Annotated in this window: 47 protein-coding genes, 2 tRNA genes and 1 pseudogene (2 of these 50 cut by a window edge); 42 read left to right on the forward strand and 8 right to left on the reverse strand. The window is 43.9% G+C overall.

The window, feature by feature from the left end; all coding sequences use genetic code 11:
• A protein-coding gene (locus G625_RS0102390) for a hypothetical protein (protein WP_029199844.1) crosses the window boundary here: on the reverse strand, window positions 1–85 show its start. 104 nt of this gene lie to the left of the window's left edge; 85 of the gene's 189 nt are visible here — the first part of the coding sequence; the start codon lies at window positions 83–85; its stop codon lies beyond the left edge, outside the window.
• 62 nt (window positions 86–147) lie between these two features.
• Window positions 148–1,077 carry a diacylglycerol/lipid kinase family protein gene (locus G625_RS0102395; RefSeq protein WP_029199845.1) on the reverse strand — a complete coding sequence of 310 codons (930 nt, stop codon included), beginning with the start codon at window positions 1,075–1,077 and terminating at the stop codon, window positions 148–150.
• A 262-nt stretch (window positions 1,078–1,339) separates the two neighbouring features.
• Here G625_RS0102395 and G625_RS0102400 point away from each other — a divergent pair, with 262 nt between their 5' ends.
• The 13 genes from G625_RS0102400 to G625_RS0102460 all read left to right on the forward strand — a co-directional run bounded on the left by G625_RS0102400 (window position 1,340) and on the right by G625_RS0102460 (window position 17,689).
• Entirely contained in the window at window positions 1,340–2,782 is a 1,443-nt protein-coding gene (locus tag G625_RS0102400) for a S1C family serine protease (protein ID WP_029199846.1), read from the forward strand.
• A gap of 334 nt (window positions 2,783–3,116) precedes the next feature.
• Window positions 3,117–4,523, forward strand: coding sequence for a cysteine--tRNA ligase (cysS, locus tag G625_RS0102405; RefSeq protein WP_029199847.1), 1,407 nt, complete (start codon window positions 3,117–3,119; stop codon window positions 4,521–4,523).
• Window positions 4,520–5,170: a Mini-ribonuclease 3 gene (locus G625_RS21785; RefSeq protein WP_242826578.1), complete on the forward strand. Its 651-nt coding sequence runs from the start codon at window positions 4,520–4,522 to the stop codon at window positions 5,168–5,170. The genes cysS and G625_RS21785 overlap by 4 nt, the downstream gene beginning before the upstream one ends.
• Window positions 5,171–5,288: 118 nt before the next feature.
• A complete protein-coding gene (rlmB, locus tag G625_RS0102415; protein ID WP_029199848.1) occupies window positions 5,289–6,032 on the forward strand; it encodes a 23S rRNA (guanosine(2251)-2'-O)-methyltransferase RlmB in 744 nt (247 codons plus the stop codon).
• Window positions 6,033–6,188: 156 nt separating this feature from the next.
• A complete protein-coding gene (aroE, locus tag G625_RS0102425) occupies window positions 6,189–7,076 on the forward strand; it encodes a shikimate dehydrogenase (protein WP_198014826.1) in 888 nt (295 codons plus the stop codon).
• 236 nt (window positions 7,077–7,312) lie between these two features.
• A complete protein-coding gene (locus G625_RS17990) occupies window positions 7,313–7,855 on the forward strand; it encodes a shikimate kinase (RefSeq protein WP_049895602.1) in 543 nt (180 codons plus the stop codon).
• Window positions 7,856–8,324: 469 nt separating this feature from the next.
• Window positions 8,325–8,397: transfer RNA gene (locus G625_RS0102435), tRNA-Thr, on the forward strand.
• Window positions 8,398–8,712: 315 nt separating this feature from the next.
• Window positions 8,713–11,304 (forward strand): type I restriction-modification system subunit M, encoded by a 2,592-nt coding sequence (locus G625_RS0102440; RefSeq protein WP_029199850.1) that lies wholly within the window; start codon window positions 8,713–8,715, stop codon window positions 11,302–11,304.
• Window positions 11,297–11,923, forward strand: coding sequence for a restriction endonuclease subunit S (locus G625_RS17995; protein ID WP_044931307.1), 627 nt, complete (start codon window positions 11,297–11,299; stop codon window positions 11,921–11,923). Before G625_RS0102440 ends, G625_RS17995 begins: the two co-directional genes overlap by 8 nt.
• Window positions 11,924–12,033: 110 nt before the next feature.
• A complete protein-coding gene (locus G625_RS18000; RefSeq protein ID WP_049895604.1) occupies window positions 12,034–12,882 on the forward strand; it encodes an AlbA family DNA-binding domain-containing protein in 849 nt (282 codons plus the stop codon).
• 15 nt (window positions 12,883–12,897) lie between these two features.
• Complete coding sequence (locus G625_RS20875; protein ID WP_198014828.1) at window positions 12,898–13,524, forward strand: ATP-binding protein; 627 nt, start codon at window positions 12,898–12,900, stop codon at window positions 13,522–13,524.
• Between the two features lie 14 nt (window positions 13,525–13,538).
• Window positions 13,539–16,718 (forward strand): type I restriction endonuclease subunit R, EcoR124 family, encoded by a 3,180-nt coding sequence (locus tag G625_RS0102455; RefSeq protein WP_029199851.1) that lies wholly within the window; start codon window positions 13,539–13,541, stop codon window positions 16,716–16,718.
• Between the two features lie 41 nt (window positions 16,719–16,759).
• A complete protein-coding gene (locus G625_RS0102460; RefSeq protein WP_029199852.1) occupies window positions 16,760–17,689 on the forward strand; it encodes a site-specific integrase in 930 nt (309 codons plus the stop codon).
• Window positions 17,690–17,729: 40 nt separating this feature from the next.
• On the opposite strand, the gene mgtE is transcribed toward G625_RS0102460, so the two are convergent.
• Window positions 17,730–19,082 (reverse strand): magnesium transporter, encoded by a 1,353-nt coding sequence (mgtE, locus tag G625_RS0102465; protein WP_029199853.1) that lies wholly within the window; start codon window positions 19,080–19,082, stop codon window positions 17,730–17,732.
• A 410-nt stretch (window positions 19,083–19,492) separates the two neighbouring features.
• On the opposite strand from mgtE, the gene G625_RS18005 reads away from it, so the two are divergent.
• Window positions 19,493–20,527 carry a glycosyltransferase family 2 protein gene (locus G625_RS18005; protein ID WP_049895609.1) on the forward strand — a complete coding sequence of 345 codons (1,035 nt, stop codon included), beginning with the start codon at window positions 19,493–19,495 and terminating at the stop codon, window positions 20,525–20,527.
• Here G625_RS18005 and G625_RS0102475 read toward each other — a convergent pair.
• The gene (locus G625_RS0102475) at window positions 20,479–21,516 is read right to left on the reverse strand and encodes a lysylphosphatidylglycerol synthase transmembrane domain-containing protein (RefSeq protein ID WP_029199854.1); all 1,038 of its coding nucleotides are present in this window, start codon (window positions 21,514–21,516) and stop codon (window positions 20,479–20,481) included. The two genes, G625_RS18005 and G625_RS0102475, sit on opposite strands and share 49 nt — an antisense overlap.
• A 163-nt stretch (window positions 21,517–21,679) precedes the next feature.
• Here G625_RS0102475 and G625_RS0102480 point away from each other — a divergent pair, with 163 nt between their 5' ends.
• The 3 genes from G625_RS0102480 (at window position 21,680) to G625_RS0102490 (ending at window position 27,515) form a co-directional block, all read left to right on the forward strand.
• Complete coding sequence (locus tag G625_RS0102480) at window positions 21,680–22,186, forward strand: hypothetical protein (RefSeq protein ID WP_029199855.1); 507 nt, start codon at window positions 21,680–21,682, stop codon at window positions 22,184–22,186.
• Between the two features lie 21 nt (window positions 22,187–22,207).
• On the forward strand, window positions 22,208–25,903 hold the full coding sequence (locus G625_RS0102485; protein ID WP_029199856.1) for a hypothetical protein: 3,696 nt from the start codon (window positions 22,208–22,210) through the stop codon (window positions 25,901–25,903).
• 340 nt (window positions 25,904–26,243) lie between these two features.
• The gene (locus tag G625_RS0102490) at window positions 26,244–27,515 is read left to right on the forward strand and encodes a dihydroorotase (RefSeq protein ID WP_029199857.1); all 1,272 of its coding nucleotides are present in this window, start codon (window positions 26,244–26,246) and stop codon (window positions 27,513–27,515) included.
• Window positions 27,516–27,523: 8 nt separating this feature from the next.
• Here the strand turns inward: G625_RS0102490 and G625_RS23410 are convergent.
• Window positions 27,524–27,682: pseudogene (locus G625_RS23410) on the reverse strand (nitrilase-related carbon-nitrogen hydrolase); the annotation flags it as partial.
• A gap of 284 nt (window positions 27,683–27,966) precedes the next feature.
• Window positions 27,967–28,491, reverse strand: coding sequence for a cysteine hydrolase family protein (locus tag G625_RS0102500; protein WP_029199859.1), 525 nt, complete (start codon window positions 28,489–28,491; stop codon window positions 27,967–27,969).
• Window positions 28,492–28,649: 158 nt separating this feature from the next.
• Here G625_RS0102500 and G625_RS20880 point away from each other — a divergent pair, with 158 nt between their 5' ends.
• The 10 genes from G625_RS20880 to G625_RS0102550 all read left to right on the forward strand — a co-directional run bounded on the left by G625_RS20880 (window position 28,650) and on the right by G625_RS0102550 (window position 41,040).
• On the forward strand, window positions 28,650–30,656 hold the full coding sequence (locus G625_RS20880) for a methyl-accepting chemotaxis protein (RefSeq protein WP_049895612.1): 2,007 nt from the start codon (window positions 28,650–28,652) through the stop codon (window positions 30,654–30,656).
• 626 nt (window positions 30,657–31,282) lie between these two features.
• On the forward strand, window positions 31,283–32,128 hold the full coding sequence (locus G625_RS0102510; protein ID WP_044931369.1) for an HAD-IIB family hydrolase: 846 nt from the start codon (window positions 31,283–31,285) through the stop codon (window positions 32,126–32,128).
• A 157-nt stretch (window positions 32,129–32,285) separates the two neighbouring features.
• Window positions 32,286–32,561 carry a hypothetical protein gene (locus tag G625_RS0102515; RefSeq protein ID WP_029199861.1) on the forward strand — a complete coding sequence of 92 codons (276 nt, stop codon included), beginning with the start codon at window positions 32,286–32,288 and terminating at the stop codon, window positions 32,559–32,561.
• Entirely contained in the window at window positions 32,540–34,024 is a 1,485-nt protein-coding gene (locus tag G625_RS0102520) for an SseB family protein (RefSeq protein ID WP_029199862.1), read from the forward strand. Before G625_RS0102515 ends, G625_RS0102520 begins: the two co-directional genes overlap by 22 nt.
• Window positions 34,025–34,165: 141 nt before the next feature.
• Entirely contained in the window at window positions 34,166–34,966 is an 801-nt protein-coding gene (locus G625_RS0102525) for a sigma-70 family RNA polymerase sigma factor (protein WP_029199863.1), read from the forward strand.
• An 89-nt stretch (window positions 34,967–35,055) separates the two neighbouring features.
• The gene (locus G625_RS0102530; RefSeq protein WP_029199864.1) at window positions 35,056–36,087 is read left to right on the forward strand and encodes a GTP-binding protein; all 1,032 of its coding nucleotides are present in this window, start codon (window positions 35,056–35,058) and stop codon (window positions 36,085–36,087) included.
• A gap of 85 nt (window positions 36,088–36,172) precedes the next feature.
• Complete coding sequence (locus tag G625_RS0102535) at window positions 36,173–38,215, forward strand: HelD family protein (protein ID WP_029199865.1); 2,043 nt, start codon at window positions 36,173–36,175, stop codon at window positions 38,213–38,215.
• 202 nt (window positions 38,216–38,417) lie between these two features.
• Entirely contained in the window at window positions 38,418–40,574 is a 2,157-nt protein-coding gene (locus G625_RS0102540) for an ATP-dependent helicase (RefSeq protein ID WP_029199866.1), read from the forward strand.
• 124 nt (window positions 40,575–40,698) lie between these two features.
• Entirely contained in the window at window positions 40,699–40,782 is an 84-nt protein-coding gene (locus tag G625_RS23415) for a putative holin-like toxin (RefSeq protein ID WP_242826581.1), read from the forward strand.
• Between the two features lie 185 nt (window positions 40,783–40,967).
• A tRNA-Thr gene (locus tag G625_RS0102550) sits at window positions 40,968–41,040 on the forward strand.
• Window positions 41,041–41,110: 70 nt separating this feature from the next.
• On the opposite strand, the gene G625_RS0102555 is transcribed toward G625_RS0102550, so the two are convergent.
• A complete protein-coding gene (locus tag G625_RS0102555; protein WP_029199867.1) occupies window positions 41,111–41,299 on the reverse strand; it encodes a hypothetical protein in 189 nt (62 codons plus the stop codon).
• Between the two features lie 93 nt (window positions 41,300–41,392).
• Here G625_RS0102555 and G625_RS21790 point away from each other — a divergent pair, with 93 nt between their 5' ends.
• Complete coding sequence (locus G625_RS21790; RefSeq protein WP_044931314.1) at window positions 41,393–41,632, forward strand: glutaredoxin family protein; 240 nt, start codon at window positions 41,393–41,395, stop codon at window positions 41,630–41,632.
• Between the two features lie 67 nt (window positions 41,633–41,699).
• Here G625_RS21790 and G625_RS0102565 read toward each other — a convergent pair whose 3' ends face one another.
• Complete coding sequence (locus tag G625_RS0102565; protein ID WP_029199868.1) at window positions 41,700–42,266, reverse strand: hypothetical protein; 567 nt, start codon at window positions 42,264–42,266, stop codon at window positions 41,700–41,702.
• A 179-nt stretch (window positions 42,267–42,445) separates the two neighbouring features.
• On the opposite strand from G625_RS0102565, the gene G625_RS0102570 reads away from it, so the two are divergent.
• The 14 genes from G625_RS0102570 to cobM all read left to right on the forward strand — a co-directional run.
• Window positions 42,446–43,069: a DUF4317 family protein gene (locus G625_RS0102570; RefSeq protein ID WP_029199869.1), complete on the forward strand. Its 624-nt coding sequence runs from the start codon at window positions 42,446–42,448 to the stop codon at window positions 43,067–43,069.
• A gap of 57 nt (window positions 43,070–43,126) precedes the next feature.
• On the forward strand, window positions 43,127–43,651 hold the full coding sequence (locus G625_RS0102575) for a hypothetical protein (RefSeq protein WP_029199870.1): 525 nt from the start codon (window positions 43,127–43,129) through the stop codon (window positions 43,649–43,651).
• 229 nt (window positions 43,652–43,880) lie between these two features.
• Window positions 43,881–45,248 (forward strand): S1C family serine protease, encoded by a 1,368-nt coding sequence (locus G625_RS18020; RefSeq protein WP_084152725.1) that lies wholly within the window; start codon window positions 43,881–43,883, stop codon window positions 45,246–45,248.
• A gap of 267 nt (window positions 45,249–45,515) precedes the next feature.
• Window positions 45,516–46,994 carry a transglutaminase domain-containing protein gene (locus tag G625_RS0102585; RefSeq protein ID WP_084152726.1) on the forward strand — a complete coding sequence of 493 codons (1,479 nt, stop codon included), beginning with the start codon at window positions 45,516–45,518 and terminating at the stop codon, window positions 46,992–46,994.
• Window positions 46,995–47,013: 19 nt separating this feature from the next.
• A complete protein-coding gene (locus tag G625_RS18025; RefSeq protein ID WP_044931317.1) occupies window positions 47,014–47,631 on the forward strand; it encodes a rhomboid family intramembrane serine protease in 618 nt (205 codons plus the stop codon).
• A 346-nt stretch (window positions 47,632–47,977) separates the two neighbouring features.
• On the forward strand, window positions 47,978–49,081 hold the full coding sequence (locus G625_RS18030) for a sigma-70 family RNA polymerase sigma factor (protein WP_044931320.1): 1,104 nt from the start codon (window positions 47,978–47,980) through the stop codon (window positions 49,079–49,081).
• A gap of 289 nt (window positions 49,082–49,370) precedes the next feature.
• Entirely contained in the window at window positions 49,371–49,700 is a 330-nt protein-coding gene (locus G625_RS0102600; protein ID WP_029199872.1) for a hypothetical protein, read from the forward strand.
• A gap of 18 nt (window positions 49,701–49,718) precedes the next feature.
• Window positions 49,719–51,200: a hypothetical protein gene (locus tag G625_RS0102605; RefSeq protein ID WP_029199873.1), complete on the forward strand. Its 1,482-nt coding sequence runs from the start codon at window positions 49,719–49,721 to the stop codon at window positions 51,198–51,200.
• A gap of 958 nt (window positions 51,201–52,158) precedes the next feature.
• Window positions 52,159–53,010: a replication initiation protein gene (locus G625_RS0102610; protein WP_029199874.1), complete on the forward strand. Its 852-nt coding sequence runs from the start codon at window positions 52,159–52,161 to the stop codon at window positions 53,008–53,010.
• A gap of 254 nt (window positions 53,011–53,264) precedes the next feature.
• The gene (locus G625_RS0102615; RefSeq protein WP_029199875.1) at window positions 53,265–54,215 is read left to right on the forward strand and encodes a DNA-directed RNA polymerase subunit alpha; all 951 of its coding nucleotides are present in this window, start codon (window positions 53,265–53,267) and stop codon (window positions 54,213–54,215) included.
• A 278-nt stretch (window positions 54,216–54,493) separates the two neighbouring features.
• Window positions 54,494–54,979, forward strand: a complete 486-nt coding sequence (locus G625_RS0102625) for an NUDIX hydrolase (protein WP_029199877.1) — start codon at window positions 54,494–54,496, stop codon at window positions 54,977–54,979.
• 126 nt (window positions 54,980–55,105) lie between these two features.
• A complete protein-coding gene (locus tag G625_RS0102630; protein ID WP_029199878.1) occupies window positions 55,106–56,104 on the forward strand; it encodes a helix-turn-helix transcriptional regulator in 999 nt (332 codons plus the stop codon).
• A gap of 253 nt (window positions 56,105–56,357) precedes the next feature.
• Window positions 56,358–57,563, forward strand: a complete 1,206-nt coding sequence (gene cbiD, locus G625_RS0102635) for a cobalt-precorrin-5B (C(1))-methyltransferase CbiD (RefSeq protein WP_256377615.1) — start codon at window positions 56,358–56,360, stop codon at window positions 57,561–57,563.
• Window positions 57,564–57,671, forward strand: partial view of a precorrin-4 C(11)-methyltransferase gene (gene cobM / locus G625_RS0102640; protein WP_029199880.1) — the start only. Its footprint extends 666 nt past the window's final position; 108 of the gene's 774 nt are visible here — the first part of the coding sequence; its start codon is at window positions 57,564–57,566; its stop codon lies off the right edge, out of view.

Here is a 57,671-nt window from a genome sequence, read left to right on the forward strand (position 1 = left end):
TACTAATTATAAGTCGTACATCATCATCTGGTAACATATCTATCTTTCTATATGCTTCCATCTGTAAATCTCTTGTAGCTATCATCGTTTCAGTCTCCTTTCACTAAGTCCTATTATAAACCAATAAGAGACGATTATCTAACAAATTCATATCCTCAATTTCAGCTTCTGAGGAATACAGTTCAATGTAAAATCCTTCTGCTTCCCGATGGACTCGCCGTCCACGTGGGCGGGGAGTGCCTCTGTCATGTGGATTTCTGCCGACTTGCAGCGGTAGAGATGTACCCCGGTGCGGGTCACATGAAGTCCGAAAATGCTTGAAAACAGAATGATATACCAGCGCCACTTCTGTTTGGTGCTGACTATACACACATCCAGCCAGCCATCATTGCCGCTGGCACCCGGGCACACCATGTATCCGCCGTCATAAGGATGAACGTGACAGGAAATGAACAAAACATTGTTAAACTCATGCTTCTTTCCATCCAGGATAACATAACCTTTTGTAGGCTTTGTTCTGAAAAGCTCCCTTATGACCGTTCTCACATAATTGAATCTCTGTATCCGGTCAAGCTTTTTTTTCTGCTTTTCACACGCACACTTTTCATCATAAAGATCAAGGAAAATGGCCGCATCAAGTCCTATTCCGGAGCTGACGGCAAATCTTCTGTTCATGGTAGAGCAGTTTAACACTCCGTAATCCAGAAGCACTTCATCCGAATCACTAAAAAGTCTCTTAAGCTGTGCCTTCAGGTTGTATTTTCTCCGGAAGGAGCGGGCAATGTCATTGTCCGAATTTGTGGGGATGTAAGCGAGGGAAATATTATCCCCATCCATATTTACCCCGTCCACAACCTCGTTAAAAGTTCCCTCACCGCCTATAACGGTAATGGTTTTTGTTTCTTGAACATCTTCTGATAATTTATGTGCATAATCCCGGGCGTCACCGGATTTTTCTGTTATATAAGCCTCATATTTTTCGGCATTGTCAGTCTTATTAAGATATCTGAGAACCTTATCCCAGATAATACGTCCACGACCATTGGTGGCCGCAGGATTTACAATAAAATAATACATTTGTCCTCCAAGCTGTAACTAACAGTGAGTATAGCATCGAAAAAACTGTTCATGTATAAAAAGACTATTAAATAAGTCGAAATTCAAACTTCAGCCGGACATCATAAAAAATCCTCCGATTAGACACAAATTGAACACAGAAAGTAAGTATGATACACATTATCAAATGAAAATTAATCAAACTGTTCTCCCGGGTTTCACGAAATCCGGGAGGGGCAGTAAGATCCACATACAGTAACATTCATATAACCAGGAGGGAAAAATGAAACGAGTAGCGGGAATCATTGCAGGAGCTCTTTTATTCGGCGCTGTGGCCGGCGCTTCTATGGTAGGAGTAAATATTGCCGCGCAGCAGGCAGGAATTGCCTATCATAAATCTGCCAATGTTGTCACCGAAACGGCTCCGGCTGCAGAGGAGAAAACAGAAAAAATCGAAAAACCGGCAGAAACCGAAGCCGCACCGGTGACCGAAAACACACCGTCCACTGTTCAGCAGGCACCTGTCAGTTCGTCAGTTACCAGCGTAACCGAGGTGGCAAAGAATGCCATGCCTTCAGTTGTTGCCATCACAAATATGGTCAAGTATCGCCAGAATGGGTACTCTATATTCGGAAACTATCAGGATTTTGAAACCGAAGTACCCGCCAGCGGTTCAGGCGTGATCGTGCAGAAAACAGACACTGAGCTTCTCATTCTTACAAATAATCACGTAATTGAGTCCTCAGAGTCGCTTTCTGTAACCTTTATAGATGACGAATCGGTTGATGCTGTTGTCAAAGGATCAGATGCTGCTGCAGACCTGGCCCTTATCGCCATAAAGCTTGAGAACATCCCTACGAAGACCATGGAAGCCATTTCCATCGCAACTCTCGGAGACAGTGATGCTCTGGAAGTAGGAGATCAGGTAGTGGCTATCGGTAATGCTCTCGGCTATGGTCAGTCGGTTACCACAGGTATCATCTCAGCAAAGAACAGAGACGTTGCCACAAGCAAGGGAACTTCCTCAGGTCTTCTCCAGACAGATGCTGCCATTAACCCGGGTAATTCCGGCGGAGCTCTTCTCAACATGAAGGGTGAGGTTATAGGCATTAACGTTGCAAAGTACACCTCCACCTCTATAGAAGGTATGGGTTACTCCATTCCATCCTCAAAGGCAAAGAAGATCGTTGAATCACTGTCTACCCTTGAAACACGTGAGGAGATTCCCGAATCCGAAAGAGGCTACCTCGGCGTTATGGTAAAGAACATTGACGCTCAGACAGCCGAAAGCTTCGGAATGCCTCAGGGTGTATTTATCTACAAGTTCATCGAGGGCTCAACAGCCAAAAACGAGGGGCTTCACGAGAAAGACATTATCACCGCAATGAACGGACAGGGTGTGACAAACTTCACGGATCTTTCTTCAATACTTTCAAAGTACCGCGTAGGCGAAACCGTAACTCTCACAGTTCAGAGACCTAACGGCGATAAGTATGACGAGATCAATGTTGACGTTGTGCTGGGACAGTCACCATCCTCAAATAATACTTCCTCCGACGACCAGAAGGGTGGTATCGATCCTTTCTCAAGAAACAACGGTGAGTCAGGAAATGATGGCAGCAACAGCGGAAACAACAACGACAATCAGAATTCCAGGGAATTCTCCATCGATACCGATGAGCTTTGGAAAACCTTCCAGGAGTTCTTCAACCAGTATCAGAGATAATTAATACGCCAAAACCGGTGGCATCCATTGAAAAACGAGTCACTGTGGCGGAAGAATCTAAAGCAAGCCTCAGAGTCTCATCTATGCGCAGAAACATAGGTGAGGCTCTATTTATTTGAATGAATGATCCGGGCGGTTTGCACTCGATGTGACAGTTCAGCCGGGTCACAAGCAGTATCGGGCTGAACTGCTGCCACTCGATTGGCATAAAGGTTTCATAACACGCATATCATATTGACGCAAAACCGGTTAAAGACTACAATAAACTTCATGTAGTCTGCGGGCAGCTTCGCTTTTAAGGCGTAAAACCGGACCCTCAGACAAAGGAGATATTATGAAGATTTTTAATTCCATGTCACGCATGAAGGAAGAGTTTAAACCCATAGAGCCCGGCAAGATCCGTATGTATGTCTGCGGTCCTACGGTTTACAATTTCATTCATATCGGCAATGCCCGTCCCATGATCGTCTTTGATACCTTCAGAAGGTATATGGAATATCAGGGTTATAAGGTGACCTACGTTTCCAACTACACCGATGTAGATGACAAGATTATAAAAGAGGCTAATGAAGAGGGCGTTGAGTGCTCCGACATTACCAAGAGATATATAGCAGAAGTTGAGAAGGATATGGCTGACTTAAATATCGAGGAAGCTATCCATCCCCGTGCCACAGAAGAGATTCAGGGCATGATCGACCTTATCGATACCCTTGTTAAAAAGGACAGTGCTTATGTTGCAAAGGACGGAACCGTTTACTTCGATACAACATCATTTAAGGATTACGGCAAACTCAGCCACAAAAACATTGACGAGCTTCAGTCAGGTTTCCGTGATCTGAAGGTTTCCGGCGAGGACGGCAAGAGAACTTCAACAGACTTCGTTCTCTGGAAGCCAAAGAAGATGGGAGAGCCTTACTGGGAGTCACCATGGTGCGAAGGCCGTCCGGGCTGGCACACAGAATGCTGCGTTATGGCTCCCAAGTACTGTGGTGGACGTCTTGACATCCATGCCGGCGGTGAGGACCTTATTTTCCCTCATCATGAGAATGAAATCGCCCAGTATGAGGTGGCTCACGGCGAAAAATTCGCAAATTACTGGATGCACAACGCATTTATAAACATTAACAACCAGAAGATGTCCAAGTCCCTGGGCAACTTCTTCACGGTCAGAGACATTACTTCACAGTATGATCCACGTGTTCTCAGATTCTACATGCTGAGCGCACACTATCGTAATCCGCTTAACTTCTCAAGGGATCTTATGGACAGCGCCAAGACTTCTCTCGAACGTATACAGACTGCCATCGAGCGTCTCCGCGAGCTTAGCGCAAAGTTAACCGGCAGCGACATGTCAGCAGCCGAGCTTGAGACAGTAAAGAGCGTGGATGCACAGCAGGATATGTTCAACCAGAAGATGGATGATGATCTCAATACTGCCGATGCCATCACAGCCATCTTCGAGCTTGTGAAGATTGCCAATGTTTCTGTCACAGAAGAAAGCACCAAGGCATTTGCAGACTACGTACTTGAAAAGATCGAACTTCTTATGAGCGTTCTCGGAATCAAGACAGTGGTTGCAAAGGACGATCTCGATTCAGAGGTTGAGAAGCTCATTGAAGAGCGTCAGGCAGCACGTAAGGCAAAGGATTTTGCAAAGGCAGACGAAATAAGAGACAAGCTTCTCGAAATGGGCATCGTTCTCAAGGATACCCGTGAAGGCGTGAAGTGGAGCAGAGCATGATGCCCATGACAGAATCCTTTATCAAACTTTACAAAGAAAAACTTGATCTTAAGGCGGTGGATGTCCAGACAACATCCCCGCTTATTCTTGCGTATATCGGGGACTGCATCTATGATTTTGCAGTCAGGGAGTATGTGGTCACCCATTTCCCCGGTTCCATCAATGCCATTAACCGGAAGAAAACCGAATTTGTATGTGCCCATGCCCAGTCGGAGATCATGGGGTATATGATCGCACAGGAAATGCTGACACCTGAAGAAATGTCTGTCTACAGACGGGGCCGTAACCAGAAGTCCGTGACCCACAGCAAAAACAGCTCCATACAGGAGTACCGCCGTGCCACAGGCTTTGAGGCCCTTATAGGATATCTGTACCTGACAGAGCAGTATGAGCGCCTTCTGGAGATAGAAGCCCTGGGAATACATCATCTCAGGGAATTGCATGACAAATACGGAAAGATAATACATTCTGAGAAGCCGGAGCTTCCTGATTCCGATTATGCTTCTGTCACTGAAAGTCCGATTTCCGTTGATGCTTCAGCGTCTGAGAATACGGCTTCCGATATTGTTCCCGCCCCTGAGGATCCTGATTCAGGTGATGTTTCAACACCTGCGGATACGGCTTCAGTTAATGATTCAGCCACCTGATAATATGGCTTCCATTAATGTTTCAGCCCTATGAGGAATAGGTTTCCGTCGAATCTCAGGAAATCTCCTCACAGGATTTTCAATGTCAATATAATCAACTTTTTTGAAAGGTCTATATATGAGAGACGAACAATTTACCATCATCGGACGTAATCCTGTTATAGAAGCCTTCCGTGCAGGAAAGGCAGTTGACCGCCTGTTTCTTCAGGACGGTGTGCATGACGGTCCTGTTTCCACCATCATAAGAGAAGCAAAGAAGGCCGGTATCAAGCCGGAATTCGTCAAAAAGGAAAGACTGGATGAAATCGCCGGTCAGGGTTCGCACCAGGGTGCTATAGCATATCTTGCTGCTTTCCATTACAGCACGGTCGAAGAGATTCTGGACTATGCCAGGGAGAAAAATGAGAGCCCGTTTCTTTTTATCCTGGACGGCATAGAAGATCCTCACAATCTCGGTGCCATGATACGTACTGCGAATCTTGCAGGAGCTCACGGTGTTATCATTCGCGAAAGACGTGCTGTGGGGCTCACTTCAACAGTTGCCAAGACTTCAGCCGGTGCCCTGGAGTACACAAAGGTTGCCAAGGTCACAAATATCGGTCAGACCATCGAGGATCTAAAAAAGGAAGGACTTTGGTTCGTTTGTGCCGACATGGATGGCGAGCAGATGTATAAGCTGAATCTGAAGGGTGCCATCGGTCTCGTTATCGGAAATGAAGGCGAGGGCGTTTCACGACTCGTAAAGGAGAAGTGTGATATGATTGCTTCCATTCCAATGTTCGGAAACATTGATTCACTCAATGCTTCTGTGGCCTGCGGAGTTCTCGCTTATGAGATAGTGCGCCAGAGACTTAACGGATAAGGTATAAGATACCAAGCATAATAGGAGCTATAAAAGCCGGGTATGTTTCCCGGCTTTTATTTTGCGAAAAAAAAGGGTATTCTAGGGGAGACATTTATTTTATTCTGGAGAATTTACGGAAACTCTCCGGAAGTTAACAGCGGAAAGTGATTTATCATGGAAATATCAGGTAAAACCAAAATGATCTGCCTTCTGGGCAGCCCCGTATCACACAGCCTTTCACCTGCCATGCACAACGAAGGCTTCAAGCAGCTTGACCTTGACTACTGTTACCTTGCCTTTGACGTAAAAGAGGGGGAGCTTCGCGGTGTCCTTGACAGCTTCAAAAAGATGGGAGTAAGAGGCTTTAATCTCACCATGCCACTTAAAACAGAAGCTGTAGCCCTTTGTGACAAACTGAGTCCCGCCGCAAAGATTGCTGAAAGCGTAAATACCGTGGTTATCGAGGATGACGGAACCGTCACAGGACACACCACCGACGGAATCGGATTTACGGAATCGGCACGACAGGCCGGGGTACATTACATCGGAAAAAAGATCACCATCCTCGGAACAGGAGGTGCCGGAATAGCTGTGCTTACCCAGCTGGCACTGGATGGCGCAAAGGAGATTTCCGTTTTTGAACGATCCGGAAGCAGGTTTAAGGAAAGAACTGCTGCAACCATTAAAAAGATACATGATGCAACATCCTGCAAGGTCTCTGTTTTTGATTACGACGATGAGGTAATGAAGCGAGAAATCTCCGAATCCGTTCTTCTCATCAATGCCACAAACGTTGGCATGGCACCAAACCCGGAGGGAAATCTCATAAAGGACGCTTCGTGGCTTACTGAAAGAGCCGCCGGAATGAACGAGAAACTGACAGTTTCCGATGTCATTTACAATCCGCGAAAAACAAAGCTTCTTGAAATGGCAGAAGAGTGCGGACTCAATGCCTTTAATGGTATGTATATGCTGCTTTATCAGGGGGCTGCTGCCTTCGAGCTCTGGACCGGACAGAAGATGCCGGTGGAGATCGTAAAAGAAAAATACTTTGATATATGACTTAGGCGAGGGAAACTATTAGTAACAGCTCCACCAAGGCATGACTATAATATTGTTGCCTTAGGATTGATTGCATTCTCGAAAAACAGCAAAGGAAGTCAACCGGAGAAACGGGATCATCTTTAAAATCTAAATAAACTTTGATTTTTATTAAATATGTTGATTGAACGATTACAACTTTTACACTAATTATTCTTCATTAAGCATGATTTTATCTAAAACAGGAGGAAACCAAAGTGACAAACCCTCAGACCCTCGAAAAACTGAAGAAAAAGAACATTGCCCTCATCGGCTTTATGGGAGCAGGAAAATCCACTGTTTCCTCTTGCCTTAAAGACATGCTTGGAATGACAGAAGTGGACACTGATGCCGAAATTGTACGTCGTGAAGGCATGCCCATAAATGAAATCTTCGAAAAGCACGGTGAAGACTATTTCAGAAAATGCGAGAGCGAGGTCATCCTTGACCTCCAGAAATCAAGCGGCATCATCATTTCCTGCGGAGGCGGAGCGGTTCTTCGTGAAGAAAACGTCACAAACCTGAAAAAAGGAAGCATCATAGTTCTTCTTACCGCAACCCCCGAAACCACCCTCGAAAGAGTTAAGGATTCCGATGTGCGCCCCATCCTTAACGGCAACATGAATGTTGAATTCATCCGAAGCCTCCAGGAGAAGAGAAACGCGAAATACGAGGCTGCTGCGGATATCATCATCGCAACCGACGGAAAGACCGTTCAGGAAATCTGTGAAGAACTGGTGCAGGCAGTTGTGAATTCCTGACGATTCAGCCGGCATGGTTCGTGAAGACCGTGGTCGGCTCTTTTCCCCATAATCCGGAGTTATTGGAACCACTGATTGACCTTAAAACTCAGAATTCAGAATATAAGTCAATGTAACCTGCCATTCAGGATGACCTAAATCCTGATTGCCTGAAATTGAGTCATTGTAACCTGCCATTCAGAATGACCCAAATCCTGATTACCTGAAATTAAGTCATTATAACCTGCCATTCAGGATGACTCAAATCCTGATTACCTGAAATTAAGTCATTATAACCTGCCATTCAGGATGACTCAAATGCTGGTAACCGGAATATGGGTCAATGTAATGCCTTGTTCACTGCGAAAATAAGGCATACCGGCTGAACTGCTTCGGCCCACTGCCTGAATTTTATCAATTTTTCAACTGTATATTGACATTGGTATGTCCATATGCTAAATTTAGTAGGTTCTCACTTGAGAGAGCAAATGCTGGTATAGCACAGTCGGTAGTGCGTCGCATTGGTAGTGCGGAGGTCACCGGTCCGATTCCGGTTACCAGCTTTTTTATTGCATAAAGCCCGATCGCAAACCAAATGCGACCGGGCTTTTGTATTTATTTCTACGATACTCATCCGAAAAATCACTTTTCCAAGGCCTTCTCGTCCCATACCGGGACATCTACCCCTACTACAGCTGAGGTAAACTGTGTACCATCCTTCGCTTTGAAGTGTTCCTAGGCCTTTTTTATGAAGTATTATTTTGTATGCAAATGATCTAAATCTCAACACGTTCCTTAAAATCCCATAGAAACCCACTATTTAAACCGTTATAATCATATATGGCATTGCCTAAAATTAACGAAAGAGAGCTTTACCAATGAATAAACAACAACTTGCAGCAAAAATATGGGCATCCGCAAATGAAATGCGTTCAAAAATAGAAGCCAATGAATATAAGGACTATATTCTTGGCTTTATCTTTTATAAATACCTTTCGGACAAAGAAGAACAGTGGCTCTACGAAAGAGGCTATGATACTGATAGCATTAAAGATTATGTAAATGAAGAAGCTGAAGATCAGTATTCCAGCAAATCCAGTGCACAACAAAGCCTCGGTTACTTTATAGCTTACAAGGATCTTTTCTCAACCTGGATACATATGGGATCGGATTTCTCTGTTGATAATGTCAGGACCGGTCTTTCATCATTTAACCGTCTGATCTCACCATCCCACAAGAAGGTTTTCGAGGGAATATTCAACACTTTGGAAACCGGTCTGTCAAAGCTCGGTGAAAATACAAAGTCCCAGACTAAATCGGTCAGTGACCTGATTCAGCTTATAAACGACATCCCTATGAACGGTAAACAGGACTATGACGTTCTTGGCTTCATATACGAGTATCTTATTTCAAACTTCGCAGCAAACGCCGGCAAAAAAGCCGGAGAGTTCTATACTCCCCACGAAGTTTCTCTTTTGATGTCTGAAATTATTGCAGATTACCTGAAGGGCAGAACTGAAATCAAGATTTATGACCCCACGTCAGGTTCAGGAAGCCTCTTGATCAACATCGGTAAGACCGCATCAAAGTATATCGAGGATCCAAATCGAATAAGATATTACGCTCAGGAGTTGAAGGCCAATACTTATAACCTTACAAGAATGAACCTCGTTATGCGGGGTATCCTTCCTGACAACATTGTCACAAGAAACGGTGACACTTTGGAAGAAGACTGGCCTTACTTCGACGAATCTGATCCCCAGGGAACTTATGAACCACTTTATGTTGATGCAGTGGTCTCAAATCCTCCATACTCTCAAAGGTGGGATCCTTCAGGAAAAGAAAACGATGCCAGATATGCAAGATACGGTGTTGCGCCTAAATCCAAAGCAGACTATGCTTTCCTGCTTCACGACCTGTATCACCTTCAGCCGGATGGAATCATGACCATCGTTCTTCCTCACGGTGTTCTTTTCCGAGGCGGTGAAGAAGGTGCTATAAGAAAGAATCTGATAGAGCAGAATAACATTGACGCTATCATCGGACTTCCTGCCAATATCTTCTTCGGAACCGGAATACCTACCATTATCATGGTTCTCAGGCAGAAGAGAGAACACACAGACGTTCTCATCATTGATGCTTCGAAGAACTTTACAAAGGAAGGTAAAAACAACAAGCTTAGGGCTTCCGATATAAGAAGGATCGTTGATGCAGTAAAGGAACGTAAGTCCATCGATAAATATTCCAAAATGGTAAGCCGTGAAGAGATCCGTGCCAATGACTATAACCTGAACATCCCTCGTTATGTCGATTCTTCTGAGGCTGCCGAAAGCTATGATATTTATGCATCCATGTTTGGTGGGATTCCGGAAAAGGAGCTGGAAGAGTTTGAGGCTTACTGGAAAGTTTTCCCATCTTTGAAGGCTGAGCTCTTCTCAGGCGAAAACGGATATCTTGATTTAAAGGCAGATGATATAAAATCTGCCATCAGAAATAATGCAGAAGTTAAACAGTTCCTTGATGCCTATGCAGAAGCATTTGCAGATTTTGGAAAGTATATGGATGAAGCTCTGATTGATGATGCAGAGACATTATCAATAGCTAAAACTGAAGAGCTGGTCGCTTCAAATATCTTCAAGCGCTTTGAAGATGTTGCGCTCCTTGATCCTTATTCCGCTTATGAGCTTTTTGAAGCAAAGTTTACTGAGATTTCAGGAGACCTTGAAATCATTCAGACCGAAGGAATGTCAGCGGTAAAGATCGTTGATCCGAACATGGTTATAAAGAAAAAGAATGGCAAGGATGCCGAAGTGCAGGAAGGCTGGAAGGGTCATGTTCTTCCATTTGAACTCGTTCAAAACATATGCTTACCGGAGCAGAAGGCAGAGCTTAAGAACATGCAGGAAAAGCTTGCCGAAATCCCATCGTCATATGACGAACTTCTTGAGTCATTAAGCGAAGAAGATAAAGAGACTGTATCTGATGCACTGAATGAGACAAATGATGCTTTTGTGATAAAGAACATAAAGGGAATGATCAAAATTCTGAAAGCTGATGCATCAACGGACACTCGTCTCATTGAAATCCTTCGTAAGGCAGAAGAACTGAACACAACAGAAAAGAATCTGAAAGTAAAAATCAAAGAGAATGATGAAGTACTGCATCTTGAGACTAAACGGGTAATAGAAAACCTCTCGGATGAGCAAGTTTATATGCTTCTTCATGAGAAATGGACAAGTCCTGTAATCACCGGAATCATGAAACTGTCCAGTGAAATGCTGGATGAATTCACCAAGAATATAGAGAATCTTTCTTCCAAGTACGCTATCACCATGAGCGATCTCGAAAAAGAGATCCACGAAACCGAAATATCTCTTTCAAAAATGCTTTCAGAATTAACCGGTTCTGCTGCTGATATGAAGGGAATCGAAGAACTGCAACTGTTACTGGGAGGAGCAGTCAATGAATGAAAGAAAAATTCCGAAAATAAGATTCAAAGGGTTTAGCGATGATTGGGAACAGCGTAAGTTGGGAGAGATTTGTGAGCGAGTAACCCGTAAGAATAAAAACGGTGAATCGGATTTGCCGCTAACAATAGCATCCCAGCACGGACTGATTGACCAGCGAGACTTCTTTAATAAGGTCGTAGCAGCAAAGGATATGTCTAATTATTATCTTCTTAAGAAGGGAGAATTTGCATACAACAAAAGTTATTCAAACGGATTCGATTATGGTTCCGTAAAACGGCTTAATGCCTATGAACAGGGCTGCTTATCAACACTTTACATTTGCTTTGGTATTACTTCTGATGACGTGGAATCTGATTATCTGGAGTGCTATTTCGATACGCTTAAGTGGTATGGAGATGTGTCTCAGATATGTGCAGAAGGAGCAAGAAATCATGGTCTTTTGAATGTAGATACGAAAGCTTTTTTTGAAGAAGTGACTATAGAAATGCCATCTTCGAAAGAAGAACAGCGGAAGATTTCTGCATATTTGAATAACCTTGATAACCTTATCACCCTTCATCAGGAAAAGTATGTTTTCATCTATAGAATTATGAAAAACCTTATCATACTATGTCTTTAGACGAGCGTAAGTTACAATCACTCAAATCATACACGATTTGAACCACATATTATATTTGAGCGAAATATTATAGATATAAGTTTTGAACTACATAAAGGAGCATAAATATCATGTTTAATCCCGACAGATTAGAAGATTTGCAATTCAGCACAGAAAAACAGATTATGGATCGGAAATCTGCAAGAATTAAAGCCATTAATTTAGCTGAACCTATTGTAGCAATGGCAAATGCAGATGGCGGATATCTTGCTATAGGCATTGAAGATAATGGTGATATAACAGGCATAGATGACTATGAGGAAAATATCAATGAGTTACTAACGGTTCCGTTTGACTACTGCAAACCAAGCGTTAAAGTTGATGTAAAAACAATAGATGTAGTTGATTGCAACGGAAAAGCCAATCATATTCTCAGAATGCAGGTATTCCCAAGCGACAAAGTTATCGCAAATCAGTCCGATGTAGTTTTTCTTCGTGTTGGCGATAAAAGCAAAAAATTGAATTTTGAACAACGATTACAGCTCGTTTACGCTAAAGGGGTAAAGTTCTTTGAAAATCAGCCTGTAACAGGTGCTTCCATTGATGACATAGACTTAAAATATGTAACCAACTACTGTCAGAGAATCGGTTATGAAAAGGGTGATGCAGAACATTATCTGAGGCACAACCATGACTTTATCACTACTCAGGGCGATGAAGATTTGGTGAGTGGATCGGCTATCCTTTTGTTTGGAAAAAATCCGCAGCGTTTCTTTCCACGTGCACGGATCCGGTTTATACGATATGAAGGAAAGACTGCAGAAGTTGGAGACAGGATGAATGTAATCAAGGATAAAAAATTTGATGGAAGAATCCTTGACCAGTTAAATGACGCGATTGCTTTTGTTAAAACACAGATAAGAGAATACACTAAGCTTGGTAAGGGCGCTAAGTTTCAGACTATCCCTGAATTCCCTTAGTTCTGCTGGACAGAGTTGATTGTCAATGCTGCCGCACATCGCGATTATAGTATCGGCGGAACCGATATTCAGATTAAAATGTTTGATGATCATTTTACTGTGGAAAGTCCCGGGATCCTTCCCGGCGTTGTGCGAATCAATAATATCCGCGAGTTCCACTACTCACGTAATCCTATGATTGTGGAATTGCTTAATGAGTATGATATGGTTAAGGAATTCGGAGAGGGTGTTGATCGTATATACAGAGACATGGCTGAAGCAGGACTTCCGGAACCTGAATACAAGCAATCAGAGTTTATGCTTTATGCAACTCTTAAAAATAAAAACTGGGGCAAGACCGATGCATCATGGGTGGTGACCACGCATGATGGGGTACATGACAGGGGACATGATGAGGGACATGATGGGGGACATGATGAGGGACATGATGCGGCTCATGATAAAATAGAAAACTTGATTATCTTTTGTGAAAAACCGAAAACAAGACAGGAAATCATGAATCATCTCGGATTATCAAGCAGAGGCCAATTTCTCGAAAGGTATCTAAAGCCTTTACTTGAATCAGGTCGTCTGAAAATGACTATTCCGGACAAGCCCCAAAGTAAGAATCAGAAATATGTGAGCAGTAAAGTCCAAAATTAACAGGAGCAATATTCATGGATTATTTCAAAAAAGAAATGGATTTTGAAAAAGCACTTATCACCGCACTTCAGAGTTATGGCTGGGAGAAGAAGGTGATTTACAATCCTACGGAAAAGGATCTGATACAGAACTGGGCTGATATCCTGTTTGAGAACAACAGAGATATTGACCGCCTTAATGACTGCCCCCTGATTCCGGAGGAAATGGATGAACTGCTTGAGCAGATCAGAGAAAAGAGAACACCTCTTGCCCTTAATGGATTTATAAACGGTAAAACTGTTGCCATCACCAGAAAGAATCCTGATGACAAGCTCCACTATGGGAAAGAAGTAAGCCTGAAAATATATGACCGCATGGAGATTGCAGCAGGTCAGAGCAGATATCAGATTGCCGAACAGCCACAGTTTCCACGTCACGATAAGGTTCTTCAGGACAGAAGAGGAGATCTGATGCTTCTGATAAACGGTATGCCCGTTTTTCATATCGAGCTAAAACGTTCAGGAGTGCATGTAAATGAAGCAGTAAATCAGATTGAAAAGTATGCCCACGAAAACATCTTCACCGGTCTGTTCTCGCTGGTTCAGGTTTTTGTCGCTATGAACCCGGATGAGACCTTGTACTTTGCAAACCCGGGACCGGATGGGAAATTCAATCCTGATTTCTACTTTCATTGGGCGGACATGAACAATGACCCTATAAATAATTGGAAAATAGTTGTTGAGCGCCTTCTATCCATCCCTATGGCACATCAGCTCATAGGGTTCTACACTGTCGCAGATGATGCTGACGGTGTCCTAAAGGTAATGAGAAGCTATCAATACTATGCCGCAAACAAGATTTCTGATCGCGTAGCAAAAAACGACTGGAATGCAGGCAATCAGCTTGGGAGATACGTTTGGCACACAACCGGCTCCGGAAAGACCATGACTTCCTTTAAGTCAGCGCAGCTTATTGCAAATTCAAAGGATGCAGATAAGGTTGTATTCCTTATGGACAGAATCGAACTTGGCACTCAGTCCCTTAAAGAGTATCGCGCTTTCGCAGATAATGCTGACGATGTGCAGGAAACTGAAGATACAATAACTCTTATTTCCAAGCTCAAAAGCACAGACCCTAAGAATACGTTGATAGTATCCTCTATTCAAAAAATGAGTAATATCAAAGAAGATGCTGTAAGCAAGATGCGTGCAAAGGATCTTGAGGACATGAAGAGTAAGCGATTAGTTTTCATCATAGATGAGTGCCATCGTTCAACCTTCGGAGAGATGTTATCAACCATAAAAGAAACATTTCCCAATGCTCTTTTCTTCGGATTTACCGGAACTCCGGTATTTAAAGAAAATGAGCAGGCTTTAAGCACCACATCAGATATCTTCGGAAGCGAGCTTCATCGATACAGTATTGCCGATGGAATAAGGGATAGGAATGTTCTGGGATTTGATCCTACCATGGTGTCTGTATACCGTGACAAAGACCTTAGAAAGAGGGTTGCTATTCGGGAATCGGGTGCTTCATCCGAGGTAGAAGCAATCTCTGACCCGGTAATGAGCAAAAAATATTATAAATTTATGTCCTCATCAGAAGTGCCCATGGCAGGAAAGATTCTGCCTGATGGCAGTTATCGAAAGGGAATAGAGGATTATATAGAGAAAGAAGCATGGCAAACAGATGAGTATCAGTATGCAGTTATCGACGATATGATGGAAAACTGGCCTACATTAAGCAGAAACAATAAGTTCCATGCCATATTTGCAACTGCAAGCATCCCGGAAGCCATACGTTACTACCGTAAATTCCGTGACAGATATCCTGATTTAAAGATCACCGGTTTATTTGATCCGACCATCGATAATCAAGGTGGCAGCAAGTCACTTGAAAAGGAAGATGGATTAAAGGAAATGCTGGAAGACTACAATAGTATTTACGGTCAAAACTTTGATATCGGTGGTTATGCGAAGTTTAAAAAGGATGTTTCTTCAAGACTTGCTCACAAGCGCCCTTATGAGCGCCTGAAGCCGGAACAACAGTTGGATCTTTTGATCGTTGTAAACCAGATGCTTACAGGTTTTGATTCAAAATGGATAAATACTCTGTACCTTGACAAAGTGCTTACTTATCAAAACCTTATCCAGGCCTTTTCAAGAACAAACCGTCTTTTCAATATAAATGAAAAGCCTTTTGGTTCCATAAGATATTACAGGCTTCCTCATACAATGAAAAGAAATGTGGATGATGCCGTTAAACTTTATTCCGGTGACAAACCGCAGGGACTCTTTGCAGATCATCTTCCTGCAAATGTAGCGCATATGAACATATCATTTAAGGATATGGTGGATATTTTCAAACAATCCGGCATTCCCGATATGGACCGACTGCCGGATGATACTCCTTCAAGGGCTAAGTTTGCAAAGCTTTTCCGTGAATTTTCTACATATCTTCAGGCAGCAAGGATTCAGGGCTTTAGCTGGAATAAGAAAGAGTATCCGGTAAAAACGGAGAGTGATGATGTGGAGGGCGAAAACATTATACTGATCCCAACTGAAGAACAGTATCAGATTCTTTCCCAAAGATATAAAGAGCTTCGAAGACCCGGTAGTGTAAATGGCGATTTTGAAGAAATTACTTTTCCCATTGACCCGTATCTTTCTGAGCAGAACACCGGTATCATCGATAATGACTACATGAATTCACGCTTTGAAAAGTGGAAGAAGCAGTTGGAAGACCCAGAAGCTGATCCGAAAGAGATTGAATCAACTTTAGAAGAACTGCATAAGTCATTTGCTTTCCTGTCTCAAGATGAGCAGAAATATGCAAATCTTTTCCTTCATGATGTTCAGTCCGGAGATGCCAAATTTTATGTAGATTATACGCTGCGTGACTATATCATTGAATACGCTCAGAACACAAAAACCGAGCAGATACGAATACTGGTCAAATATCTGGGTGTGTCAGAGCCTAAACTTAAAGATATGATGAATGCTCACGTTTCTCAAACAAAGCTTAACGAGTACGGACGTTTTGATGCTTTGAAAGCCACTGTGGTTCGTGAAAAAGCACAGGAATACTTTTCCAGAGTTGATGGGAAAAAGCTACCGCCATTTCTTGTAAGTAATCGTGTAGACAAGCTTCTGACTAAGTTTATCCTTGAAGATGGGTTCGATATCCCGGATCCTGACAAGACAGAAAACAATTAAATAGCTTTAAAGTCCTTCATCGGCGTAGGAAGGAGACAAAAATGCCGAATGATTTTCAACCGACCGACATGTTGAAGGACTACTATGAGAAGTGGATTTCAGTATACAAAGAGGGAGCAATCAGGGATGTCACTCTGGCAAAGTATCAAATGAGCCACATGTGGATCACCAGGCTTGCACCTGAACTCAGACTTTGTGATGTTACACGTGTTGCATACCAACAAATCATAAATGAATATGCAAAGGAGCATGAGAGACAAACAACCATGGACTTTCATCATCAGCTGAAAGGGGCAGTACTGGATGCTGTTGATGAGGGTCTTGTGCCCAGAGACCCCACAAGGAAGGTCATAATAAAAGGAAAAACTCCGTCTACAAAGAAGACAAAATATCTAAACCAATTTGAATTACATACCCTTCTTAAAAGCTTGAAGCTTGATGACACAATTAACTGGGATTGGTTTATCTTACTTGTTGCCAAAACCGGAATGCGTTTTTCAGAGGCACTCGCTGTTACGCCTAATGACTTTGATTTTGCTCATCAGGCATTATCCGTAAACAAGACCTGGAACTATAAAGCAGGCGGCGGTTTCTCCCCAACGAAGAATAAGTCTTCTGTCAGAAAAATCCAGATAGACTGGCAGCTTGTAATGCAGTTTGCAACCTTGGTCAAAGGGCTACCTTTAGATAAACCTATCTTTGCCACCAAAGAGAAGGTATATAACTCTACCGTTAATGACATCCTGACAAGATACTGCACTAAGCTGAACATTCCTGTGATATCTGTTCATGGTCTTCGTCATACACATGCCTCCATACTTCTCTATGCAGGAGTATCTATAGCGAGCGTTGCGAGAAGACTTGGGCATGCAAGTATGACAACAACACAGAAGACATCCCTTCATGTTATCCAGGAACTTGAGAACCAGGACATTGACCTTGTTATGAGATCTCTGTCAAATCTGACGTAATCGTAAAAAAACTAACGCCGATGAAGGTGTCTGCCTTTTTTCACAGCTTCAAAATCATCGTCGCAAACCTGAAATACACCAGTAGCGAGAGAGCATCCACGATGGTGGTGATGAACGGACTTGCCATAACTGCAGGGTCAAAACCCAGGCGCTTTGCACCTACGGGAAGCACACAGCCTATGAGCATGGCCATCAGAACCGCTGCAATAAGCGTCAGACATACAGTTATGGCTACAGGCACAGCCACATGATCAAAGATGAGAAGCTTTGCAAAATTGGCTGCTGCAAGAGTCAGTCCGCAGAAAACAGCGACTCTGATTTCCTTCCAGATAACTCCCGGAACATCGGAATATTCAATCTCACCGAGAGACAATCCACGGATAACCGTAACGGACGCCTGGCCGCCGGCATTACCGCCTGTGTCCATGAGCATGGGAATATAAGCCACAAGAACCGCGCACACGCTGAGGGCATCCTCAAAGGATTTAATGATGGCACCGGTAAAGGTAGCACTCACCATGAGAAGCAGAAGCCAGGGAATCCTCTTTTTATAGGTCTCAAACACGCTGGTCTTCATGTAGGTCTTGTCGGAAGGAAGGATAGCCGCCATCTTTTCCATATCCTCTGTGGCCTCTTCTTCCAGGATATCCACGATATCATCGACTGTAACGATACCCACAAGCCTGTTTTCATTATCTACTACCGGCATGGTGGTAAAGTCGTACTTCTTGAACTGTCTCGCAACTTCCTCCTGATCCATCATGGTGTTAAGGGCAATGACATTTTCATGCATTATGTCCCCGATTATCTCATCATCCTTTGAGAGCAGGAGATATCTCAAGGCAACGGTTCCAAGCAGATGTCTGCCGCTGTCCAGAACATAACACACATCGATGGTCTCGGAATCAACACCCACCTTGCGGATACGTTCGATGGCTTCCCTGACAGTAGAGCTTTCCTTGAGATCCACAAACTCCACCGTCATTATGCTTCCGGCACTGTCATCCGGATAGCGCAGAAGCTGATTTATCTCACGTCTCGTATCGGCATTGGCATTGGCCAGGATTCTCGTAACGATGTTTGCCGGCATCTCATCCATCAGGTCCGCAGCATCATCCGCCATCAGGTTATCAATGATCCCTGCCGCTTCTTTTTCGGACATGGCGCTGATTATCTTTTGCTGGAGATCCACATCGAGATATGAGAAAACGTCCGCAGCCTGATTCTTGGTCAGGATACGGAATATCTTAAGCATTCGCTCCTCATCGAGTTCCTCTATCCATGCTGCGATATCCGCATCATTATGCTCGGACAGCGCCTCACGGAGCTTCAGGTACTCCTTGTTTTCAAACATGGTGAGAAGCCCGTCAAAAACATTATTCTTTTCTTCCATCTTATATCTCCTTTTATACGGCAAAATAAGCCGCACACAGGAAGATACTCTTTAAAGGGAATTCCGGGTGTTGCAGCAGAAGATTGCCGTGATCATATTATGTGTACTTCGGGGAACAGTATCTGAACTTCGACTGTCACTTGACATATGACCACCACCCTTCAAAAGAATTTAAAATCAAGAATGATTTTTGATTTAATTCTATGTTTGGAAAATATCAAAGTCAAGGCTTTTAACTCATTAAAAAAGTTCCGCACATCTCAAAACTATGATACAATCATTCGAGCCATAATTGTACGCTTTAAGCACACTTATATTTAAGGTCCTGATGAAACACTCACCAACCCCGTGTTTCATCAGAATATTTTTTAGCGTCAAAAGATATTTCGGCTAAAGGAAAACGTTTTAAAATGCAAAAGCTTCTTTCAGTGGCAATCCCTTGCTACAATTCTCAGGAATACGTCCGCCATGCGATAGATAGTCTGCTGCCGGGCAAGGATAAGATAGAGATAATCGTTGTTAATGACGGTTCAACGGATGATACACAAAAAATAGCAGAAGAGTACGCCGGAAGATACCCCGGCACAGTTAAGGTTGTAAACAAAGAAAACGGCGGTCACGGGGATGCTGTTATGGCAGGTCTTCGGGAAGCTACCGGACTTTACTTCAGAGTCCTGGACTCAGACGACTGGCTCGACGAAAACGCTCTTTATATATTCCTGGGAACTCTCAAAAAAATGAAGGACAGCGATGATCCTGTGGATCTGATCATTACCAACTATGTTCATGAGAACGTTCTGGAAAAGAGGAGCTGCAGCATCAACTATCACGAGAATCTTCCCATAAACCGCCGCTTCACCTGGAATGAGGTGAAGGAATTTAAAATGGGTTCCTATTTTCTCATGCATGCCACCACCTTCAGGACTGATCTCCTCGTAAGCTGCAATATGGAGCTTCCGAAACACACCTTCTATGTGGATCACCTGTTTGTTTCATATCCACTTGTGCACGTTGAAAGCATGTTTTATCTGGATGTGGATCTTTACCGTTACTTTATCGGGCGGGCTGATCAGTCTGTTAATGTAAAGATAATGCTTCAAAGGATCGATATGCAGATCGAAGTAAACCGCCATATGATCTACGATCTGGACATCAAAAATATCAGCAGCGCTTCAAAAAGAGATTATATGTACTATTATATAGAACTGATTTCTCTTGTAACCATCACCCTGCTTCTTCATTCAGGAACAAAAGAAAACGAGGAACTGATGGAATCGTTCCTCGATGAGATAAAAGATAAAAAACCTGATGTTTATGACCGGATGATGCGGAAACCTATATACAGACATCCCATCCGCCCCATTCGCATCCTTCCGCATTTTATATGCTATCCGGTCTACCGGCTTGCCTTCCGGATCGGACGCCGGGTATTGGCGCTCAACTGAAGAAGCAGAAGCTGGGAGCCGCTCACTATAAGCGGGAACAGGAAACTGCAGAAACGTGACAGGATCATGGTACTTCCCATGAGATGCTTCGGTATGAGATCCGCAAAAAACAGAGCGAAACCGTACTCCGTAACTCCTGCAGCTCCCGGAAGAGGAAGAGAGGAAACAGAAAGGAACAACGCTCCCTGGGTGCAGACTCCCGTGAACCAGCCGAAACTGTCACAGCCCAAAGCCCTGGCACAGAGATACGGCACGGAATGGAAGAGTGACATCTGAACAAACGAGGTCAGAAGTATCTTCACGAATACTCTCTTGTTACTGTTCATTAAACCGGCAGCTTTACGATATCTTGCGAAAAAACGCATTATTTCGTTCTTGCTGCCGGGGTTTTTGTTTTTACGGTTAAACCTTAAGGCTATATACGCAAACATTATGGTCATCCTTCTGGAAAAAAGGATGGAGATAAGGATGGCTATAGTCACGAGGTTTATGGCAAAGCCTATGGGAAATACGTAGGAAAACTTTCCTCCCAGACTCATGATCCCCTTAGGTGTAAATATCAATCCGATGATTCCCCAGACAACCGCCATTATCTGATAACTCAGAAAGGCACATAGAAGAGAAAATGTTCCATGAGACAACTTAATCTTGTCCCTGTACATAAAGTACAGCTGCCCCGGCTGTCCTCCCGAGGAAGAAGGGGTGATGGAGCTGAAGAAGAAGCCTGCGAAGGCATATTTCATCATCTGAGGTATGCTTACCTCATATCCCGTAAGCCTTAAGCACCTTCTGATGTTAAGACCGTCAGCAATGGAATAGAGTATCATTGCTGCCACTGCAGCCGTCACCCAGCGTGGATCCGCATGCCTTAAAGTACCTGCTATATCGTTTCCGTTCAATTCCTTATATATGATAAAAAGTGTTGCTCCCCCAAGTACCAAAAGGAGAAGCGCACCAAACCAGACAGATTTTTTCTTCAATAAGTTCATCAATAACCTCCGGGGACGTTTCCGTCGTTCACTCAATAGAGTGTATCACAACACATCATAAAAATGGAAGAATATACAAGATATCGTAAACAAGCAGTCCGTAGCTGATCTTACAGATCGGTCATTCGTTCTGCTTCTCGGAAAAGCAGGAAGTTATGATGCCATGTACTATGCGGAAAGAAGTCAGGATCTTGAGCTTCTCCTTTATCACATAAATAACGTAAAGGCAATGACCTCCGGCATGAGCGACAGAGAAAAATCCGTGTTCATCAATAACTACATCTGTGACAGCTTTTCCTTCCGGCGCCATACCGGTTCATCCTCCAGTGCGGTGGAGGGCTTTAAAAGTGGCATCACCAACTGCAGGGGATACACAGCAAGCTTCTACATCATCGGCATGAACTGCGGTCTTAATGTTAAGGCAGAATGTGCACACAACAGCACCGGCAGCCATACCTACAATATTGTAAACATCGGCGGAGAAGACTATGTGGTAGATACTTCTGCCAATGATCTCTACGGAACTGATGATTATCTGCTCATTCCCTATGCCGCCTATATGGCAGGGACCAACAGTGTGAAGGTAAGGGATTCTCTGGCGGATCTTGACAGCGGAATTGTTCAAAAGCAGGTTACAATAGATGATTTATTCAAGGCAAAAGGGATATAATTACTTATCAAAGGAGCGGCAATGAGAATCACAAACAGGGACAACTATAAACTGATGAAGCTACGGACTTTCAGGAGGCGCATAGCAGCGGCCTCTATGGCTGCAGCTATACTTTCGGCTTTAGTACCTGTGGAGGCTCTGGCGGCTCCTGATAGTGTCAGTGCAGCCTCGGCAGCTCAGGCAAATCTCGCATATGAACAGCGGCTGGCACAGGCTGCTTCTGAAAACGCAGCTGTCCCTCAGACCATCAAGGATCTTTTCAATCCTTTCTTTTATGCTCTTCAGTATCCCGATGCAGCTCTTGAAGCAGGAACAGATATTGAAAGCTTATATCAGCATTTTCTGACGAAGGGTATCTATAACGGATACCGGTGTAATTCCTATTTCGATATAAAAAAATACCGGGATGACCATCCTGAGCTTGCCTCATACCTTGGAGATGACTGGGATATGTGGGTGGCTTATTTCTTTATGGGACAGAATGCGCCTGGCAGTCTCAGGGCATCCTTTGACCCGGTGTTTTATGCTGCAGCATATCCTGATGCCGCGCTGCAGTGCGGAAATGATCCTGAAGCGCTGTACCATCATTACATCACCTTCGGTCTAAATATGGGTTATGCGGGTAATGCCTACTTTAACCTTTATAAATACCGTGCCGCACATCCGGCATTTGGGAGCCTCTACGGAAATGACTGGGAAGCCTGGCTGAGAGGCTTTTATACAACAGGGCTTACCGGGGGAGGAAAGCCTGATTACAAGAGAAATGATGAGCTTAAGGCATTAACCGAAGCCCGTGGCTACGATTCCTCTGACAGCAGCGATTCCTTCGACGGAAACAGTATCTCAGACGGCAACGGTAATGTCCTCATACCTGTATCTGAGATCGGACGCTACCTTACTCTCGATGAATTGAGGGAAAGGTGCGGTGACAGCCTCATACTGGTTACCGATGCAGAGGGCTATGTGACCTTCGTTGGCGGTCACTTTACCGATGTTCAGGTCTCCGATGACCACGACTCAGAGAAGGCTATAGAGTGTATGCTGAAGCTCATCGGATTCCCTGAGGGACAGATACTGAAATTCAGCAGATCCGTAACCAACAGCATGGGCCACGTTTATTATCAGTTTACGGAAGCAGATCAGGGCGGCACCCGGAATAACTACTTAAGTGTGATCTCCCTCGGAACAGATGACAGCGGCAAGGTCATAAGCTTAAGCAGCAACTGCAATGCAAAGCTTTCGGAAGAGGATAAGGCTGAAGCTAAGGTTATCATGGATGATATCCTTAAGAAACTGGAAAAGAACAATGAAACTCTGCTCACAACCGGATTCGAAACCGTTTCTATCCCTTATCAGAATGCTTACTGTAAGGTTTTTTACGGTAAAGACAAGAACGGGCATGTGTCTAAATATATAATAAATCCGGGCGGGAACTACATATATAACATAGGAAAATACTCGGACATCCCTACTGAAGAAAATGGTTTGTACGCCTATGATTATCTCTTCGCCGATGCTGTTGAGACAGAAGCGATCAGATTTAAGGACTATTTTAACAATGATGTGACGCTTTCTGTGGCCACCATGAAGAAAGGAGAAAAGACTTACTACTATCTTGTGGATAAAGACAGAAGGATAGCGGCTAATCTCAAGGAAGCCCATGAAAACGACGATCTCACCAAGGGCTTTGACAGCCTCGATGATATCCATAGCTATTATGTCCAAAGCTTTGTTACCATACAGAAATCCTATGATTACTATAAAAAGCTGGGATTTTTTGATGACGATAAAGTAACACCTATCATAGTGCGCTTCGATGAGGATGATACTTCAGATAACGCATTCTGCTGCCATTATGGGGACTATATTGAGGTAGACATCTCCAACAATACGGGAAATGCAGCATTTGATGGCGTATCACATGAGCTTGGACACGGTATACTATTTGGGATGGCTCCGGTAACCAATTATGTTAAAGACGGTTCCTTCCATGAGGGTTACGCTGATATAAGCGGCAATATCCTTGAGATGCTTTTGTTCCTTGCGGGGGATCCCACCACGGGACAGACTGTTGATCTCGATAAATGGAGCATCGAAGAAAGCGTTGGTGTTGATACGACAATACGATCCATGGGTGACCCTGAAAGCATGGAAGGTGCCTCCAAGGTGGGAGGAAAAAACTATCTGGTAACCCACCGGGATGGTGAGAACTGTCATGCCCATGCCACCATTTACGGAAATATCTGCTACAGGATGAAGAAGGAGCTGGACATCCCTCTTGATGATCTTTTAAGGATCTGGTATGATGCGCTGCCCAATATCACCGGCAGCAGTACCTACAAGGATATACAGAGCTTTGTGGCTTATTCAACCAGGCTCCATGGATATGAAGAGCTTGCTGATGATGTATCAAAGCTTTTTGATGATGCCAATGCAGACGGATACAGTGATAAGTGGACAGAGCTTAAGGCAGCTGACGATTATGTAACTGACATTCCTGTCATCATAGATGATTATGGGGATATATTCGGTGACTATTTTAAATCTACCTACAATAACATATACCTATCCATAGCCGGTGTGGAAAACGGTACGGAGGCTAGTGTAGATAAGTACGGAAACCTTGGAGCTATTCTTGAGAAAGGAAGCAGCCTGCCTCAATATGACCGTCTGAATATTTATTACAATGAAAATATCTATTCATATCCATTTAAAGTGCCAACTGACAGTCAGGTGCATATCGACTCAAAGGATGTCATATCGGCATTAAACAGTATGTGCGAGCTGGAGTACTCAGTTGATGGATTGTCGGAGCTGGATTATGACCTTGAACTGTCAACCGATGACTACTGTGATTACTATATTTACCGAGTTGATGATGAGAATAAGGATTATGTTCCAATCTATATTCCCTTAAAAGCATATCCTGAACATACGCCTCTAAAGCTGCGCAGTGATTCAAGGTACGAATTATGCAAATATAACTATGAAAACGAAAAAGTCATAGTAGGCTCTATCGATACGGCGGATATCAGAGATAAAAGCAATGCCAAAATCACATTGTCTGTGGATGAAACAAAGGATTCAGGGGTTGATGTGACTTTGGAATTTTCAGATACTGATAATGCTGAGAACGTGCAAAACCCGGCAGAGCCGGATCATAATACAGGCAGAGCTTTGGCAGCCAGGGCAAATGTCTCCGTAGAAAGGTCGAAGGCTGCCGTGACTGAGGGTGATGCTGAGACTGCTGCTAATAGTGAAGTGGTAGTTGACGATAGCAATGATGTTAATACGAATACTGTTGGAGAAACAACTATTGCCGTAAGTGAAGTTAATGATGATACCGATATTGTTGACTCCGGTGATGATGATGTTTCTGATGTCAATAAGAATGCTGTTGGAGAGACGACGATTGCCGAAAGTAATGTTAATGATGATACCGATATTGTTGACTCCGGTGATGATGATGTTTCTGATGTCAATGAGGGCGCTGTTGGAGATACTACAGTTGACAGTAGTGTGGAAAATGCCGGAAATGATGACATGATCAATGATGTCAGGGATGAAAAGGATTCCGGTATTGCCGTTAATGATGACGTCGTAAATGAAGAAGCCGTTGGCGGTAAAGATGAGGTTGCCTGCGATGTTGATGGCACTGTCAATAGTGGTGATGAGACCGCCGTATTCGATGATTCCCTGACGGATCTTGACAGCTGAATCGTATAGCTTTCGAAATGTAAAAAACGGTATCCCATACAGCATTTTCTGCTTTGGGATACCGTTTTTTTGTTATAACTTTACAGGGAAGCCGTCATAACTTATATGTATATTTTTTGTGACGTAAATCTTACGAAATTCTTGCAAAAGAACCTACGATAATCTATACTAAATCCATACAAAGATTCTACGAAAAGTAGGAGGTAGGTATCAATGAAACCTACAACAATATAGAGGTAAGTGACCAATACAATGGCTTACCTCTTTTTTGTTGCGCAAAAAACGTATAAAATATGTTCTGAAAGCTCAATACATAGTACTTATGCATCCGGAGGACAACATGATACTGATCAAAAACGGAAGAGTTATAGATCCCGCAAACAACCTTGATACCATAACAGATGTGGTGACAGACGACAACGGAAAGATAAAGCTTGTAGGTGCCGGAGATCCGTTACTTAACTATGACACTGTGATCGATGCAGAAAACCTGGTAGTGGCTCCCGGCTTCATAGACGTTCATGTACATTTCCGTGATCCCGGACTAACCTACAAGGAGGACATCGTGACCGGCGCTGCTGCGGCTGCTGCCGGGGGCTACACCACAGTCATCTGCATGGCAAACACCAAACCGACTGTTGATTCGGTAGAAACATTGGCGGAGCTTTCCTCAAGGGAAAAACAGCTTCCCATCCATGTCCTTCAGGCTGCCAATGTTACCGTCGGGATGCAGGGAAAAGAGCTTACCGATATGGAGGCGCTGCTTGCTGCAGGGGCTGCAGGCTTCACCGATGACGGAGTTCCAATAGCAGATGAGAAGCTGCTGCTTCAGGCCCTTAAGAAATGTAAAGAGCTCGACGTTCCCATATCTCTTCATGAAGAGGATCCGGCGCTGATGTTCAGTGCAGGAGTTAACAAGGGTGTGGTTTCGGACAAGCTTGGCCTGGGAGGTGCCCCGGAGGAAGCAGAGTACGTGCTTGCTGCAAGGGACGTGATGCTGAATCGAAAGATCGGAGCAAAGCTGGACATACAGCATATCTCCAGCGGTGTAACTGTAGATATACTCAGAGCCGCAAAGAAAATGGGAATAAAAGTATACGGAGAGGTTACCCCTCAGCATCTTGCTGCCACAGAAGAACTGGTTCTCGAAAAGGGCTCCCTTGCAAGAGTAAATCCTCCGCTAAGAACAGAGAAGGATCGTCAGGCGCTAATAGAAGGTCTCCGTGACGGCACCATAGACATGATAGCCACGGATCACGCGCCTCACAGCATAGAAGAGAAGTCGAAGCCTATCGCATCGGCACCAAGCGGCATGATAGGTCTGGAAACAGCCCTCAGCCTCGTCCTGACAAGTGTCGTCCGCACCGGTCATGTGTCCCTGAACAGAGTCATCGAAGCCCTTACCATAAATCCCGCAAGGCTTTATAAGCTTCCGGCAGGCACCCTGTCAGAAGGAGCTGATGCCGACCTCGTGATCTTTGATCCCGAAGAAAAGTGGACTGTGGGCGACAGCTTCCGTTCAAAAGCCTCAAACTCCCCCTTCATCGGTTGGGAGCTCTACGGAAAAGTAAAGACCACCATCTGCGGCGGTAAGATAGTTTTCCGGGATTAAAGTCTTGATGGTTCGCTTCCTATTGCGGTAGGATAGAGCAGTATATCCGCCCCCATCAGAGCCATGCATCTTGCGGTCTCGGGAAACCACTGATCCCAGCATATCCCGACGCCAACATTACCATATCTGGTATTCCAGACCTTAAAGCCTGTATCCCCCGGGGTGAAACAAGAGCCGTCAGGCATCCGATTATAAGGATGTCTGACGGCTCTTTTGAATGATGTCAACAGCAATTTATAATAAGTGTATTAAGTGATATTGTGTGATTGGAATTGTCGTATTGACTGAGAAAATCAGCGATGTTAATATATTAATTGAAAAGAAGTGCTACCGGTAGACGGTTAGCCCTTGAACTTTATGTTATGAAAAATAACCGTTCAGTTGGTGGCTGGGGCGGTTATTTTTTTGTTATCTTATAAACAAAAAGATTCAGATTATAGTGTCAGCCTCTCTAAGATCTGACATAAATCTGGCATGAACGCATAGTTTCAAGGGCGGCTTCATGTTTTTCGGGAGTGACACCGGCACAGCACAGAGGGTCTACCGAGATAGGAACCTCCGGCATTGAAGCTTTCAGGAGCAAAGCATTGGAAACCACACAGATATCTGTACAAAGCCCGACAAGCTCGATCTCTATGTCTTCCTTTTCACTGATTGCTTTGATAGTGTCCGCCAGAACGGTAGAACCGAAGGTAGGTTTGTTAATAAAAGTTGCACCTTCAACCACCTGTGAGACTCTTTCATCAAGCTGCCACCCGTCAGTGCCTTCCACACAATGCACCACCGGAAGGTTCTTGCCCTCTTGGGTCTCCATATAGTTAGGCTGGTGAGTGTCGCGTGTAACAAAAACATCCTTGATGGAATAGGACTTAATCTTTTCCACAACAGCAGGAACTATAGCCACAGCATCCTTCGACCCCAGAGCCCCATCTACAAAATCCTTCTGCATATCTACAACAACAAGTATTTTCCTCATAACTCCCTCCTTTATCACAACTACTATATTTAATATACGACAAATATTATATCAAAAAAGAAATTTCGTTATAAAATCGTAAAATTTGCCGAAGTTATCTTTAGTCTACAAATGAACGTGTAATTATTTGGCAAAATTTTTATGAATTGGAGAGTAACATGAAGACATTTACAGAAAGATTCCAGAGTAACTCCGGTCAGGGACCAAAGAAGCGCATCAGTTCAACACTTCTTTTTATCCTCGTACCCATCATCGTTGTGAGTATCATTTTTATCATTATGTTCCTGAGTAATCAGGCAGAAAGTCAGATAAAATCACTCTCGGCAAACGTGCTCCAGGCAGAATCTAACTACAACGCAGAGAAGTTTGGTGCAAGAGTGCAGAACGTTGTTGCCAGAGGCGAAGCCTTTGCAAAATCTGCAGAATCCACAGATTTCGCAAATAAGAAAGAATATCAGGATTTCATGAGCAACTCAAACAATATGGGTGACCTCAAGAATCAGGGCATCTACACCGGATTTGAAGACGGTGGTATGTTCTATGCAGATTATTCAGAGGTTCCGGCTGATTACGATCCGAGGTCCAGAGGCTGGTATAAGGATGCTCTCAGTCAGAATATGACTTCCTTCACCATAACAGCGCCTTACGTTGATGCCATGACCAACGCTCTCTGTGTATCCTTCATAAGAAAGATGAACTTAAAGAGCGGTGAGACCGGTGTTGCCGGAATAGACATTTTCCTTGACGAGCTTGCATCTGAAACTGCAGCTATGAAGCCTATGCAGACCGGAATATCTGCAATCATTGCTGATGGCATGATTCTCGGTAATCCGGATCCTTCCGTTAACGGCAAGCTTGTTTCCGAATCCGGAGATGCTCTTCTTGCTCAGGCAGTAGAGAAGGTTAAGCCTAATCAGCCGATTTCACTTAAAAACGGCAAGAGTGTATACTACGTAGCGGCTTCCGAAGTTCCAAATACAAACTGGGTTCTCTATTCAGCAGTTCCTGAGGCAGATGTTCTTGCATCACTCAGAGGATTCCAGAGAGTCTGCATCATTATCATGGTTATCATCATAGCTGTCATCATCTTTGTACTTCTTACAGTTATCAGCACAGTTATCACTGTTCCTCTTCGTAAGGTTACAACTGCAGCTGTAAAGATTTCTGAAGGCGACTTCGATGTTGACCTTCCTACAGAGTCTCAGAACGAAATCGGTCAGCTTGCCGTTGCTTTCAGCAAGACAACAGAACAGCTTAAGAATTATCAGGGCTACATCGATGAAATCTCCGGAGCCCTCTCAGAAGTCTCCGAGGGCAATCTTAATATTGAATTAAAGCGCGAATACGTTGGTCAGTTTGCTAAGCTCAAGACCAACATGGATAAGCTTGTTTCAAATCTCAGAACCATCGTAGGCTCCATTATGGATTCCGCAAAACAGGTGGACAGCGGAGCTGTTCAGATTTCCGATGGTGCCCAGGGTCTTGCCCAGGGTGCTACAGAGCAAGCAAGCTCTATTGAAGAGCTGTCAGCCGAGATTTCACAGATCAATGATGAGACCATGCACATGGCAGACAATGCCCGTATTGCACAGCAGCAGATTCATAGCGCCGAGGAGCAGATCAATACAAGCAATACCCAGATGATCGATCTCCGTAAGGCAATGGAAGATATCACAGATAAGTCACAGCGTATTTCAACCATCATCAAGACCATAGATGATATCGCCTTCCAGACCAATATCCTTGCACTTAACGCCGCTGTAGAGGCTGCAAGAGCAGGTGCGGCAGGCAAGGGCTTTGCGGTTGTTGCTGACGAGGTTCGTAACCTTGCGGGTAAGTCATCAACTGCTGCCCTTGATACCTCCAACCTCATCACAGAGACTATCGCTGCAGTCCAGACCGGTGACAAGCTCACCATCCAGACTGCAGAGTATCTCAGGAGTACTCAGGAATCTACCAAGAAGGCTGTTGAGCTCATTGCAGAGATCACCGGTGCAACGGATCACCAGAAGCGCTCCCTCAATGATATCAAGCAGGGCATCGATCAGATTTCCAGCGTTGTTCAGACCAATGCTGCTACCGCTGAGGAAAGTGCAGCAGCCAGCCAGGAGCTTACCAGACAGGCCAATGTCCTTTCTGACGAAGTTCATAAGTTCACACTTTGACAGTGCTGTAAACCGGGAAGGAGGGGAAATCCCCTCCTTCTTGTATTTTGATCCACCAGGGAGCCAAGAGGGACGGTTCTCGCCGGCGAGAACCGTCCCTCTTGGCTCCCTGGTGGTTCTTGAAATTTTTTTGATTTTTTTCGCTTTAGGGGGTAATATTCCGAACTTATCTGTCGATATATTTAACGTAAAGTAAAATTTTTGTAAGTTTTTTAAATAAAACGCAAAAATCTTCATATTTGTGACACTTTTGTGATTAACCCTCTGATACAATAGCGTCATATATTTAAAACAGTAATTGATGTGACCAATCCAATGGCATCAGTTCGAAATACAAGAGTCCGTCAAGTTTGTCCTCCCTTTATCTTACTTGTCGGACTTTTGTGTACTGTAAAACCGCGAAGAAACTTTATCGTAGTTATCATTATGTGTTTAAGGCAGGCCTTTGCGTGTAGGAATGTGTGGGCGCTGCGCAATGGCTGTGGGTGGCAGACGAGTTTGGCATCCACAGCTGCTATATTTTTATCTTTGTTCTTTATTATTTCGCCTTTGTTCCTTATAATCTGAGGAGCAAGAGCGTTTTTTATTGCACTTCAAAACATTTATCTTTAAAACAGGATTTTATTATGAAAGCATTATTCTTTGATGTAGACGGCACTTTACTGGATGAAAAGACAAGAAGTATACCGGAAAGCGCCCTTACTGCCATTAAACAAACAAGAGAACTTGGAAACAAAGTTTTTATAAATTCCGGACGCACCATCGGTATGCTGAAAGCTGTGCAGAAGCTGGTGGAAGTGGACGGATTCCTGTGCGGCTGCGGCACTGAACTCATATATGAAGGTGCCTCTGTTTACTATTACAAAGTATCAAAGGATGTGAAGGCCCGTGTTATTGAGGCCTCCGATAAATACGGCATCCTGGTTTTACTGGAGGGCAGAGCCGGATGGCACAGCAGCCCCTCAGAGTCCCTGCTAAAGGATCACCCGAGTTTTAAGGCTCACTACGACAGGTTTTACAACGCACTGTCCGGTGATGATGCCCTGGATCCCACACCCTTTGACGGTGACTATGAGATCTCAAAGTTCTGTATCCAGACTGACGACGGTCAGGGAAACGGAAAGGGTCCGGATTTCGCAAGTCACAAAGCATCCGATATGGAGGGCTTCCGTCAGGAATTTGCCGGACTTTTCCATATCATTGACCGTGGCAAGGGCTTTTTCGAAATGGTTCCAAAGGGTCACGGAAAGGGTAATGCCGTTGACCGTATGTTAAAGTACCTTGGCCTCACCCCTGAGGATGCCTACAGCTTCGGTGACAGCACCAATGATATCGAGATGTTTAAGGCCTGCGGCAACAATATCGCCATGGGTGTTCACGCAAAGGAGCTTGAAGCCTTCGACCCCTTCATCACAAAAAATGTAGATGAGGATGGTGTGGCATATGCTATGAAAGAGCTGAATCTGATTTAACCTTACCGGAGCCGGAGCGAACCGTTTTTTCAGGTTGTCCTTCTGCTTCGGCTGAACTGTTACGCGGCAGATTCTTTTCTCCCGAAAGTCTGCATTATCTTAATGCAAGCTTTCGGCTTTTTTGTTATAATACTATTTCATGTGAGTGAGGTTAAGGATGACCGGAGATTTATATAATAAAAAAAAGCTTGAACTTGAAACTTTGCGAAGACAGGCCGGAGCACTGCAGCTTGAGTACATCAGACTGGGCAGGACCGAAGGCAAAAGAGAACAAAAGCGCTGGTGGATAACAAAGGGCAACTTTAGAAAGTACGTAAATCTGATTCACAGGGTACAGATGTTGGATGAGGTTCTATTACCTTATGAGATAGAGAACGGAATCCGCAAAATAAATCTACAGGAGCATATGAAATGGCATTATTTGACTTTTTAAACGGTAATAAGAAAAAGGCTGAGGCCGAGCAGAAGATAGAAGAACAGAAGCAGGAACAGCATGATCAGGCGGTTCAGAAACAGGAGGAAGAGCATAAGGATCTTAAATGGCCGGGGCTCATGCCATTAAACCTTTTTGTCCGTAAGCCTGAAGAAAAGCCTCATCTTACGGTTGTTAACGGTGGGGAGAATGCTTCTGCCGAAACCGAAGAGGCTCAGGATACGAAAGCTTCGACAGCAGAAGCTGAAGCACAGGCAGCAGCTCAGGACATGCCGAAGGCAACAGTCCAGATTGATGATCCTCTCACAAATGAGCGTAAGGATGAGATAGGAAGACTCATTTATGAGCCGGAACTCACACCTGATATGCTTAAGGATCTGAGTCTTCAGGAAATCCTTTTCCTTGAAGTAGCTATGGTAACCGCCAACAGAATGAAGGCTCTTGAGAATTACGAGCAGAATCACCAGAAGATCCGTAACCAGTTCCTCAACATGGTTCGTGCCGCAGAGAAGCTTTACATTATTTATGATGCAAGAACCGGCTACCCACTTCTGGACGGAGGCTACGTTCAGATGTACCTCGACGAGGAGCATGCAAACATTGCCGCAAAGCTCTACGACGAGCAGCTTCGTAAGACACGTGTCATCGCAGTTCCGGGAATGTCAGCAAAAACTGAGCTGATCCAGGGAAAGGAACAGCTCAAGATATTTGACTTCATGTACTTCCTCGGTTTTGAGAATGTTATCGTCGATAACGGCTGGTACAAGGGCTTCCTCCGCAGAAGCGAGATTTCAGCGCCATTCTACATTAACGAAGAGCCCGATAAGATTCCTCCATACAATCCGGCTTTAAGCTTTGCCCTTATCGATTATGTGGCTGAGGTTAAGTGGCCTGTAAACTATGGAAAGCGCCAGGATATACTTAAGGCAAAGTTCAACCGCATCATGCAGCTGGTACCAAAGTCAAACTTTATCGTACCGCTCCGTGCATTGGAAGATGGTTCGGATGATGCTCCCGATATGAACGTTGATGAAAGCGAAGCAAAGCAGGCCGATGTTCCTGTAAACACAGCGGCCGCTCAGCAGTCTACAGAGGATGCCGATACAGCAACTGCCGAGGCGCGGAAGAAGAATCACCGCATTCAGCTGCCGGTAGTCCAGATAAACGGCAAGAATATGCTTCCTGTATACACAGATATCTTCGAGTATTCAAAGGAGTTTGGTAAGTCAAACTTCAGGCCTATCCGCGCTGACTTTAAGGGTATCAACAGATTTATAGCAAACTACAACGGTATGGTCATCAATCCTCAGGGTGCCGGCATGGTCATCGAACGTCGTCCTTCAGCTCAGGCTCCTAACGGTCAGCCTGCTGCAAAGGCTCCCGCTGCGAAGGCAGCCGCAAAGCCGAAGTCTGATTCCGGAAATGTGATTGACCTTAGTTCAAGAAGAAATAACAACAAATAAACAGTTCCAGTTCGACTGAGAATGCGTTTTAAACAGAGCCGGAGAGCATCCCATTTCTGACGGGATGCCCTCCGGCTCTTCACACCCAAGTTTATAAATGCTAAAATAAATAAATTACCTTTACGAATCCGGAGGTGTTATTTGGACAAGGAAACCCTGGACTATCAGGCATTGGAAACCGAGAACTTAAAGCTTGTGGAACGCATTCAGAAAAACCTTGATAAAAAGGATGCCGAAGCAGAGCTTTGCGAGAAAAACAAAGGGCTCATCCTGCAGATAGTCCGTAACTACGTGAATCTATCCAACCATACACTTAGCCATGAGGATCTGGAAAGCGTGGGTAAGATCGGTCTAATAAAAGCTTCCCAAAGCTATGACCCTTCCTACGGAGCAAAATTTTCCACCTATGCGGTTTACTGGATCCGAGACAGTATCGTAAAAGAGATCTACAATGCCGGATTCGGCATCCGTCTCTCAAACCATCAGCTGGAACGCATTTTCAAGGTTCAGAGCATTATGCGTAAACGTGATCTTGAGCACCTTGAGGGTGATGACATGATCCATGCCATCATGGAGGACTCCGGTTTTTCCGAAGAAGAGGTCCGCAAATGTCTCCGGCTTAACAACGTGGTCCTGGGAGCAACCTCTCTTAACAAAAAAATCGGAAAAGAGGATGACGAAACCTCTGAGCTCGGGGAGTTGACCATCTCACCGGATAATGTTGAAGAGATCGTTATGGAGCACGAGCTCCATCAGGAGCTGTACCAGTCACTGAATACACTTTCCGATGATGAACGTGACACTTTGGTACTGAGATACGGTCTTTATGACGGAAAGCAGCACACCCTGAAGGAAATTGCAGCTCTTTCCAATGTCTCCATCGAAGCCATAAGACAGAGGGAACAGAGAGCTATAAGAAAGCTCCGAAAGGAGCTGGACTAAGCCGGATTCCTGCTGCGATATACCCTTTGATCGGAAACAGCCAAAGATTTGATCCATATCCACACCTGATACCGGGATATTACATTACAATGCTGAAAATTGACCTGATAACCGGATTCCTTGGTTCCGGTAAAACCAGTTTTATAAAAAAATATGCGAAATACCTGATAGAGCAGGGCGAGAGAGTCTGCATTCTGGAGAATGATTACGGCGCCATAAACATTGACATGGTTCTGCTTAAGGATCTCCTTGGTCCAAACTGCGAGCTTGAAATGGTTGTGGGCGGCGACGGGGCAGAAGCTCACAAGAGACGCTTCCGCACGAAGCTCATAAGCATCCGGATGCTGGGATTCACCCGTGTCATCGTTGAGCCAAGCGGCATCTATGATGTGGATGAGTTCTTCGACACCCTTTACGAAAGTCCCCTGGACGAATGGTATGAGGCAGGATCCGTTATCACGATTATGGATCCGGTCACAGCCACCGCCATGTCCGAGGAATCCCGCTACCTTCTTATGTCCGAAGCTGCAAGAGCCGGAAAGATCCTGATCAGTAAGCTGGATGAAACATCTAACATAATTACGGTAACCCGGGATGCGGTAAATTATCTTAATGCTTCCATGGAGCACTTTGAGTGTAAGAGGCGCTTCATCGGCCAAAAGGATATAATTGCAAAACCCTGGGAGGAGCTTACGGATCAGGATTTTGAAAACATTAAAAATGCAGGCTTCGTGAATGCCTCGCATGTAAAGCTGTCTCCGGAGGATGATCATTATCAGTCACTGTTTTATCTTTACTACAGGACGACGGAAGCGGAGCTTCGGGAGAAGATTTCAAAACTGTTCGAAGACAGCGAAGCCGGAAATATCTTCAGAATCAAGGGGGTTATCACCGACACCGGGACAGCAGCTGCTACGGACAGGCCCGGTGAATCCGGTATGGATGCCCGGAACAAGGATATCACGAATGGAGACCCCCTTTCTCTGGAGGTCAATGCCACGGTCGAAAACATTGAAATAAAGCCTGTAACGGGTGAGACTCAGGATGTCCTCATCGTAATAGGCGAAAATCTTAACAAAGAACGGATTTCCGGATATTTCCCGGGAGCAGTCACGGTATAAACCGCCGGAGCGAGCATCCCCTTATGCGCCCGGTTTTGCCCAAAGATACATTACAGTCAACATACATTTTTCAGGAAAGAAATAGATGCAGGACGATATTTTTAAAGAAGAACAGAATCATTTGACAGAGCTTTATAACAAGCTTACGAACATGAAGGCTCAGATGGAGGCAGAACTCATCGATCTCCAAAACCAGGCCACAGAAGAGAAAAACACAGTAAGTGACGACCTTCAGTATGACTTTGTGGGTATAGAAGAGGCTCAGGAAACTCTTATCGAATTTGAGACCATGAGCCGCGCTGTTGAAGAGCTGAATATCAGCAGCCGTACTGTAAGCACAGCCCTTTCAAAGGTCAACAGGCTTTTGCCAAGACCCTACTTTGCCCGTATCAATGTCCGTTTCCCGGAGGAAACCGAAGATGAGTCCTACTATATCGGCACTACCTCTGTGTCCAATGAAGATCATGAGCCCGTGGTCATTGACTGGAGAAGCCCTATAGCGGAGGTTTACTATAATCAGCAGATGGGAGAGACCTTCTATTCAGTTGACGACAGAAAGATCCCTGTGGATCTGAAGCTCAGAAGGCAGTTTGACATTGAACAGAACCTTCTGAAGGCCTACTTTGACACAAAGATCGCCCTGGAGGATCCGCTGCTTATACATTCCCTCACAAGAAAAAGAACGGATAAGATGCAGTCCATCACCGAAACCATCCAGAAGGAGCAGAATGCCATCATCCGTCACCCGGATGTCCCGGTTTTACTGGTCCAGGGTATCGCAGGAAGCGGCAAGACCTCTGTACTCCTTCAGCGAATAGCCTATCTTTTTTACAGAAGGCGTAAAAATCTGCGCCCGAACCAGGTATGTCTCATAACTCTGAACCCGGTTTTCCAGCAGTACATCGATAACGTTCTGCCTGAAATGGGCGAGGCTAACCCCAACACCATGACCTGGTCACTGTTCCTGGATACCATCGGTGTTAAGAGTCTCGGAGAAGCGGATATCACGGAGGCAGATTCCCTCCGGCAGATTGATGAAGGACTTAAGGGCTTTAAGATCGACGAGCGTTTCATCCATGGCATCAATCTTAAACACGCAAAGGTTCTTGATAAAAAGCAGATCGCCGGGGTTCTTCGTAAGTACAGAAGCTCCAGCTCCACAGCCTGGATCATCCAGACAGCAATAGAAGATCTCCAGGAGCTGGCAAAGAAAAATGCCAAAAAGATCGAAAACAAGAACAAAGAGCTGGATCTCGACAACATCAGTTTTGACGATTTTGATCCGGACGAGAATCAGTTCGGAGGAGTTCAGGAAAAAATCCAGAATCTCAGCTGGCTTGACATCGAAGGCATCGGTAAGAAAATCCTGGGTAAGGATGATCTGACACCTGCGGAGTTTACTTATCTCAAGATGTCACTTATCGGCTACAGCGACCATAACACCCGCTATGTAATCGTGGATGAAGTTCAGGATTATACGGAAGCACAGCTTATGGTCATGACGAAGTATTTCAGGAATGCACATTTCATGATGCTGGGGGATGAGTTCCAGTCCATACACAGCGGAACAGCCCGGTTCGAAGACATTAGCAGGATGTTTACTTCACAGGGAAAAGAAGTCACCCATATGTCACTGATGACCAGCTACCGTTCTTCACCGGAGATAACCTCTCTGTTTACGGGGCTCCTTCCAAAGGAGATAAGTGTACAGACAAATTCTGTTCAAAGAGAGGGCATCGAGCCGGAGATCCTTGCCTTTGGAAATCATGAGGAGTACGTTGAAAAACTTAAATCCGTCATAGCCGAAAACACCCGGACAGAAGGGCTCACAGCCATCATTTGTCAGGACAGGTCGGGCATCAACATGATGACCAGGGATCTCGGTGAAGAGCTGCCTCATGTGGTGAAAAATTACGAGAAGCTCCCGAAAAGCGGCATTATCCTTATGGAACTTAAGCTTGCCAAGGGACTGGAGTTCGATACCGTTATCCTTCCGGATGTGAACATAAGGGAATACCCGGACAGGGAACTTTTCAGGCACAGACTCTATACCGCCATGTCCAGAGCGACGGAAAAGCTTATCATAATGTCAGACGGCGAGATTTCACCGCTGATGAAAAGTGAATAAGTGCTGATCCTTGCCCGCTCATGGTCATGCGGAGCCCACGATCATAGAGGACAGAACCAAAGACCGGGCAGACCTTGGGATTCCATCCCTGCCCGCTCATGCTCATGCGGAACCCACGATCATAGAAGACAGAACCAAAAACCGGGCAGACCTTGGGATCCCATCCCTGCCCGGGAATTTATATCGGAGATTATTACTATTTATGGAAGATGTACTTGTAGGATTAAATGAAGCCCAGACTGAAGCCGTCACCACGACAGAAGGCTTCGTGCGGGTTATAGCAGGCGCCGGCTCGGGAAAGACCAGGGCGCTGACTCACAGATTTGCTTATCTTGTAAATGATCTGGGCGTCCTCCCCGGCAATATCCTTTGCGTGACCTTCACCAATAAGGCCGCCAATGAAATGCGCCAGCGTATTCACCAGCTTACCGGAGATAATGACACCGGCTACATCAACACCTTCCACGGTTTCTGTGTCAACATCCTCCAGGAGGACAGTCATGCCATCAGTTATCCCAAAAGCTTCATGGTGCTTGATAACGGTGATATTGACGAGATGCTGAAGATCATTTATGAGGAGAGGGGCCTTACACTCCGGGATAAAACCTACGGAAACGCAAGGGACATGTTTGAGATACGTAAGTGTCTGTCTGAACCGGAGTACTATCTTGATATGATACAACTTCCCATTGATAAGCTGTATCAAAAGTACATGGAGGCTGAAAAGGTGGATGATATCCTTTTCTACGGCTATCTCTATCAGCAGCGTAAAACCTTTGCGGTGGATTACAATGACCTCATTATCCTCAGTCTCTATATCTTCCGGGAAAATCCCGACATCGCCCTCAAGTGGCAGAAAAGACTGGAGTACATCGAAATAGACGAGTTCCAGGACATTGACCCCCTGCAGTATAAGCTTATGGAGGTGCTTTGCGGCTACCACAAAAACCTCTTCATCGTGGGAGATCCTGACCAGACCATTTACACCTGGAGAGGTGCCAATGTTAAGTACCTGCTGGATTTTGATAAACATTATCCGGGAACGAAGACCATAATGATGCTGGAGAACTATCGCTCCACCCCTCAGATACTGAAGGTATGCAACTCCCTCATCAGTAAAAACAAGCAGCGTATGTCCAAGGATCTTGTCCCGGTTCTTCAGGACGGCGTACCCGTTGTGTGCCATCTGGCTGAGAATGCGGAGGGGGAAGCCAAATGGATAGTCAAAAACATTGAAACCCTGCATCAGATGGGGGTTGATTACAAGGATATGACCTGCCTCTACAGGGCTCACTATGTGACCAGGACTCTGGAGGAGGTTTTTCTCAAATCTCAGATTCCTTACACCATTTACTCCGGCGTCCAGTTTTTCGGCCGCATGGAGATAAAGGACGCCCTGTGTTATCTCAGGATGATCGTTTTCAAGGACGACCTTTCCTTCAGACGCATCGCCAATGTTCCAAAGCGTAACCTTGGAGTTCGCCGCATGAAATTTCTGGAGGATTATACAAAAGAGCACGGATGCAGTCTGTATGAAGCACTTGTGAAGAATATCGAGGATGATATCTTTAAGGGAACTGAGGCCGCACGTTTTATAGCCATGATTGAGAAATATGCGGCCACTTATGAAGATAAAACCATCTCAGAGGTTCTCGGATCCATCCTTAATGAATCCGGCTATGAGCGAATGCTCCGGACCGAAGGCTCTCAGGAGAGGCTTGATAATCTGGCGGAGCTGAAGCAGTCCGTATTTGAATTTGAGACCAGCGCAGGAGAGGAGACTGACCTTTCCGGCTATCTCAAAAATGTTGCCATGTTCTCAAATATGGATAAAGCGGATGCCACAGACAGAGTTAAGCTTATGACGGTACACACTGCCAAGGGGCTTGAGTTCCCTTATGTTTTTCTGTGCAGTCTGTCGGAAGGCATTTTCCCTTCCAAAAAGACCAATACTCTGGAAGGAATGGAAGAAGAGCGGCGACTTGCATTTGTCGCCATGTCCCGTGCGGAAAAGGGGCTTTATCTTTCAGAGGCTGCAGGAAAAAACTTTGACGGATCCCCCCGGTACCCCTCAAGATTTATCCTTGATATAGATCCGGATCTTCTCAGCTTTACAGAAGCTCCCAAGGCAGGGCTTATATCCGAAACCCAAAGCTACATTAACCTGGTAAACTCCCGCTTAAGGAAACCTGACGATTCCGAACTTTTCAGTATCGGAGACAGGATAGCCCACAAAGCCTTCGGTCTCGGCACTATAAAAGATGTGAATATGGATAAAAATGCCTACACTATCCAGTTTGACGATATGCCTACAGAAAGACAGATCTCATTCAGGGTGAAAATGCAGAAATGCAAATGACTGTGATTGGAATCTGCATATAGTCCGAAATCAGACTATATGCAGATTCCATTGTTTATGTTACAATTCCGTAATGTGCTTGCCAATGCGGTAGGCGGTTAACCCCTCCGGAAAGGAGGGTACTATGGTTACTTATTCTGATTTATTCCAATTTGGGATTTTGATAGTAGCAATCATCGGTCTTGTTTATAAGATTGTAAAAAAATAACCGCCCCAGCCTGCACAACTGAACGGTTATTTTTTTCTTAACTATTTAGTGAAGGGCTAACCGTCTATCGGCAAGCACCTTCTTTACAAACCAATAATAACATTATGATTATATTACGTCAAATAAAAATTTGTGGTTGACAGACATGAACCGATTTGATAGTATATCTGAACAATAAGTTTTGCGCCGGTATAGCTCAGTTGGTAGAGCAACTGATTTGTAATCAGTAGGTCTTCGGTTCGAGTCCGAATCCCGGCTTCAACCCTTGGGAGCCCTGAGAGAAATCTCAGGGTTTTTCTTTTACATAAAAATAAGCCATGAGCATATATCAGCGAAATGCAAACTGCAGAATCACTGTTGCTACCGCAAATGTCACAAAGCTGTATATCATAGTTCTCCGGGAGATATCTATGAGCTCTACTTTATTTTTGAAAAGTGCAAATCCGAAAATCACAAAAGATGTTACAAAAACAAGCATGACTCCGCATAATAAGAAACCGATAACATTAGTTAACATAGGAAATCCTCCGTGTATTTCACCGTATATTTGTTATGAGTACATATAAAAGCAATATTTGATGCCGAAATCAGGGCATGCTACAATATCCACATGAATAAAGAACTTAAATTATTAACAACATTTAACTGCCCAAAATGCAAGCAGGTAAAAAAAGAACTGGATTCAATGGGTATCACCTACATTGAGTGTCCGGCAGACAAAAAATCGGGAATTGATTTGGTTGTAAAATACCGGGTTATGACCGCCCCAACATTATTTATTCCGGAAACTGATGATAATTACAGGTATATCACTGATTTTCAGGAGATAATGGATTATATCCGAAGCTGATTAGTGGGATTTCGGCATAGTCGCTGTGTCCTGAAGGTGAATCAGCATTTCGACAAAGCAACCGGTATCAAAAGTGTTTTGAATCTCTGGCGGCGGTGATCTCTTCAGCTGTCATATGATCAAGCATCCCATATTCCATGTTGTAGGTCACAAATTCATCGTAATCATACATATCTTCAAAAGTGGTCATTCGGAATTCCGGGTCCTGTTCATCCTTTTCACCATCCTCGAGATATTCAGCCTTAAGGATAGATATAACATATTTACGGTCTTCTGAAGGCATGTTTTTGGCAGGACTCTTTCCGCTGTCTTCACAGGAATGGATATAGCTCTGAATAACCGCATGCAATGCATATTCTTCGTAGATGTTGGGGATGAAATCATCCTTTGATTTAACCCCCTTAAGAAGAGATATATATGCTGAAGCGGCGTCGAGCTTTGAGTAATGATCCGGGAAATAGTACTTAATATTCTCCTGAAACTCCGTATCATCGGAATTCACCTTGAGATAGCTTTTTCCGGATGCATTTTCCATATAATTTATGAGAAGAGACATGATACGGTTATTAATGAACTCGGAGATGCATGCATTGGCTTTCTGATCTCTTGTGAATTGTGTTGTGATCTTTAACATTTTTTGTCCTTATATATAATGATTCGAAAGTGTGGCGTTTCAAAGTCTGTTTTTGACTTTATCAGGTTAATCATGTTACGCCCACATAAAAGTATAACAAATTAACGGTACGTGCAAAAGAGCCCATTGTTGTCAGCGGTCTGAGATCAACTATAGTTTCACGTACATTGGAGACATTTATGATAAACAGAGAAGATATGCTTGAACTTACCCGGCGCATGACCCTTAGCAGAAACTGCTTTTACCGGGTGGCGGGTGCTTATATGGATCCGGAGGGTTATATTGATAACACTTTTAATGCAAACTTCCGGAACATGGGAACACACGATAAAAATGTGAATCTGGAGCTTGCCAAAACCATACCTTTTTCAAAGACAAACAAGCAGCTCCGAAGCTATGAATTTCCAAAAGGTGATATGGCTTATGACAGTATCCATAAACTGGTTATGGCATTGTCAGAGTATGGTCTGAAGGATGATCTTTTGGTGCAGACCCTTTGTGAGCAGCTGGCCGAAGCTGTCCATATCCCGCAGGAGTACGGAATCTTCATCTATCACGGGCTTTATGATGTTCCCAGAAAGGGCTCTGACAATGAGGAGCAGGGTGAATCTGAGGAGGTATTCCAATTCATTATCTGTGCGGTTGCAAGAGTAGATAAGGATTACAATGCCGTAAAACCGGAATTAGGCTTTCTGTTCCCGGCTTTTGAAAACAGATCAAGCGATCCGAGCCGCATAGATATTTACAGCCTGGATCCTGATAACCCGGATATGGTATTTGTAAATAAAATTCTTGGGAAATAAGAATTCCACCGGAGACGATTCCCGGAAAACAGCAAAAATATTTTTGGAGGTCAGATTATGTTTGATGAAAACTACAGGCTTGGACTTGATACAGACTATATGATAAGAAAAGATCTGGTACGTTTTTTCGATATAGACGGTGTGCTGGCGATCTACGGATATGGTTCCGACGGCATAAATGTTTGCAGTGATGAAGAATTTGACACTTTTGTGGAAGAGCACGATATCTACGAGACTGCCGTGGGGGCTGAGATCATGAAGCAGTATATAAGTCGCTTCACAGATCCTAACCGTAATTTTGTTATAAGCTTATCCGGTTCCGGTACACAGGATGCCCAGAAGGTAAAATTCATAAATAGGGTTTATCCCGGTTTATTCCCACCGGAAAACATCCTTTTCACCAGAGGTTCCGACAAATCCCCCATTGTGAAAGAGACTCTTGAAAAAAGATTCCGGGGCTTGGAAACTCCGCATCTCTTCATTGATGATGATATAAGGATCCTTGACAAGCTCCAGTGCGCCGGCATCACTGCCATGCACATATCGAGCCTTTTGCTTCTGGCCGATATAAAATCAATTTAGAATTGCTGCCTGCTTTCAACAGCTTCCGGATGGACCTGGGGGACGGGGTTAGTGGGTCATTTTAATAAAATGACCCACTAACCCCGTCCCCCAGGTCCATCTCTCGGATCAGGACACATTTTCTTGACATTTTCATCACAAAATCTCCACCAAATCAACAAAAACAAGTCACACTTTTTCCTTACTATACAACCATCAAAATCAATTTACCTTAACAACGGAGGTTATTATGTATAGAAACAATTTAGGAAAAAATGTAGCCGCTATCGTTCTTAGCGCTTTAGTTTTTGGTTCAGTATCAGGTCTTGCCATGGTGGGGGTAACCAAAGCTTCTGAGTCTATGGAGGCTCATACAGAGGCGGCTGCCGATGCTGCCGCGTCCGGTACATTTGCCCAAAACAACGGTGCTGATGCAATGACTGCAGGGCAGGAGAACAACATCATAAGTAACGCACTTTTCTCAGGTAATGATGATAATGCCACCGTCCGGACAACATCCACCACAGGCGCAGTAAAATCTGTCACCGAAATAGCACAGGATGCCATGCCTCAGGTTGTTTCCATAACAAATACCATAAGATATAAGCAGTACGGTTATTCAATATTCGGAAACGGCGGTGAGACAGAGGCTGCTGCCAGCGGCTCGGGTGTCATTGTCGGAAAGACAGATTCCGAGCTTCTCATCGTAACTAACCATCATGTTATAGAGGATTCAACCGAACTCAGTGTCCAGTTTGTGGATGGCGAGTCAGTAGCAGCAGAGATCAAGGGAGAAGATTCTTCGGCAGATCTGGCTGTTATCGCAGTAAAGCTCTCCGATATGTCGAAAGACACCCTTTCTGCCATAGAAATTGCCGAGTTTGGTGACTCCGATGCTATACAGGTAGGAGACCAGGTAGTGGCCATTGGTAATGCCCTCGGATACGGCCAGTCCGTTACAACAGGAATCATTTCCGCTAAAAACAGAGACGTTGAAACTGGTGAAGGTACAGAATCCGGACTTCTTCAGACAGATGCCGCAATTAATCCCGGTAACTCCGGCGGTGCCCTTCTCAATATGGAAGGACAGCTCATCGGTATCAATGTTGCCAAGTATTCAAGCACAGATGTTGAGGGTATGGGCTATTCCATCCCAAGCAACACTGCTAAAGAGGTTATCAATACACTGGCTCTTAAGGAAACCAGAGCCAAAGTATCAGAAGAAAACAGAGGATATCTTGGTATTCAGGCAAAGACCATAGATTCAGCAACTGCGGAAGCCTATGGCATGGTAGAGGGCGTATATGTTTATAAGATCGTAGAAGGCTCTGCCGCAGCAAACTCAGAGCTTCAGGAGAAGGACATCATCGTTAAATTTGATGACCAGAGTGTCACAAGTCTCGATGACATGCAGGAGCTTCTCAACAGATATGCAGCGGGTGAGACCATTAACCTTACTGTAAAGCGTCCTTATGGAAGTAACTATGAAGATGTTACGGTCTCCATCACACTGACAACCGATCCGGACAAGGCAGCTGACAGAAGACAGAATGCAGCGGACAATGCCGAGAACTTCCGTAACTTCGTACAGGGACTTCCGCAGTACTTCGCAAACTAAAGTTCAGCCGTTAATATGTAGGTCAGAGCCTGATGGCATCACTCCGGAAACGGATCGCTTCGTCGGAAAATTCTAAAATCGGACCCCTGAGAGGCAGTAGGCCATCGCAAAGAAAGAATCCTTATGGATTCTTTTTTTGCGTTTTTATGCTTATACTATTGTTTAAAGGCCACAAAGAAAGAATCACCACGGATTCTTTTGAACCGCTCAAAGCTGCGCGGCTCCCGCGATCAGAGATCGTGGGCAGTTAAGAAAGGATTTTGATTAATGCGAGACCCTTATAGACATTATGACTATACAGACCCATATAATGAGACAACGCCTCATCCCAGGAAAAAGGTACAACGTCGCAGCTCCGGTGGAGGATGTTTCCCTGTTTTTCTCTGCATTTTTCTTTTGACTGCAGCTCTCTTTATCGGACTAGGAAAGTATTATAACGAGTCACCTCTGACCATTGTTAATTATATTGTTTCTTATTATTCGGAGAAACTCAGCGTCGATAAGCTGATTTCTTCATTGCCTGAGCCGGTTAAAACTCTTTTGGAAGAAAACGGATTAATACCCGGGGAGTCCGAAGCTCCTGACCTTCCCACCGAGAATGAAACCACCGAAGCTTCAGCCGCTTCCGTGGAAACCGGTGCATCGGAAGAAAGTACAGAAAAAACAGAACCCTCCAAAGAACTCATTAAGGATCTCCAGGAAAGTCTGGATGCGAGATTCGGAGATACCGGCGACATCACTGACGAAAGCCAGGCAGGTTACTACTGTTATAATCTTCTGAATGAAAAGGGAAAAACCGTTTACCGGGAAATCCTTGATTCTGTCACTAACAGGAAAGAGAGGTCCGTATCAACTCTTGATTCCGATGAGCTTAATACCGTCTACAATTACGTTATGGCAGACCATCCGGAAATTTTCTACACAAGTGGGATACATTATTCCGTGGAATCCATAAACGGTGTTGTCACCTCCATAACCGTGAAAGGTCAGTACACCATGTCGGAAGAGGAGGTTTCCTCCTACGAAGCCTCTCTTAACGAGGTTATCGGAACAGTGCTTGCAGGAGTTCCCGGCTTCAGGGACGGAACCACAACTGATGATTATACAAAGATCAAGTACCTGTACGATCAAATTGTCAGCACTACAGACTACGAAGAAGGATCCGATGAGAACCAGAATATCATTTCGGTTCTTCTTTTCCATCGCTCAGTATGTAACGGTTACGCAAAGACTCTCCAGTATCTTTCACAGCTCATGGGGATCCCGGCTATACTGGTTACAGGTACTGCAGAAGGCGGTCCTCATGCCTGGAATGTGATCCTTATGGACGGAGGCTGGTACCAGATAGATGTTACCTTCGGAGAATCCACGGTATCCTCTCAGGATTCAACAACCTCCTTCATAAACTATTCCTACTTCGGACTTACGGATGCCGAAATGTATGTAAATCACACCCCTGATGCAAACATTCCGGTTCCCACCTGCTACTCCTACAATGATAATTACTACATTTACACCGGCAACTACTTTACATTTCCGGATATTGAAACGATCGGTTCAAAGATCAGCTCCGCCCAGAACAGCGGCAAAAACCTTGTCCAGTTCAGGACTGATAATGCTGACACCATGTCCGAAATCACAGACCGGCTGTTTACGGAACACGAGATTTACGACTACCTTGAAAACGTCCGTTCCTGCTCCTATGTTTTGAATGCTCACAAAGATACCATCGTAATTATCTTTTAAGTGTACTATAATCTTTTTTATGGAAAACACTAATGCTAAGCCAACCCGTAAATGGGTGCCCTTTGTTACATACTATCTTATAGCTCTTAATGTGATAATGTTTATCGCGGAAGAAATGCTGGTGGGAAGTGAAGATATCGAAACTTCCCTCGCTTTTGGTGCCTTCTACACACCTTATATTATTGTGGATGGTCAGCTGTACAGATTTATCACCTCCATGTTTATTCACTTCGGAGTGGAACATCTGGGCAGCAATATGATTTCCCTTTTTGCTCTGGGTCCCTATGTAGAACACTATTATGGACACTTTCTGTATCTTGTCCTTTACATTTTTTCCGGAATCTCCGGAAATATGCTGACCTTGCTTTATGAGGGAATATCAAACGAATTTGTGGTTTCAGCCGGCGCCAGCGGAGCGATCTTCGGCCTTCTCTCGGTATTTATACTGTTTGCCATGAATCCCCGCCTGAGAAAGCTGTTTCCCATAAAGAGAGTACTGATTTCCGTTATTCTTTCACTGGCTGCAGGATATATGGATCCTTCCATAAACTTTATGGCTCATGTGGGAGGCTTCGGAGGCGGTCTCGTCCTCGCTTTTATAATGCAGGAGATACTGCGGTACAACTCAAAAAGATAGTGGATGGACCCTACAATAATTCTTAATGTCCGTCTTAAGAATTTCATAATCAGAGATTTCGTTTTTCTTCAATCACTATTTTCAGGGATTGTGTATATTAGAATCAAGTTAAGAAAAGAAACGAAATAAATGCACAATCCTTTTTTTACAAATTTCAAATTATAATCCTTTTATAAAAAATCCCGGGACGCCTACCGGGATTTTTTGTGCACAAATTTATATGTGTTATAAATAAGATTTATGTATTATTTTCCTAAATATCCCCCTTATGTCTTGCAATATATTTGTTTTCAAAATAAAATAGCAAGGCTGTTTAGAAGAAAAAGATAGGGATATAGGAAGTTTTATGATACATAGTGATAGAGAGCTTCTGGAGGAAAAGCACACCATATTCATCGATTCAGATGATTATAATGTTACTTCTCCGGAAGACAATGTTTTTAGTGAGTTTGATGACAACTCTGATGTCATCAAAAATATTAAGGAGTCTTCACTGACAGGCATCAACCCGGAAAGAGACGATTTTTCTGACGAGGAAATATCCGAAGAAGAGCTTTCTGAAGAAGATAAGGAAGTCAGAGCCCTTGACATGGAGGCTCTCACAAATCTTGAAAATGTTTCCGCCGACGATCCGGTACGTATATACCTTAAAGAGATCGGAAGCTATCCGCTCCTTACTCCGGAGCGCGAACATGATCTTGCAGTTCGCTGCAAAAACGGAGATATGGCAGCGAAACAGGAACTGGTGGAATGTAACCTGAGACTTGTGGTTTCCATCGCAAAGCGCTATACCGGTCGTGGCATGAATTTCCTGGATCTGATACAGGAGGGAAACATTGGCCTCATGCGTGGGGTAGAGAAATTTGAACCGGACAGAGGTTTTAAGCTTTCTACCTATGCAACCTGGTGGATCCGTCAGTCAATAGCAAGAGCCCTTGCCGATCAGTCAAGAACCATCAGAGTGCCTGTTCACATGGTGGAACTCATAAATAAGATCAAGAAAACCTCTCGTCAGCTTGCCTTAGAGCTTGGACATGAGCCTACGACTTTTGATCTTAGTGAAGCCCTCAATATTCCGGAGGAACGCATTCAGGAGGTTATCAACTACGATGCCGGTCCTGCGTCCCTTGACAGCAAGGTGGGAGAGGATGAGGATTCAGATCTTGGTTCATTCATAGCAGATGATAAGATCACTTCACCGGAGCAGAACATTAATAATGTAATGATGAAGCAGCAGCTTGAAAAGATTCTGGTAAACCTCAGTGAACGTGAACGCGAAGTCATTGAGATGAGATATGGTCTTGTGGATGGCCGCGAAAGAACTCTTGAGGAAATCGGAACCATGTACCACGTTACCCGTGAGCGTATCCGTCAGATCGAGAATAAAGCATTGCATAAACTTCAGAATCCGAAGTATAAGCGTGAGCTTGACGGATTCCTTGAAAACTGATATTTAAAAATCTTTGAAAACCGTCAGTAACCTCTGATTAATCCGGTATTTTCAAAGAACTTGTTACATAGGTTATATTTACACAGGGCTTTCTGTTATAATCACAGAAAGCTCTTGTTTTTTTCGCGATAAGGCTGTCACATGTGCTTGTACAAAAGCACATGTGACAGCCAACGTGGAATCGAGTAGGGCGTTTTTCCCTACTCGATTTTATAACTTATAACAGATTTACGGCATTAAACCACCCGGGCGGATACACCGCTCACACACAGGATTTCCGAGGTGACCAATGAATAATAAAAAACCACGTTCATTTAACAAATCAAAAAACAATAATTCTCACGGGACCGGCAAAAGCAGCCAGCGTCCGTTTTTTAACACAAAGCTTAAAGGCAAGTCCGGCGCTCAGCAGGGAGACTACATAGTCATTTCCGACGGAAAAAAGAAAGTAACCACCCGTATCAACCTTCCCAGCCATCCTTTCGCAAAGAAAGAGGTTGGTGAGATGGTAACCATTAAGGGCGTAGAGTGGTATCTCATAAAGATCCTTCATCAGGGAACCGCCGCCTATAAAAAGGTATACGACGAAGATACACAGCGTGAGCATTACGGATACTGATATCGGAGGCAGCATTTAATGTCAAATTCAATATATGAATCAATCTGTGATAACCTGAGACCGGACGACACTTTGCCGGACGACTTCCGCATATCAAAAGCTGCTTCTTCAGGAAAGCTTGGCATCCGCCTTGTAGAAGGTGCCCTGGACGGCATGTACCTTTACCACGATATGCAGGCTGACAGCGATGAAGAAGCTCTTATCGATGTTATAAATGAAGCCTCCGGGCATGATTTTGACTCGGCAGAATATGATCTCGAATCCTTCTTCTCAGCCCCCGAAGTCCGTATGCTTCCGCTGGTTGAGAAACTTGAGAGGTGGGTCAATGATAACGCCGGAAGCATCGATGCCGAAGCAGTGTTTCAGTTTGCGGCCAATGTTATCATCAAAACCGATAACCCGGAAGCTCTCAAGTTTGCCCTCGTGCTTTTTGAGATGATGGACACCGATGATAATGAAGCTGTAAAGGATGTTGTTAAAGCACTTTCCAGATCCGAAGAGCTTACACTTTTTTCAATAATGGTTGCAGAAACCTGGAAGGACGGAAATGATGCTATCCTTGATTTTGCAAAACACACAAAGGGCTGGGGCCGCATTCATTGTGTTGAACATATAGAGGCCTCATCCGGAAAGATCAAGGACTGGCTGTTCCGCGAAGGTGTACGGAACAATGTCGGTGCCGCATATTCTGCACGCACCGTGGCAGAGAAGATAAACCTTGGTAAGGTATTCCTGAATCCGGCCTTCAATGACGACGATTACCTTTTAGCCCGTCCCATTATTGCCGGACTTCTGGATGAAGGAACGCTTCAGGGCATTTCTTTAATGTCAGACCGCACGGAAATTCTTTCAGGCTTCATAAAACAGTCTGAACACAGGGTGAAGACCACTGAGGCCCTCAATACCTTACTTGATATCAGGGATTACCTTAACCAGAATATATTTAATGAAAGCGGAAAGCTTGGCGAAAAACTTGAACACCTCCTTAACTCAAAGGAATTGAAAGACTTCGCTTCAAAGCTTGTGACCGAAAAGAAAGACTTCCGCCTTGCAAAGCGTATGGATATAGACTGCACCGAAGAGGTTCTTGCTGCCATGGAAGAGGATTTTGCTGCCAATGCCTCCCTCGTAGACATTCTTCCCAAAAACAGTGAAACACTTTCCAAAGTTTTCTCCATTTTCAGAAAGAAGCTGCCTCTTGATATGATGGCTTCGGGACCAAAGGATAATCTCGGAATAGGAGAAGAGTACAGACCTTTCCATCAGCTTAGTTTCCTGGTACAGAATCTTTCGGATTCGGCGGGAGAAGGAGAGGATTTTATAGTTGCTTCCCTTAATTCTCCTGTAAACGGTACGAGACAGATGGCTCTCAGTGTCCTTGAAGAGTGGCTTAAGGATAATTACGTTCCTTCCAATGCTGTAAAATATGCTGTATGGCATCTTAAGGAGGCTGAGCCTTCCGGGGATATCAGGGCACTGTTAGAAAAGATTGATATCTGAACCCGGGCGGATCCCTAAGAGGCCCCGGGACATAAACATATTTACAACCTATAACATGATTACGGTAGAGTTTCCGGATCTTATAACATATTTACGGTAGAAGCTTATATAAAATGACGGTATCCTTCATTTTTGAAGGATACCGTTTATTTGTTATAATCCGTCCCCCCCGGCTCCCCGACTGAACCGTTACAACCTGTGTTTTTTCGCCGTATATTTGTTATATGTTCGTATTCACTTATTCATCATTTGATTGTCCGGATATAAAATCACCGTAAATCTGTTATAAAGTCTGTCGAAAAGCAGACTCCGGGAAAACCTGTAACAAATTTACGGCTTAAATATTTCTTACGATTGACCGTAAATCTGTTATATGCTTTGTATATAGACCGTCTTATAACAGATTTACGGTTTAATTTGTTCCTTACGCTTCTACCGTAATCCTGTTATAGGTTTACACTTATTACCGTCATTGTGTTATCTATCTCTACAGATCACCGTAATTTTGTTATAAGACGATTTTTACAAAAATTTCTTCATCCTTTAGTGCTATTTGACCATCACCGTTTATTTGTTATCTTTTGCCGTTATTTTGTTAGGGGTCACCGTTAATCTGTTATGCCTTACCGTGTTTTTGTTATTTCTGTGGATAAATAATGACGCAATTCTGCGGTGATCCGGCATTAAATAATATAAATATATATAATATTAAATATATAAAATAAAAAACCAAAACATAAAAAAATACAATCCTGTGCGCGTGGGAAGCGAGTCAGAAAAGCATAATAACCGGTCTTTCATATGCCTGATCTGGGATTAATAAGCCAGTATAATGCAATTATTTTTGCCTTTTTCGGAAATCCGGGTCAGAATAGAGATATAACAAAATTACGGTGATTGATTTTTCAGGTTAAGAGTTTTACTATATTGACATGCGAGAGAAACGGAGTTCTTAAAAATGTCAGCATATAAAACGCAAAAAGAAAAAGTTGAGGATCAACGTACATATCTTGTTGTTAAAGACAACGCACTCATACAAAAAGCCAAGTACAATCTTACAGCCAATGAGCAGAAGCTTGTAAACTTTGTTATCACTTTAATAAAACCCGGTGAGGAAGAGTTTAAAAAGTATGAGATCCGTGCACTTGATTTTGCTAGACTTTGCGGAATTGATCCGAAGAATGTTTATCGTGATTTCAGAAATATGATCGATTCCATCGATGAAAAGGCATTCTGGGTAAACATCGATAACAGAGTCATAAAACTCAGATGGTTCAATGAGCCCGAGTATAATGAGCGCAAAGGAACCATAAGTCTCCTTCTTGACAGCCGTATAAAAACCTATCTTCTTGGCCTTCAAAACAATTTTACGGAATATGAGCTTTACAATATCCTTTCCATGACAAGCAAGTATTCACCGAGATTGTATGAGCTTGCAAAGTCTTATGCTTATAAAGGACATGTTGATATTCCTATCGATACATTGAGAGAGAACCTCATGGCAGATGTTTACAGTGCTTTCGGAAATTTCAAGCAGAGAGTTCTGTCACCGGCCATAAAGGAGATCAATGAATATACCGATATCACAGTTACCTATGACTGCATTACGGATAAGGGTGAACTTGTTAAAGGAAGACTTCAGGGAAAAAGGATAACACACATCAGACTTTATATAGAAAACAAGGATACTCTTGATCGTTTTGCTACATATAACAAGACTGTAGGCAAGATAGAAAAGAGAAATCTTCAGTTCAAAGGTCAGTTAAGTCTCAATTTCGATGACTCGGGAAGGCTTGTTGATATAGCATAAGATTATTTTATGATAGTATCCTGAAGCCTTAAAAATTCTTATAGCAACACAATTTCGATTATTTTTTAAGTGGACGCCTCAAAAGGCGCCCACTTTTTTTGCAAAATCACGCAAAAAGCTAGACATGGAAAAAAAACACGCTATAATAGAATAGCTTGATTCTAAAAAATAGAGATAGTATGTTCTTTGACAGAAACTTTTTATGATCATGCGAAGATATTTGTTTCAATGATTTTATATAAAGAGGTGGGCTAATGGCAGTAGAAATCAAACCGGTTCTCGAAGTTGAGGAAATCACAGATGATAAGAAGTTCGGACGTTTTGTATGTGCTCCGCTTGCTAAGGGCGAAGGTACAGTCATCGGTAATTCATTAAGACGTATCCTTCTTTCCTCTATGCCTGGTGCTGCAGTAAGTGAGGTAAAGTTCGAGGGAGTTTATCATGAATTTTCATCAATTCCCGGAGTAAAGGAAGATGTAAGTGATATCATCCTCAATTTAAAGAAGCTTGCTATAAAAAATACATCATCCAGCGATGATCCTGTTATGGCATACATCGATTATGCCGGTGAAGGAGTTGTTCGCGGTTCTGATATCAAAGTTTCTTCTGAAGTAGAGATCATTAACAAAGATCAGGTTATCGCTACACTTTCAGGAAAGGAAGCAAGACTCTATATCGAGATAAAGATAACAAAGGGTCGTGGATATGACGGTGCAAACACACGTGACCGCAGCGATCTGGCCATCGGTGTTATCGCAGTGGATTCTATTTACTGTCCTGTAGTAAAGGTTAACATCGTTATAGATCCTATCGAAGGCACAAACGAAGAGAAGCTTACTCTTGATGTAACTACAAACGGAACCATGGCTCCGGATGATGCCGTATCACTTTCAGCACGTATTCTTGATTCACATCTTAAGCTTTTTGCTGATATGGATGTTGATACAGATAACGAAGTTAAGGTTGAGGATGCAGGCAGCAGTGATTCCAATGACCTTATGAATATGAACATCGATGAGCTTGAGCTTAGTGTTCGTTCATATAACTGTCTCAAGAGAGCCGGCATCAACACTGTCGGAGATCTTTGCAACAAGAATCTTGAAGATCTTTCAAAGGTTCGTAACATGGGTCGTAAGTCCATCGATGAGATTCTCGGAAAGCTTGATTCTATGGGACTTGCCCTTAGCAGCAGAGATGCAGAATAAATAAATATATGAAATTACAAAAGCGGTTTTCCTAAAGGGAAGGCCGTTTTTTTGTTACAGCTCCGCCTGTGAACCATGGGGACGGGGTTGGTGGCCCATTTTCCTAAAATGAACCACCAACCCCGTCCCCATGGTCCACAGGCTGTATTTTCACTTTTTTATGATGATACAGACATTCAATTCGTTAAAACTGAGACAGGCGGAGATATATTTGGTATGATTAGTATCATTAGGGAAGATTCTTTCGGAATTTTGGGAAATGTAAAAACGGAGGGGAAATGGCTATACTCACAACTCTTTGCTATATAGAAAAAGATGATAAATACCTCATGCTTCACCGAACTAAGAAGCAGAACGATCTTAACCACGCCAGGTGGATCGGAGTAGGAGGAAAATTTGAAAAGGATGAGAGTCCTGAGGAGTGTCTTGTTAGGGAGGTTAAGGAAGAAACGGGATATATATTAACCTCATGGGAATACCGGGGGATAGTAACCTTTATCTCAGGCAGGGCAGAGTCGGAATATATGCATCTTTTCACAGCTGATGGTTTTACCGGGGAACAGATGGAATGTGATGAAGGAGAGCTTAAATGGGTGAACAAAAGTGAGGTGCCAAAGCTCAATGTGTGGCCGGGAGACCGCATTTTCCTGAAGCTTCTTCTGGAGAGAGAAAGCTTTTTTTCACTGAAACTTATATATGATAAAGAGGATCGTCTGATGGAAGCAAAGCTTGACGGAAAGCCATATAACGAAATTTCTGAATGACAGATGGATTTCGGTGTTCCAGCGATAACAGTGCTCAGAAGTTATATATTGTTTGAGAGGCAGACAATCATATATATTGATATCGATTAAAGGAAAAAATCGATATATAAAAAATCGGGAGTAAATATGTACGAGGGCAGAGGCAATAAAAAAATGCTTAATATGCTGATCCTTGAGATATTGGAAAAATATACGGACGAGGATCACAGGCTTACACAGCAGGAGATATTAAAGCTGCTTAAAGATAATTACGGTATTGAATGTGACAGGCGTTCTGTCAGAAACAATGCGGAGTATCTGATAGATCTGGGTTATGACATCAGCATTGATGACGGCTATTGTCTTCTTTCAAGGGAATTTGACGATGCGGAGCTCCAGCTCCTGATAAATTCGGTTATCTTTTCAAAGGGTGTTACCAGGGCGCAGTCCGTGGCACTTATTGAAAAGCTCAAAAGTAAGGGCAATAAGTATTTTTCCCCGCATTTATCCTATATCGAAAATTATACCGATCTTCAGCATACCGAAAACAAGCAGGTGATGATAAACCTGGATATCATTGATGATGCCATGACTCAAAAGCGGAAGATTTCTTTTATTTATAATGTCTACGGCACGGATTTCAAGATGCATCCCACGAGGCAGGAGCCCTTCGTTTTTAATCCCTATCAGGTGGTCATGTCCAACGGTCACTATTATCTCGTGGGAAATTACGATAAGTATGACACTATATCTCATTTTCGTATCGACAGGATGACTGAGATGAAGCTTCTGGAGGAGCCCATAAAGGATACCAGGCTTATAAAGGGTATGGAAAACGGGCTTAATCTTCCCAAGCATATGGCTGAGCATGTTTATATGTTTTCCGGCAATTCTGTGAGCGTGCTTCTGAAGACCGATGCTAAGTTCATGAATGATCTTGTGGACTGGTTTGGAAAAGATTTTCAGATAATGAAAAAGTACACGGAAGATGGCGTGGATATGATGGAGATTCATGTTTACTGTAATGAGCAGGCAATGGAGTACTGGGCGCTGCAGTATGGGAAGAGGGTTACTGTCCTGGAGCCGGAAAGCCTGAGGGAGAAAATCCGCGAGGATATCGAGGGTATGAGTAAGAGATACCGGTAGGTGTTGAAATAGTACAGAAAATGGAAGGGACGGGCGACGGCTCACGAAGTTGAAAGTACATCCCACTCAGCATGTTCGCCCCAGCTGCACTGACGTGCATCTGGTTCGTACATGCTGAGCGGGATGTGCTTTCAGTTCGCAAGCCTAGCCGCCCATCCCTTCCATTTTCTTCACGTTTGCTTTTTTATTTACAAAATAGTACTAAAGAGTATCGTTTAATATGAAAGAGTATATATACAAAAACCAAAAGCAAATGAGACGTGGGTTGACTACGGGGACTTGTGCGGCGGCGTGTACGAGGGCTGCAATGGAGAGGCTTATGACCGGTAACGTTGCAGAGGAGGTAAATGTAGTACTGCCGGGGGGAGAAATAGTAACACTAAGTGTGTATCCTGTGGGGGAGTCGGAGTTTTATACGATCAAGGATTCCGGGGATGATCCGGATGTGACTAATGGGACAGAAGTGCATGTTAAAGCAGAGAGAGTTACTGCCGGTGAGGTTCCGGAAAATGCCTTCATCTGTGAAGATAACCCAAGGCTGTTTCTAACCGGTGGAAAGGGTGTGGGTACTGTTACAAAACCCGGACTTCAGCAGGAGGTCGGGCAGAGTGCCATTAACCCTGTGCCCAGAGAGATGATATTCAGAACGGCATTGGATGTGTTGGAATTGTGCCAGTCCGAAGATGATAAGTGTTTTCTCATCACAGTTTCTGTTCCGGAGGGGGAGGAGCTTGCGAAGAAGACTTTTAATCCGAGGCTGGGAATCGAGGGTGGAATATCGATTCTTGGAACCACCGGGATAGTGGAGCCTATGTCGGAAGCCTCGATAGTTGCAACTATAGAGACGGAGATAAAGCAGAAGCTGTATATTCAGCGTAAGAAAATCGATCCGGTATCAAATGACGATACAGCTGGTGCGGAAAGTGATTTGATTAAAAAAGATCAAAGAACCGGGGTTCTTGAAGAGAGAAATGATAGAACACTAAGCATCATCGCGGTTCCGGGGAATTACGGGCAGCGCTACGTTGAGAAGCTTGGGCTTGATACAGGGCGTATTGTTACGGTTTCAAATTATATAGGAGATGCCATTGACCTTGCGATTTCTTATGGATGCCGGGAGTTTTTGCTGGTGGGAAATATAGGAAAGCTTTGTAAGCTGGCAGCAGGGATCATGAATACCTACAGTAAAGTAGCGGATGGAAGGTGGGAGATATTTGCGGCACATCTGGCGCTTTGCGGCGGAAATGCATCTCAGGTGAGGGATATAAAAGAGGCTGCTACCACAGAGGAAATGCTCACTTTGCTTGAAGAAATCGGGCTGAGAGAAAATGTTATGGCTTCCATCATGAAGGAAATTGAGTTTCATATGGAGCAGCGGATAAAGGGTCAGATGAAGTTCGGTGTAATAGTCTATTCAGAGCGTTTTGGGATGGTCGGAAAAGCCGGAGAGGTTGATTAAATGGTTCATTTTGTTGGTGCGGGTCCGGGGGATCCGGAACTTATCACTGTAAAAGGATTAAAGCTTATTAAAGAAGCGGATATCGTGATATATGCGGGATCTCTGGTT

This window comes from Oribacterium sp. NK2B42, from assembly GCF_000424445.1.
Taxonomy (GTDB): Bacteria; Bacillota; Clostridia; order Lachnospirales; family Lachnospiraceae; genus Oribacterium.

Bases quoted from the DNA above. Each gene is read 5' to 3' on its own strand.
- G625_RS0102395 (WP_029199845.1), bottom strand. From the start codon at position 1,077: ATGTATTATTTTATTGTAAATCCTGCGGCCACCAATGGTCGTGGACGT.
- G625_RS0102400 (WP_029199846.1), top strand. From the start codon at position 1,340: ATGAAACGAGTAGCGGGAATCATTGCAGGAGCTCTTTTATTCGGCGCT.
- cysS (WP_029199847.1), top strand. From the start codon at position 3,117: ATGAAGATTTTTAATTCCATGTCACGCATGAAGGAAGAGTTTAAACCC.
- G625_RS21785 (WP_242826578.1), top strand. From the start codon at position 4,520: ATGATGCCCATGACAGAATCCTTTATCAAACTTTACAAAGAAAAACTT.
- rlmB (WP_029199848.1), top strand. From the start codon at position 5,289: ATGAGAGACGAACAATTTACCATCATCGGACGTAATCCTGTTATAGAA.
- aroE (WP_198014826.1), top strand. From the start codon at position 6,189: ATGGAAATATCAGGTAAAACCAAAATGATCTGCCTTCTGGGCAGCCCC.
- G625_RS0102440 (WP_029199850.1), top strand. From the start codon at position 8,713: ATGAATAAACAACAACTTGCAGCAAAAATATGGGCATCCGCAAATGAA.
- G625_RS17995 (WP_044931307.1), top strand. From the start codon at position 11,297: ATGAATGAAAGAAAAATTCCGAAAATAAGATTCAAAGGGTTTAGCGAT.
- G625_RS18000 (WP_049895604.1), top strand. From the start codon at position 12,034: ATGTTTAATCCCGACAGATTAGAAGATTTGCAATTCAGCACAGAAAAA.
- G625_RS0102455 (WP_029199851.1), top strand. From the start codon at position 13,539: ATGGATTATTTCAAAAAAGAAATGGATTTTGAAAAAGCACTTATCACC.
- G625_RS0102460 (WP_029199852.1), top strand. From the start codon at position 16,760: ATGCCGAATGATTTTCAACCGACCGACATGTTGAAGGACTACTATGAG.
- mgtE (WP_029199853.1), bottom strand. From the start codon at position 19,082: ATGGAAGAAAAGAATAATGTTTTTGACGGGCTTCTCACCATGTTTGAA.
- G625_RS18005 (WP_049895609.1), top strand. From the start codon at position 19,493: ATGCAAAAGCTTCTTTCAGTGGCAATCCCTTGCTACAATTCTCAGGAA.
- G625_RS0102475 (WP_029199854.1), bottom strand. From the start codon at position 21,516: ATGAACTTATTGAAGAAAAAATCTGTCTGGTTTGGTGCGCTTCTCCTT.
- G625_RS0102480 (WP_029199855.1), top strand. From the start codon at position 21,680: ATGTACTATGCGGAAAGAAGTCAGGATCTTGAGCTTCTCCTTTATCAC.
- G625_RS0102485 (WP_029199856.1), top strand. From the start codon at position 22,208: ATGAGAATCACAAACAGGGACAACTATAAACTGATGAAGCTACGGACT.
- G625_RS0102490 (WP_029199857.1), top strand. From the start codon at position 26,244: ATGATACTGATCAAAAACGGAAGAGTTATAGATCCCGCAAACAACCTT.
- G625_RS0102500 (WP_029199859.1), bottom strand. From the start codon at position 28,491: ATGAGGAAAATACTTGTTGTTGTAGATATGCAGAAGGATTTTGTAGAT.
- G625_RS20880 (WP_049895612.1), top strand. From the start codon at position 28,650: ATGAAGACATTTACAGAAAGATTCCAGAGTAACTCCGGTCAGGGACCA.
- G625_RS0102510 (WP_044931369.1), top strand. From the start codon at position 31,283: ATGAAAGCATTATTCTTTGATGTAGACGGCACTTTACTGGATGAAAAG.
- G625_RS0102515 (WP_029199861.1), top strand. From the start codon at position 32,286: ATGACCGGAGATTTATATAATAAAAAAAAGCTTGAACTTGAAACTTTG.
- G625_RS0102520 (WP_029199862.1), top strand. From the start codon at position 32,540: ATGGCATTATTTGACTTTTTAAACGGTAATAAGAAAAAGGCTGAGGCC.
- G625_RS0102530 (WP_029199864.1), top strand. From the start codon at position 35,056: ATGCTGAAAATTGACCTGATAACCGGATTCCTTGGTTCCGGTAAAACC.
- G625_RS0102535 (WP_029199865.1), top strand. From the start codon at position 36,173: ATGCAGGACGATATTTTTAAAGAAGAACAGAATCATTTGACAGAGCTT.
- G625_RS0102540 (WP_029199866.1), top strand. From the start codon at position 38,418: ATGGAAGATGTACTTGTAGGATTAAATGAAGCCCAGACTGAAGCCGTC.
- G625_RS23415 (WP_242826581.1), top strand. From the start codon at position 40,699: ATGGTTACTTATTCTGATTTATTCCAATTTGGGATTTTGATAGTAGCA.
- G625_RS0102555 (WP_029199867.1), bottom strand. From the start codon at position 41,299: ATGTTAACTAATGTTATCGGTTTCTTATTATGCGGAGTCATGCTTGTT.
- G625_RS21790 (WP_044931314.1), top strand. From the start codon at position 41,393: ATGAATAAAGAACTTAAATTATTAACAACATTTAACTGCCCAAAATGC.
- G625_RS0102565 (WP_029199868.1), bottom strand. From the start codon at position 42,266: ATGTTAAAGATCACAACACAATTCACAAGAGATCAGAAAGCCAATGCA.
- G625_RS0102570 (WP_029199869.1), top strand. From the start codon at position 42,446: ATGATAAACAGAGAAGATATGCTTGAACTTACCCGGCGCATGACCCTT.
- G625_RS0102575 (WP_029199870.1), top strand. From the start codon at position 43,127: ATGTTTGATGAAAACTACAGGCTTGGACTTGATACAGACTATATGATA.
- G625_RS18020 (WP_084152725.1), top strand. From the start codon at position 43,881: ATGTATAGAAACAATTTAGGAAAAAATGTAGCCGCTATCGTTCTTAGC.
- G625_RS0102585 (WP_084152726.1), top strand. From the start codon at position 45,516: ATGCGAGACCCTTATAGACATTATGACTATACAGACCCATATAATGAG.
- G625_RS18025 (WP_044931317.1), top strand. From the start codon at position 47,014: ATGGAAAACACTAATGCTAAGCCAACCCGTAAATGGGTGCCCTTTGTT.
- G625_RS18030 (WP_044931320.1), top strand. From the start codon at position 47,978: ATGATACATAGTGATAGAGAGCTTCTGGAGGAAAAGCACACCATATTC.
- G625_RS0102600 (WP_029199872.1), top strand. From the start codon at position 49,371: ATGAATAATAAAAAACCACGTTCATTTAACAAATCAAAAAACAATAAT.
- G625_RS0102605 (WP_029199873.1), top strand. From the start codon at position 49,719: ATGTCAAATTCAATATATGAATCAATCTGTGATAACCTGAGACCGGAC.
- G625_RS0102610 (WP_029199874.1), top strand. From the start codon at position 52,159: ATGTCAGCATATAAAACGCAAAAAGAAAAAGTTGAGGATCAACGTACA.
- G625_RS0102615 (WP_029199875.1), top strand. From the start codon at position 53,265: ATGGCAGTAGAAATCAAACCGGTTCTCGAAGTTGAGGAAATCACAGAT.
- G625_RS0102625 (WP_029199877.1), top strand. From the start codon at position 54,494: ATGGCTATACTCACAACTCTTTGCTATATAGAAAAAGATGATAAATAC.
- G625_RS0102630 (WP_029199878.1), top strand. From the start codon at position 55,106: ATGTACGAGGGCAGAGGCAATAAAAAAATGCTTAATATGCTGATCCTT.
- cbiD (WP_256377615.1), top strand. From the start codon at position 56,358: ATGAGACGTGGGTTGACTACGGGGACTTGTGCGGCGGCGTGTACGAGG.